We start from the raw sequence: 57671 nt of genomic DNA on the forward strand, positions 1-57671 counted from the left end.
TGGCAAGGAGCAGTTCGGGAAAGGCCAGCAGCAGGTCGATGACGCGCGAAATGACTCTGTCGATCACGCCGCCGAAATACCCCGCCAGGACCCCCAACGTGGTGCCGACGATCGCCGCGCAAAATGGCGAAATCAATCCAAAGAGCAGCGAGTTACGCGATCCATAGATGATGCGCGAGAGCACGTCGCGGCCGAACTGGTCGGTTCCGAGCCAGTTTTCGGAACTTGGAAGCCTGTTGATCTTGATCATCGACTGCGCGAGCGGATCGTAGGGCGCAAGCACAGGGGCGAGGATCGCGACCAAAACGAAGATGACAATAACGAGAACGGCAAAGATCGTTCCGGGCTTGCCTAAGAGCGTTTCGCGAACGACATCGAGAGTGGTGGGCTGGGGAGGCAATACCGGCCTCGCTTCGCTGAGAAGGCTCATTATTTCCCCCGTATCCGTGGGTCGACGATGATGTAGACGAGATCCATCAGCAGGTTGATGACCACCACGAACATGGCGAAGACCACCACGCCGCCTTGGATCACAGCGTAGTCCCGCTCGGAAATCGCATTGACGAGCAGTTTGCCGACGCCGGGTCGATTGAAGACCATCTCGATGGCCACGGACCCCGACAGCGTTGCCAGCAGGCTCAACCCAAGACCTGTCGTGATCGGCAGGAGAGCGTTGCGCAGGCCATGGCGATAGATGACCCGGCTTTCCTTGGCGCCTTTGGCGCGCGCGGTGCGCACGAAATCCTTCCCCAGAACCTCAAGGAGCGAGGTGCGGGTCAGCCGACCGATGAAGGCTGCCTTGACAAAGGCAAGCGTGAGAGCGGGCAGAAACACATGGTACATGCGGTCGGCAAAACCGTCGCCGCCGCCATTGATGGGAAACCAGCCCAGATTGAGGGCGAAGGTAATGAGCAGTAGCGCCCCAAGATAGAAATCAGGAATGGCATAACCGATCAGCGAGAAGACCCGCACTCCACTGTCCGGAAGCTTGTTCCGATTGGTGGCTGCCATGACCCCGAGCGGCACGCCGGCCAGAATGCCCATGAGCATGGCGACGAGTGTCAGTTCGATCGTGTAGGGCAGGTTGTAGGCAATAAGCTGGATGACCTGCCGACCATTGGATGTCGAGGTCCCAAAATCGAGCAGAAACACGCCGCGGATGAAGTTAAAGAACTGCAGCCACAGTGGGTCATTGAGCCCCATCTGTTCGCGCAGGATCGCCAGCTGCTCGGCGGTCGCCATGTCCCCCAGCGCTGCCAGCGCCGGGTCGCCCGGCAGGATGCGCATGGCGAAGAATACCAGTGCGAGCACCAGGAAAACGGTCGGGATTGCATCGAGCAATCGCATGATAAGAGTACGTCCCACGGCCGCCTCTCCGGTTCAGAGACCTGCAGATAGGGGTGGCGACGGGCGCCACCCCCGATTGATCAGGCCGCGCGGCGCGCGCGCCACAGTGCCCAGGCAGCGCCACCCGACACGACTTCGTATCCGAGGTCGACACGCGGATTACGGGCCACCACATAGCCGAGCGTGATGATGCCGAGACATGGAAGGTCGGTCAGGATCTTCTTCTCGATCTCCTTGAAGATCGCGACCCGCGCCTCAAAGCTGGGTTCGTCCTGAACCTTGGCCAACAGATCGTCGATGCCGGGGATCACTTCGCCATAGTGGCTATAATTGCCACCGCCGGTGCCGTCGGCTTTGACGGTGGCCGGGCCCGAAACCTGCTGGGTGAAGATATTGACCGGCAGGGGCGGATAGCTCGTCGAATTGAGCGGCATGGCGTTCTTGTCGTTGCGGTTATCCGCATGGAACGTGTTGTGCTCGATGACCGGCATGTCGAGATTGATGCCGACCGCACGCAGTTGCTCCTGCACGATCAGCATGATCGTCTGGTAGTCCTCGCGCTGGCTGACATAGCAGGGAATGGTGACGCCACCCCCAAGACCGGCTTCTGCCAGCAAGGCCTTCGCCTTTTCCGGGTCGTAATTGTACTTGAGCTCCTCGGGCAGCTCGTCCTTGGTGACCGAGCCTTCGAACTGGCTGGCGATGAGGCCGACCATGGGCTTGGCCACCGCACCATAGGCCTGCGCGATCTGTTCGTTGTCGATCGCATAGCGAATGGCCTGACGAACGCGAATGTCGTCAAGCGGCTTGCGCGTCAGATTGAGGTGCAGGAAGTTGAAGCTGCCTGGCGAGGTCACGTCGAAAACGGTGTCCGCCGAGCGCTGCTGCATGGATTCGATCCAGCCGGGCGAACGGACGCCGTCGATCATGTCGGCCTGGCCGGAAGCGAAGGCGAGCGTGCGGGCAGTCGTGTCGGCGATGAAGGTAAACAGCAGGCGCTCGGTAGCGGCTTTTTCACCCCAGAATTCGGGGAAGGCCGTCAGCAGGGCACCCTGCGCATCATCATAGCTTTCGAGCTGGAACGGGCCCGTTCCGATGGGATCGAAATTGTAGCTCTCGCCCTTCTCCTCGAAGGCCTTCTTGCTCAGGATCGCGGCCGACAGGGTCGAAACCACCGTGCCGTTGAACATCGGATCGGGGCGCTTGAGAGTAATGACGATCGTGTAGTCGTCCGGCGCCTCGATGGAGGCGATATTGCCGAAATAGAGCTTGTTGACCGTCACGGTGTCGGGATCGAGTTGGCGGTTGTAGGTGAACAGCACGTCCTCGGCGGTCATCTCGCCGTAGCCCTTGTGGAATTGCACGCCCTTGCGCAGGCGATAGGTCCAGGTCAGGGCGTCCTCGGTGTTCTCCCAGCTTTCGGCCAGGGCCGGCTCGAAGTCCTCGGGCCGGTTCGCATAGGTACCGTCCGGCACCTTCACGAGGCCGTTGTACATCTGGAACATCACCCAGTTGTCGGCGCCGACGGTACCGGTCTGCTGCGGGCTGAGCGCATTGAGCCCACGCACGGCCAGAGCCATGGTGATGGTGCCCGCCTCCTGCGCCTGCGCCGCGAGATTGAGGCCTAGCCCCATGGCGACACCGGCAGCACCGGCCGCGCCAAGAAATGTCCTACGAGATAGTGTCATGTCCCCTCCTCTGGGATCGATGCCCTTTGCCCTGCGCCTAGACCCGGCGCCTGGCGATTTCCTCTTCATTGACGTCGAGCCCCAGCCCAGATCGCTCGCTGAGTTTGAACCGGCCGTTCTCCGGACCGATCGGATGGGTAAAGGCGATGTCCGTCCGCCCCGACGCGTCAGCGTATTCAGCCGGCTTGGTCATGTGCATGACCGTCGAAAGCACGTGCAGATTGGCCATGTGGCCGATGCCCGGCTGAGTCTGGTGGGGCACGAACTCCACCCCATGGGCGAAGCAGATGGCCGCGCACTGCATGAGGCCGGTAATGCCGCCCATCTTGATGATGTCGGGCTGGACCATGCGCACGCCCGAGCGAATGAGGTCGACCAGGGCCTGGGTCGTATAGCTCTGCTCGCCAGCCGAGACGGTGATGCTCAGTCTCTGGGCCACCTCGCCCATGGCATGGACGTGATAGTGCTGCACCGGCTCCTCGAACCAGGCATAGCCAAGGTCTTCGAGCACCCGGCCGACCTGCATGGCGCCGCTGATCGAATACTGGTTGTTGGCGTCGAACGCCAAGGGCATATCATTGCCAACCAGGGCGCGAACGGCACGGATCTTGGCGATATCGCCGGGAATGTCGCTATCCTGTCGCGTCCGGTCGCCATCGAGCCGGAACTTGATCGCCGAGGGCTGCTCCTTGCGCCAGCGGCGTTCGACACGGGCGACCGTCTCCTCGACCGTCGTATCCTGGTTGCCCCCGACGGACGAGTAGAACGGCAGTTCGGTGCGCCAGGCGCCACCAAGCAGCTTATAAATCGGCTGGTCGAGCAGCTTGCCCTTGAGATCCCACAGGGCAATATCCACCCCGGCCAGCGCGCCAGTCACCGCGCCTTCCGGCCCCAGCTTGACCAGCTTGTGCAACGCCTTGTCGTAGAGCACGGCATGATCGAGCGGATCTGCACCAACGACCATGGGAGCGACATAGCGATTGATGATGTCGATCGAGTGCTCGCCACCCATCATCGGCGAAACTTCACCGTAGCCGACCACGCCCGCCTCGGTGGCGATGCGGACCCAGCCGCTATTGGTCAGCCGTGAATTGCCCGGGATCCATTCCAGCTGGAATGCTTCGACGGATTTGATTGTATCGCGCATGGACGCCCTCCTCTTCCAGAAGCGCTAAACGAGACGGCCCGACACATCTCCTCGCTTGGCAAGGATTTTCACGATGCGGAACGCCATTGCGAAATTCAGGCCGCAAACAGCGGCCTCTACTTTACTGCCGGGACTGGTCCAGCCGTGCGCCAGAGCGGTCGAACAGGTGCACCGCGTCCACCATCGGCCTGATGCGGATCGTGTCTCCGGGCCTTTGCTGCAGGCGATCGCGCACGAGACCCGTGACCGATTGGCCGCCGAGCCTTGCCACGAACTGGGTTTCGGCACCGGTGGGTTCGATCACAACCAATTCGGCAGCAATACCGTCGCCCTCGATCAGCTCGATATGCTCGGGACGAACGCCATAAGTGATAGCCCCGGATGCCGCACCGGCGGGTACCGGCAACACGATGCCCTCCTCGGTCCGGAAGCCGTCGGGCGTCATTGTTCCCGACAGAAAATTCATGGAGGGCGACCCAATGAAGCCGGCGACGAACACATTGGCGGGCCGGTCGTAGAGATCGAGGGGGGAGCCGATCTGTTCGACCATGCCGTCGCGCATGACCACGATCTTGTCGGCCATGGTCATGGCCTCGATCTGGTCATGGGTGACGTAAACAGTCGTGGTGCGCAGACGTTGATGCAATTCCTTGATTTCGGTGCGCATCTGCACCCGCAGCTTGGCATCGAGATTGGACAGCGGCTCGTCGAAGAGAAAAACCTGCGGGTTGCGCACGATGGCGCGGCCCATAGCCACACGCTGGCGCTGGCCGCCCGAGAGCTGGCGCGGTTGCCGGTCGAGCAGCGTACCAAGCCCGAGGATCGCAGCCGCATTCTCGACCTTGCTCTTGATCTCGTCTTTCGGAACGCCCTGAAGCTTGAGCGAGAACCCCATGTTCTGGGCAACGGTCATGTGCGGATAGAGAGCGTAGTTCTGAAAGACCATGGCGATGTCGCGGTCTTTCGGCGCGAGATCGTTGACCACCGTGTCCCCGATCAGGATATCGCCGTCCGATATGGTCTCGAGGCCCGCTATCATGCGCAGCAGGGTCGACTTGCCGCATCCCGAGGGACCCACGAGTACGACGAACTGGCCATCCTCGATGTCGATGTCGATGCCCTTGAGGGCCTCGACCATCCCGTAGAACTTTCTGGCCTGGTTTATGGCAACATTGGCCATGTGATCCTCCCAATATGAATGATGACAGCCTGTCAGACGGCAGAGGCGCCGAGGGCCAGAGAAAGACGTTGCGCCATGCGGTCGGCAAAACCCTCCGGCAGCACGCGGTCACTTTGACGCTGCGACGCGAGCCAGACCGGATCAGGAAAGGTCGGGTCGTCCCGGAACCGCGGCACGACATGGAAGTGCAGATGCGGCGCGCCAGTGCCGAGGGCAGCGATGTTGATCTTCCATGGCTGAAGCTCGGCCCGTAGCGCCTCCTCAAGCGCAATCACCGCAGAGATCACCGCCTGCCGGTCTTCGCCCGATAGATCTGTCAACTCGCTGACATGGTCGTTCCAGATGACACGGCACCAACCCTCAAAGCCGGTGTCATGCACGAGGACGATGCGCTGCCGCTCACCCTCCCACAGCCTGTGCTCGTTCAATCCCGCACAATGGGCGCAATTTTGGCTCGTCATGACAGCTCCTCCGTTGCGCAAAACATCATACGTTTATTTTTTGCTGTCAAACATATTATGTTATTGACAGAAACGTCTGATGGGTCTTTTCTCCGACCAGCGCACAGCCGGGCCGCCCAGACCAATCCGTGAGAACGGTCCGATGCGCTGAGGAGGAAAGATGATTTCAAGATTTGGGTTGATGGCGGCCGCTAGCGTGCTGGCCATCGCATCGTCGCCGGCCGTGGCCGTTGAACTCAATATCCTGGTGACGTCGGGCTATAGCCCCGCTGCAGGCTTCGTGCCGGCCGCCGAAATCCACCAGCGCCTTTACGAGGAATTCCAGCAGGAAAACCCCGATATCACGCTCAAATACGAGCTGCTCGATCCAGGCCCGACCGGGCTGCAGAAGCTGCTGACCCTGGCATCATCGAACAATCTGCCCGATGCCGTGATCGTCGATGGCCAGTGGATCGCGCGCCTCGTTCAGTCCGACGTCCTGCAGTCCCTCGACACCTATTGGCCGGCGGAAGACCGCGCCGATTTCCACCCTGCCGTGATCGATGCCGAAACGATCGACGGCAAGCCCTATGCGGTGATGTTCCAAACCGGCATGCGCGGGCTGCTTTATCGTCCGAGCACCCTGCAGGCGATCGGCCTCGACGAGTTTCCCAAAACCGTCGACGAGATGATGGCTGCGGCCGAACAGCTCAAGGCGCAGGGCATGAGCGCCGAAATGGTCCCGGCCAAGGCGACGGACGAACCTTCCACCATGCATATGCTGGCCATCTATTGGGGCCTCGGCGGTGAATTGGTCGATGCGGAAGGCGCCCCGATTTTCTTCGAGGGCGAGAATGCCGCCCATCTGGCCCAAGTCTATCAGATGTATCACGACCTGGTCGCCTCCGGCGCCATGCTCGCCGATGTCACCACCATGGACGAGGGCGCCCTGCGGCCATATTTCTACGGCGGCGAAGTGCTGGCCATCGGTGGCAGTTCTTCGGGCGTCAAGCAGATGTGGAGCGAACTTCCCGATCTCGAAAACGACATGTCGGTAGCCCCCTACCCCATGCCGGTGGCAGGAACCGAGCCGGTGACGATCCTCGGTGGCTTCGCTTATGGCCTGACGGTCAAGGATCCGGAGCGGGCGGAAGCTGCCTGGAAATTCATCGAGTTCATGACCGAGTCCGAAAACCTCGGTGAGGTGTGCGAGGCCCTTGGCATCCTGCCGGTGCGCAGCTCGATCTGGGAAAACAACACCTTCTTCTCCACCACGCCGATCATGCAGAGCTACCGCAAGCTCTATGATGGCAACATGAAGACGCGTCCGGCTGTTCCGATTTATACGGCAATTTCCTCGGCAATTTCCTCTCAACTTGCCGGGGTCATCAGCGGGGCGATCTCTCCCGAGGATGCCGTCCTTGCGGCGCGCGATGCGGTAATGCCCGAATACGAGCGCCAGACGACCCGCTGATCCGGTCGTCCGTAAACCCGGCATTGGCCGGCGAAGCGCCTCCACGCTTCGCCGGCAGGAGATATCCCATGACAACCGACATCCACGCGACAGGCGCCGCCCCTGCCCGGCGCGTCAGCGCCAGGCGCCCGAAATTCAGGCTCAACGGCTATTTCTTCTTCCTGTTTCCGGGGGTTGCCATCGTCCTGTCGATGACGCTTTTTCCCGCGCTCTACGGCATCTACATGAGCCTGACGAACATCAATCTGGGCTATGTCGGCTCGTCCTTCGTTGGCCTCGACAACTATGTTCGCTTCTTCACCTCACCCGACCTTGGCCTGATCGCGCGCAATACCGCGCTGTTCGTCGCCTGCTGCGTGGTCCTGCAAGCCTGCATTGGCCTTGCCGTCGCTATTCTTCTCAACCAGCGGCTGCCCGGGCACCAGATCATGCGGTCAATGACCATCCTGCCCTGGGTTTTGCCTTCGGTCGTTGTCGGTCTCGTCTTCCTCCAGATTTTCGGGGGCAGCCGCCTCGGCTTTGGCAATTACGTGCTCTCGCTCTTTGGCATCGGACAGCAATCCTGGTTCTCCGACCCCGTGCTGGCCATGACTATCCTGATCGCGGTGTGCACCTGGCGCGGCATCCCCTTCTCCGTGATCATGTTTCTAGGCGGCCTGCAGACCCTGCCACGCGACGCGTTTGAAGCCGCGACCATCGACGGCGCCTCGCGCTGGCAGCGCTTCCGCTACATCACCCTGCCAATGCTGCGCCCAATCATGCTGATCAGCGTCATCATGAGCACCGGCGGCGCGCTCAACAGCCTCGACATTCCGCTGGCACTGACCGGCGGCGGACCGGGCAATGCGACCGAACTGATTGCCATCTCGCTCTACAAGCAATCGTTCTTTCATCTCGACATCGGCTACGGCGCCACCATCGGCACCATCATGCTGATCGCCAATCTCGTCCTCATCATCCTCTATCTGGCGGTGCTGCAACCGCGGCGGGAGAATTGACATGACCATCGCGCAGCAGGGCGCCCCGAGGCGCCGCCCCGGCCGCGGTCCGCTCGATCCCAATCCGGTAGCCTATATCTTCTATCCGCTGCTCATTCTCGCCGTGCTTGGCCCATTGAGCTGGGCCCTGTTCGGCGGCTTCAAGAATGCCAACGAACTTTTCACCTATCCCCCGACCATCTGGCCGCGCTCGCCTACCCTGCAAAATTTCTTCGACCTCTTCCAGCGGCTCGGCTTCGGCAATTACATCTGGAACACGGTCATCGTGTCGTTCTTCACGGTGCTGTTCACGCTGTTCTTCGGTGGGCTTGCCGCCTATGCGCTGTCCCGCTGGGATTTTCGCTACAAGAACGTGCTGCTTGTCGCCCTGCTCGGCCTGCAGCTCATTCCGAGCACGGTGAACATCGTTCCATACTACATGATCATGAACCAGTTGGGCCTGCTCAACACCCACGCGGCCCTCGTGATCATCTACACGGCCACGCACATTCCGATCACGGTCTGGGTGCTCAAGGGCTTTTTCGACACCGTGCCGCGCTCGCTCGACGAGGCGGCGGCCATCGATGGCTGTTCGAAATGGCGCACCTATTGGAGCATCATCATGCCGCTCAGCCTGCCGGGGCTGTCGGTCGCCGGCTTCCTCATCTTCGTCTCTGCCTGGTCGGAATTCCTCGTGCCGCTGGTCATCGCCAGCAACAAGGATGTGGCCGTGGCCAGCGTCGGTCTCTTCACCTTCTTCGGTCCGGATTCCTCGATGTCTTATCCGGCCCTGCTCGCGGCCACCCTGGTGACCGTCATCCCCGTCGTGATCGGCTATTTCTTCGCGCAACGCTACATCGTCTCGGGCCTCACGGCCTTTGCCGAGAAGTGACTGCGCTCCCATTCAAGGCGTCCGCGACGCCCTCATGGAGTATTTGACTTGATTGACCTTAAAGGAGCGACTGCCCTGGTGACGGGCGGCACGTCGGGCATCGGCCTCGCCACGACCAGGGCCCTGCTGGCCCGCGGTGTGAACGTGGTGGTGAATGCCCGTCGGCCCAAGGAGCCGGTTTTGGCTGAATTGGCCGACGCAGGGACCGCCGGGGCACGCTGCGTGTTCTTGGCAGGCGACGCCAGCCAGCCTGAGACGGCGCCACTTCTGGTCGAAAAGGCGAAGGCCGAGTTCGATCGCCTGGACATCGTGGTCCATGCCGCCGGCGGTCCCGCCCCCGGAACTGCGCTCAATATTTCACCCGAAGACTGGATGGCGGCCTTCGCCGTCCATGTGCACTCGACCTTCCATCTGTTCCGCGCCGCCCACCCGCTGCTCGCGCTGCGCGGCGGGTCGATGACGCTGCTGTCGTCGGCCGCCGCTTTGCGTGGATGTCCGGGCACGGTTGCCTACCAGGTGGTCAAGGCATCGCTGATCCAGATGGCGCGGGCCTTGGCTCGGGATCATGCGGCCGAGAACATCCGTGTGAACTGCGTCGCCCCCGGCATCATCCGCACGCCCTTCCAGGCTGCCATGACCGAAGAAGCACGTCGCAATAACCTCGCCAACCGAATTCCCCTCGGCCGCGAGGGCCAACCCGAGGACGTGGCTTCGCTTATCATCCAACTGAGCGAGAACGATTTCATCACCGGCGAGACCTTCGCCATCGATGGCGGCATGTCCATGCGCATGGTCTGATCGACCGCACCACGCGACATCCCCAACCCCATTCCTGGCGGCACGCCCGCCAAATTATTGACCGGAGAATAGAGTGTCAGACATCAAGCTGGCTGTTTTCACAAAGCCCTGGAACGATGCGATCGAGGCCGTCGCTGATCGCATGGCGGCCCTCGGGGTCGAGGGCATCGAACTTCCTATCCGCCCGGGCTACCAGGTGGCACCCGACAATGTCGCCGAAACCCTGCCACGCGCCGTAAAAGTGCTGGCGGAGCGCGGTCTGTCGATCGCCAGCGTTGCTGCGCCGCTCGACGATGCCATTATCAGGGCATGCGGCGACAATGGCATCTCGATTGTGCGCACCATGGTGGGGATTGACCTGAGCAAGGCGCGATATGCCGACACCATCGCGCAACACCGCGCCCGTTATGACGAACTGCTGCCCTTGCTCGACGAGACCGGCGTGCGGATTGGTGTGCAGAACCACTCCGGCAACTGCATCGGCAGCGCTATCGGCCTCTTTCACCTGATGGAAAAATACGATCCGCGACACGTCTGTGCCATCCTGGACATGGCCCATTGCGGCATTGCCGGTGAGCCGATCGAATTGTCCGTCGATCTGCTGTGGGACCGCATTCCGGGCCTCATCAACTTCAAGAACGCCTTCCGCAAACGCGTGAACGGCCCGGAAGAGGCCGAGGCCGTGTTCGAGACCCATTGGACCACAGGCCCCAACGGTGCCTACTCCTGGTCTCAACTGGTGGCTGAATTGCGCCGTCGCAATTTCAGCGGCTGGTTCGTGCTGCCGGGCGAATATTCCGATCCCGCAGGACAGCCCCAACGTATGGGCGACGACGTCTTGCCCTATCTCGCATCCGATGTGGCCTACTTGCGCCGGCTCACCGACGCCGCCTGGCAGAACTGAAATCTGGGACAAAAATGATCACTGACCGCAAAGTCCGCATCTGCATCATCGGCGCCGGCAATATGGCGAACAATGTGCATTATCCTTCGCTCGCCTGCTTCGACGACGTCGAGATCGTAGGCGTGCTCGAGACGCGCGCCGAACGCCTCAACGCCACCTGCGACAAGTTCGGCATCCCCGAAACTGCCCGCTTCCTGCTCGGTCTCGACACCGACTATCAAACGGTCCTGACCGACCTGAAGCCCGATGGGGTCTATGTCATCGGCCAGCCCGAGATCATGTACCCCATCTGGCACTGGTGCCTCACCAACGGCTTCAACCTCTACATCGAAAAACCGATGGGCCTGACCACGCACCAGGCAGAGGCGCTGGCCTATCTCGCCGAAAGCAGGGGGCTGATCACCCAGGTCAGCCACCAGCGGCGCACCGCGCCGGTCCTGATTCAGGTTCGTGACCGTCTGCTCGAAAAGGGGCCGGTCGTGCACGGGGTCGTCGAGTTCTTCAAATGCGATCCGACGCCCATGCTGATCGCCAGGGATCGCATGATGGACGATGGCACCCATGCCATTGATACCGCCCGCTGGATCTGCGGCGGCGAAGTGGTCAAGGTTGAGAGCGAATGCCGCCGGATCGGCGTTCCAGACATCAACTGGTTTTCAGCCACCCTGCATTTCGACAATGGCTCTTCGTGCCAGGTTGTGTGCAACTGGGCGTCGGGCCGGCGGGTATTCCGTGCCCAAATTCACGTCCCTGGCGGTTATGCCGATGTGGAAGTCGAGTCAGAAGCGCATATCTATCTCGACAACGACTACAAGGGTGAAACATTGACAACCCAGGACGCAGCCGGAAGCGATCAGAACTTCGTCTTCGGCGGTTTCGCTGCTAAGAACCGGGAATTCATCGACTCCCTCAAATCGGGGACGGACTTGTGTTCTTCTCCATTCCGCGACACGGTCAAGACGATGCGGGTTTGCCAGACGATCCTGGCACAGGCCCAGGCCGCTGGCGTCTAGGCACCACTGAGGCAAAGCGAGCAACGCTACATGGAAAATACCGCGCCCACCGCCAAGGTGAGAGAACTCAGATCAAACCTGCACCTGACGGTGGCAAGCGAACTGGGCATGGATATTGTGTCCGACCGCATGCCGGTAGGCGAGCTCGTCCCGTCTGAGCCGGAACTTTGCGCGCGGTTCGGGGTCAGCCGGACCGTCGTTCGCGAGGCGGTAAAACTCTTGGCTTCCAAGGGACTGCTCAAGACCGGCTCCGGCATCGGCACCTGGGTCCTGCCTACCAATGAGTGGAATTTTCTCGACCCCATGGTGTTTTCATGGGTGCAGCAAAGCGGGGACGCGGCGAGCAAGCTGCAGCACCTCTTTGCCTTCCGTTCGGCGATCGAACCGGCAGCCGCCGCCGAGGCGGCCAAGAAGGCGACGCTCGAACAGCTCTATGCCCTGGAATCGGCGCTCGAAGTCATGTCCAACGCCAAGACCGACTTCGACAAGTGGGTGGAAGGCGATATCGCCTTTCACACCGCGCTTTACACCGCGTCCAACAACGTCTTCATGGCCCCTCTGGCCAATCTCTTCCGCCAGTATTTCCAGATGAGCTTCCGTGTTTCGAGCTCGAATTTTCACCACCAGCATTGCTTGCAGGAGCACCGCGATGTTTTTGAAGCCATACGCGCTCGGGACTCGCGAGGTGCGTATGTGGCGGTCAGAACCTTGCTTGAGCATGCCGACGAAGATGTCCGCACTGTCCTGGCCGGAACATCCGATAAAGGCAAAGTCTAGCTGCTGACAGGTTAATCTGACTGCGGTTCTAACACGCCAACGGCATCATCCTGGCGACCATATTGGCTGGGTGGTATGCCGGTGAATTTGGAAAATGCCACGCTGAAGGCACTGGCGGACCCGTACCCCACACGTTTGGCGATTTCCTTGATGCCCCCATCGCGGCGCCGCAGCATGTTCTTGGCGAGAGCCATGCGCCAGGACAGCAGATATTCCATCGGAGCCATGCCCGTCTGCTTCTGAAACCGATCGAAGAATACGGAGCGCGACATGGTCGCGGCACTCGCCAATTCGTCCACAGTCCATGTCCTTGAAGGCGCCTCATGCAAAAGACGGATGATGGGGCCAAGGTGCTTGTCCGCCAAGCCACGAAGCAGCCCAGGCGTTTCCAGGCCCGCCGCATCCGAACGAAGAGCCTCTATCAAAAGCAATTGCAGCAGACGCTCGAGCACAATGCTCTTGGCGGCTCGCTCTGCTTTCGCCTCCTCGCGGATCATCCGTACAAGGTCGGTGAGGCGGGCCTGACCGCGGATAAGCAGCAGACAAGGCAGCAAGGCAAAGACAAGAGTCGTGTCGGGCGTTCCGAACGCGAGCCGCCCGATCAGGACACGCATATTGGGTAATCCTGAAGGATCGCCGTGACGCGTTTCATCGCCGATCTTGGTGACCCGCAACGGATCTTCGCCATCGTCCGGCTCGTCATCGCTGACCATGGTGAACCTATAGGCCGCTGGGATGAGGACAAAGTCATCCGCTTCCAGGCGGATATCGGGCTGACTGTTGATCGACAGTTTTGTCGACCCTTCGAGAATGACCGCGAAGAAGGGACTGCCATCTCCGGCGCCGTCCACGCGCCAGTGACCAGACCCGCTCGCCGTCTTGGAGAACGGCAAGCTGGGCTGCAGCATTGTCACGATTTCGGCTAGCGGGTCGATCATTCGGACGATCTCTAACGTAATCCGGATGATGCATTATAGTAGGTCCGAGACTGATGGTCCACATGAGCGGGGTATTCACCCAAAGGACATTCGTATGAAAACCGTACTCATCACCGGCTGCTCTTCCGGCTTCGGTCTGGACATTGCCAAGCACTTCCTCGAACAAGGCTGGAAGGTCGTGGCGACGATGCGGTCTCCAAGGCCCGAACTTCTGCCGGCATCCGACAACCTGGTCGTGCTACCGCTGGACGTCACCGATGAGGCAAGCGTTCACAATGCGGTCGAGGCCGCCGGTCCGATCGACGTGCTGGTCAACAATGCCGGCATCGGCTGGCTCAATGCGCTCGAGGGAACGCCGATCCACGTTGCCCAGTCGATCTTCGAGACCAATACCATCGGAACCATGCGCATGGTACGCGCCGTCCTTCCTCAATTCCGCGCGCGTGGGACCGGGCTCATCATCAACGTGACATCGAGCGTCACCATGAAGCCGCTGCCCTTGCTTTCCGTCTATACGGCCAGCAAGGCCGCAGTGAACGCTTTCACCGAATCCCTGGCGCTCGAACTCGCTCCCTTCGGGATCGCGGTCAAAATCGTTCTGCCCGGCGCCGCACCCGACACCAGTTTCGGCAGCAACGCGATGGCGCTCCTGACGGCCAATGGGGGGTTCCCGCAAGCCTATTCGGATTTCGCCAATGACGTCATCTCCGCCATGCGCACCCCCGGCGCGCCCAAGACCCTGTCCTCGGATGTCGTCGAGGCTGTGTGGCGCGCTGCTATTGATCCGTCTGCACCCATGCGCATCCCCGCTGGCACCGACGCCGTCGCCTTGGACCACTAGCACATTTGTCCCTGGCGCAGGTTATGGCGTCTGCGTCAGGGGCACGAACTGTTCAAGAAGCGGCAATGGGCTGCCGCTGCTTTAATCCTTGCTGCTCTCCAACCGGAACATGTCACCGCCTTCGCCAATCGAGATCAGGCCGGTCTTCGAATAGAGGTCCAGCTTTGCCCGTGTGTCCGCGATGTCGAGATTGCGCATGGTGAGCTGACCGATACGATCGGCGGGAGAGAATGGGGCGTCCTCGACCTTTTCCATGCTCAGCCGTTCAGGGGCATAGGTGAGGTTCGGGCTTTCGGTGTTGAGGATGGAATAGTCGTTGCCGCGACGCAGCTCGAGGGTCACATCGCCGGTGATGGCATTCGCCACCCAGCGCTGGGCCGTCTCGCGCAGCATCAGGGCCTGGGAGTCGAACCACCGGCCCTGGTAGAGCAGGCGCCCGAGACGCAGGCCGTTGATACGGTACTGCTCGATGGTGTCCTCGTTGTGGATGCCGGTCACGAGCCGCTCGTAGGCGATGTGCAGCAGCGCCATGCCCGGCGCCTCGTAAATGCCGCGGCTCTTGGCCTCGATGATGCGGTTCTCGATCTGGTCGCTCATGCCCAGGCCATGGCGGCCACCAATGGCATTGGCTTCGAGCAGCAATGCCACGGGGTCGGCATAGGTCTGGCCATTGAGCGCCACCGGCTGGCCCTCGACAAAGCGGATCACAACCTTCTCAGCCTTCACCTCGCAATCGTCGCGCCAGAACGGCACGCCCATGATCGGGCTGACGATCTTGATGCCGCTGTCGAGGCTCTCGAGGTCCTTCGCTTCGTGCGTCGCCCCGAGGATGTTGCTGTCGGTGGAATAGGCCTTTTCAGCGCTCATCTTGTAGGCGAAGCCGTTCGCCGTCAGGAAGGCCGACATTTCCGACCGACCGCCCAGTTCGTCGATGAATTCCTGGTCGAGCCAAGGCTTGTAGATGCGCAGGTTGGGGTTGGTCAGGAGGCCATAGCGGTAGAAGCGCTCGATGTCGTTGCCCTTGAAGGTCGAACCGTCACCCCAGATATTGACCCCGTCCTCTTTCATCGCCGACACCAGCATCGTGCCCGTGACAGCGCGACCGAGCGGCGTCGTATTGAAATAGGTCAACCCGCCGGTCGAGACATGGAAAGCGCCCGACTGGATGGCTGCGATACCCTCATGCACCAACTGGGTGCGGCAATCGACGAGGCGCGCATTTTCGGCACCGAAATCCATGGCCTTGCGCGGGATCTCGTCATAGTCCGCCTCGTCGGGCTGGCCGAGATTGGCGGTGTAGGCATAAACCTTCGCGCCCTTCAGCTTCATCCAGAGCAGAGCTGCACTCGTGTCGAGGCCGCCCGAGAAGGCGATGCCGACCTTGTCGCCCTTGGGCAGGCTCTTCAGAATTGTGCTCATATATCTTCTCCGGTGGGATCTAAGTGGCGGCGCAGCGCTTTGATAAAGGCGCGAGTAGCAAATTTCCTGAGGTGCGCCTAGCGTCCGATCGGCACTCTGCGGTGTCTGGCGTGCACCAATCTCATATCAGGTTTCGACACCAAGCCACGAGACCGTCTCCAGCTCACCTCACGTGTTTCATCGGAAAACGATCATGCTTCAGCTCTTTCGAACCACCTTGGTTTGTTTTATCGCCACGTCCGGGTTTTGCTGCAATGCGGTTCACAGCCAGGAAGCATCCAATGTAGCAGCTTTGGGTGACACCGGAATTCCGGGAGCGGACCCGAGCGTTATTCACACACGGGACGGATATGTCGCAATTGAGTCACGCCGCGGCCATGCGCTCCTTGTTCGGGTAGCATCCAGCCTTGAGGACCTGGCGGAGGCTCGCGCTGTCCGCATCTGGTTCGATCGGGATCGCTTGGGCGAAATCTGGGCGCCCGAAATCGTGTTCAGGAACGGACGCTACAGCGTCTATTTCGCCGCTGGCGTGGGCAGCGATCATCGTATGTACGAAATCTCGTCGGCTAAGCCCGATGCTGGCTACGGAGATGCTTCCGAGGTCCTCCTCCCTGAGGACAAATGGGCCATCGACGGCCTGCCCTTCATTTTCGATGGGGTCGACTACTTCGTATGGTCAGGCTGGCAAGGGGACACCGACGTTCGACAGGATATTTTCATCGTTCGCCTGAATGGAGATGGCAGGCCCGAGGGCTCGCGCAGCCTGATTGCATCTCCCGACCAGCCCTGGGAAAATGTCGCCGGAGAGACGCCATCTATCAATGAAGGTCCTCAGCCAATTATCGACCCCGCCGGCCAGCTCCATATCGTTTATTCGGCGAATGGCTCGTGGGGGCCTAACTACTGCCTTGCGGACCTGCGCCTCGCACCCGGCGGCGATCCAATGGACGCAAGTGCCTGGGCCAAGTCGCAGGGATGCCAGTTCGGTGCCAACCCAAAGACATTAGCCGAGGGGGCAACACTGGCGACGCGCGCAAAGGGCGTCGGCCACCACAGCTTCGTTCTCAGCGACGGAAATCCCGAAAACAGCGAAGAGGCCAGCGCACCCATGCCGTTTCTATATCATGGCGTTCCAGCCGATATGGAGCCATCGAACTTCTGGGCAGCGCGAATGTGGTTCATTGGAACCTACCAATGGGTCCCGGACGTCACGTACATTCGGGGCGAAAAACCAGATGGTGGATGGGGTCTCAAGTTCACTGAATGATCCAGCTGAAAATTCCCAGCGGTCATCCGGGTCCATCTCTTCACCCCCCGAACATTAGTCTTAAACAATTCTTAACCAAGAAAATGCACGCTCAAACAAATGATATAGTTAGTATTTCTTGGATCTTTCTTCCTCTATCAAATCGCCATCCCGGCAGACCAACCCATAGATAAACTGGCTGATCGGCAATACCGGACGGCACAAAGGTATTTAACCTCATACCCGACGATTTTGAGTGCGGCCGAAGATGAAAAAGTGCGAAACGGCCAATCCATCCAACCGTCATCGTATCTTGGAAGCCGCGCCGACTTCCGTTCTGCCCGCCATGCGCGCGGCATTGCTCGGCTGCGTAGTGTGCAGCACTGCGGCCCCGGCTCTCGCCCAAACCTATGTTTGGACAGGCGGCGGGGTGACGGATGACTGGTTCGATCTGGCCAACTGGGATTCGGGCCTGATACCGGACGCCACCACCGCAGTCGGCCTCGGGACGGGCAGCGTTGTGGTCATCTCCGGTGGCAACGCCGAAGGCGATTTGGTCGACCTCCAGCCCGGCGCCACGGCCACGGTGACCGGCACGGGCACATCTTTGACGACGACGGAAACACGTCTTACCGGCGGAAGCTTCAACATCGAAGATGGCGGCCTCGTCACCAATAGTAGCGGCATTGTCGATGGCCTGGTTATCGTCACCGGCACCGATGCGGGCGGCAATGCGTCGACCTGGATCAACAACGACTATTTTGTCATCGGCGAACAAGACGCCGGCACGCTGCAAATTCTTGCCGGTGGCCAGGTCATCGTCAATACCGATGCCAATCTTGGTTACAATTTCCACGGCGAAGCCTTGGTCTCGGGGGGCGGCTCCTCCTGGGAAAACACGGGAAGGCTGACAATTGACAACGGCCGCCTGCGCATCGAAGATGCGGGGAGCGTTTCGAACACCGTGGGCGTGATCGGCAATTCCAACCTCGGCGAGGTGATCGTGTCGGGGCCGGGCTCACAATGGACCAGCTCCGATCAATTGGTTGTCGGTAATTACGCCACCGGCACAATGCGCGTTGAAAACGGCGCCACAGTCCTCAGCTATCAAGGCTATGTCGGCGCTGCCAATGGCGTCAGCGGCACCGCTGTCGTCACGGGAAACGGTTCGAGCTGGCAGGTTACTGATTCCTCCCTCACCCTGGGCAATTATGGCCAGGGCTCCCTTACCATCGAAGATGGGGGAGTGGTTTACGCCAATCAAGGCGTCCTGCTTGGCATGTCTGACGCCAATGCCCTCGGAACCTTGCTCGTCACTGGCACGCCCGGCCATGTCGGCATTCTGGAAACGAGCGAGATCAGAGGCGGCCAAGGACTGGCCGACGTCACCATCGATGGCGGCATTGTGCGCGCGCTGGGGGACGACGCCTTCTTCTTCTACAACTTCGGCAACCAGCAGGTAACACTGGGGCCCGCCGGCGGCACTGTCGACACCAATGGCCATAACATTGGCATCTCTCCCGTGCTGGCCGGGTCAGGCAGCCTGGTAAAGGCCGGCGCCGGCACGCTGACCTTGACCGGAGAGAACACTTATCTTGGCGGCACGACGATCACGGCCGGCACCTTGCGGCTTGGCAATGGTGGCACATCGGGACGCATTCTGGGTGATGTGAGCAATGACGGCGTTCTGGCCTTCAACCGCTCGGATGCAGTGACCTTTGCCGGGGCGATTACTGGAACCGGTGGCGTCAGCCAGATCGGCACCGGAACAACGACTTTGACCAGCGACAGCTCCGGCCTCTCGGGCGGTTCACGGGTGCAGAACGGCATCTTGTCGGTCAATGGCATTCTGGGCGGCACGCTGGAGGTTCATGGCGGCAGACTGCAAGGCATCGGCAGGGTTGGCACCACCACCAATCTTGCCGGTGGCACCATCGCGCCGGGAAATTCGATCGGAACGCTGACCATCGCCGGCAATTACCTGGGCAGTGGCGGCACGCTCGAAATCGAAACTGTTCTCGGCGATGACAGTTCGACAACGGACCGCCTGGTGGTAACCGGCGATACATCGGGCAGCACCAATGTGCGGGTAATCAATCTCGGCGGCGCCGGCGCGCAAACTGTCGAAGGTATCAAGATCGTGGATATCGGCGGGATTTCGGCCGGTAGTTTCAGGCTTGTTGGCAGTTACACATTCGAGGGAGATCCGGCCGTCGTCGGAGGAGCCTATGCCTACCGCCTCTACCGAGGCGGTGTGACGACCCCGGCCGACGGAGACTGGTACTTGCGCTCCTCCTTGATCGATGCCGGCACGCCGCTCTATCAGGCAGGCGCGCCTATCTACGAGGCCTATGCGACGGTCCTGCAAAGCTTCAACACGCTCGAAACCCTGCAGCAACGCGTCGGCAATCGAAGCTGGACGGCTGGTATGGTGGATATCGGCGCCGTTCCAGAAGCGGCCCAGGCCAATAGCGGCATCTGGGGCCGGGTCGTCGCCGGCCACGGCCGGACCATTCCCAAATCCAGCACGACCGGCGCCAGCGTTGACAGCACCGTCTGGCAATTACAGGCCGGCACCGATGGCGATTTGCTTGTGGACGAGAACGGCAGGCTGACCGGCGGTCTTTCCCTGCGCTACGGCACCGTTTCCGCGGACATATCCTCGGCCTTCGGCCAGGGCACGATCGGCAGCACCGGCTATGGCTTCGGTGGATCGCTGACCTGGTATGGTCAGTCAGGCTTTTATCTCGACGCCCAGGCCAATCTCACCTGGTACGACAGTGGACTTTCCTCGACCACTGCCAACAGGAGCCTGGTCTCCGGCAATAAAAGTTTTGGTTATGCGATGGGGCTCGAACTGGGCCAGCAGATCGCACTCCGCCCCAACTGGTCGGTAACCCCGCAGGCACAACTGATCTATTCGGCCCTCGATTACGACGATTTCACCGATGTCTTCGGCGCTGCCGTGGCCCTGACGAACAGGACAGACCTCAAGGCGCGCCTTGGTCTTTCGGCCGACTACCAGACCGCCTGGACCGATGAGGCCGGCCAAACGAGCCGCCTCCATACCTACGGCATTGCCAATCTTTATTATGACATCTTGCCCGAAACGGCGACCAACCTCGCCGGCGCCAGGCTTGTCCGCGAAGAGGAGGCTCTCTGGGGCGGCCTGGGCCTCGGCGGCACCTATAGCTGGGCCGATGACAAATTGGCCCTGCACGGCGAAGCCATTGTCGATACCAGCCTCGCCGGTTTCGGCAACAGCTACCACGTCTCCGGAACGCTAGGACTAAACATTAGGTTCTAGGGCATTTGCCGCAGAACAAGGTTGCAAAAAGCGTTTCCAAAACACGGCACGTCATGCCTGCGGAAGCGGGAATCTCTTTGCATGGACGCAGAGGTCCCCGCTCTGGCGGGCGTGACATCGTGCGAAGGGGCGGCCCGTCCTACCCCTTCACGCCAGCCGAGAGCATGATCGCCTGCGTCACCCGGCGCTGGAAAATCAGATAGACCACCGCCACCGGCAGGCCCGCCACCACGGCCGAGGCCATCAGCTTGCCATAGACGATGCCATAGGCGTCCTTGACCTGGGTAATGCCCACCGGCACGGTCATCGTCGCCTCGCCCGTCGCGGCAAGGAAGGGCCAGAGGAAGCTATTCCACGCCCCGATAAAGGTGATGATACCAAGCGAAGCGGTGACACCCCAGTTCATCGGCAGATAGATGCGGAACAGGATCTTCAAATGCCCCGCAGAATCCATCTGCGCCGCCTCGCGAAACTCCTTGGGCACCGAGTCAAAGAACTGCTTGTAGACGATGATCACCACTGGAACGATCAGCTGCGGCAGGATGATACCGGCCCAGGTATTGAGCAGCTTGAACTGCGCCATGAGCACAAAGTGGTTCACGATCAGCGCCTGCATCGGCACCATGAAACAAGCGAGAATAAGCATATAGATCACACGCCGCCCGGGGAAATCGAGCTGGCTCAGCGCATAGGCGCAGCCGGCCGAGGAGACGATCACCAGCGCGGTGATAACAAGCGAGGTCACCATCGAGTTGATGTACCAGATGCCGATATTGGTGTTGTTCCAGATGTGGATATAGCTGTCGAAGACGACACGATTAGGGATCAGCGAATTGCTCCCCGAAATCACCTCGCCATCCGGCTTTATGGACGTAATGACGGCCCAATAAATCGGAAAGAACGAGCCGAGCGCCACGAGGATGGTGATGACGGTGAGCACCAGCCCGATCATGTCGATGGGGCCATCGCCCCGGCTGCGCGCTGCCGAAACGGCCTCGCGGTTGGGAAGGGCTTCGGCGCTCATTTCTCACCTCGTGCACGCAGGAGCTGGTATTGCAGCACCGACAGGATGATGATCATCAGGAAGAGCAGCATGGCGGCCGTCGCGGCCTCGCCGCCCTTGTTCTGCTGGAAGGCCAGCTTGTAGACATATTGAACCAGCGTGATCGTCGCATCCTGCCGCCCGCCGATCGAGAACAGGTAGACCTGGTCGAAAATCTTGAGCTGCGCGATGAGCTGGATCGTCAGCACCAGCGCCGTCACCGGCCAGATCAGCGGCCAGGTAATCTTTTGGAACTGCCGCCACCGCCCGGCACTATCGAGCGATGCCGCCTCGTAAATCTCCGGCGAGATGTTCCGGAGCCCAGCTATGAACAGCAGAATATTGAACCCCATGGTCCACCAAATGGTGACGAAAGCGACCGTAGGCATGAAGAGCGGAATGGTGCGCGTCAGCGAGATCGGCTTGCCGCCATTGAACAGCGCCACAAAACCCTGCACGAGCCCATATTGCACGTCGATGATCCAGTTCCAGGTGAGGAACACCACCGAAACCGGCAGGATATAGGGCAGGAAGAAGCAGGCGAGCACAAAGCCCTGCACCGGCCCCTTCAACCGGTTCACTGCGAGGGCAATGACCAGCGAAATCAGCGTATTGGGAATAACCGTCAGCAGCACGAAATAGGCGGTGTTCCAAAAGGCCTGGTGAAACAGCTTGTGGCTGAGGATTTTCACGTAATTGTCCCAGCCGACCCAGTCGCCCGTCCCGATCAACGGCGCCTCGGTGAAGCTGAGCATGGCCATTTGGATCGTCGGCCAGACAAAGAGCGCGCCATAGATGAGCACGAACGGGCCCACCAGCAGCAGCGCAACCAGATATTCCTGCCTTTTGTCCCTGAGCATCTTTGGCCTCCCATCCAAACACAATAACCAGACCAGCACCTCCCCCTTGATGGGGGGAGGATGGGAGGGGGTGACCGAAGCCACCCCCATGCTCAATCAGAGCTGACCGTTGAGATCATCCCGCATCTGCACGGCGGCATCAGCAGGCTCGATTTCGCCAGTCGTGGCTGGATTAATGAAGTTGCTCCATGCGTCGCCCAGCGGGGCAGCGGGACCAGCCAGGATCGTGCGCGGATCGAACACGGCTGTGTCAGCGAACCCTGCATAATCCGACTGCGGCTTCAGCGCCTTGAATTCAGCGCTTTCACGCACGGCGTTGAAGGCCGGGATATGGCCCGCGCCAGCCCAATCGAGCGAGTGCTGGTCCATCCAGGCGATGACCTTCATGACCGCAGCGCGCTTGTCGGCATCGGCTTCCTTGCCCGAATTTGCCGGAACGACGAATGCATGCGAGTCAGACCATGCGGCCTTGTTTTCGAACAGCGTCGGCAGTTCCACCGCACCCCATTCGAACAGTTCACCCTTGGCATGGAGGTCGACCATGGTCGGCACTTCCCAATTGCCCATGATGAAGAACGGCGACTGGCCTGAGGTAAAGAGCGCCAGCGCAGCCGGGCTTTCAACCTGAACCGGCGTATAGCCGCTATCAACCCAGCCCTTCACCACATCAATGGCATTGGTCAGCTTGGTGAGATCTTCGTCAGTCGGGAAGAATCCACCGGCATCGGCATCAAACATGGTGCCGCCCTGCTGGCCGAAGAGCGAATAGATGGTGCGGTAGCGATCGCCCGTCGGGGTCGAAATGCCGTACTTCCCATCCTTGGTGAAGTCAGCCAGGATCTTGTTGAAATTCTCGAGTCCATCGAGCCCGGCCGGCAACCCATCGTCGCCGATCAGGCCGGCTTCGGCGAGCATATCCTTGTTGTAGTAGAGAATGAGGCCATGCTGGTCGAACGGCACGGCATAGCGTGTGCCATCGACCTTGCCGGCGTCGGACGCAGCCTGGGTGAAATCGGCATCGGAAATACCGGCCCCGGACATGTCCTCGTCGGTGATTTCGGAGAGCGTGCCGCTATCGACAGCCAGCGGAATGCGGCTCAGGTGATAGGTGGCGATATCGGGACCTTCGCCAATGGCCGAGGAGGTCTGCAGCTTGGTGTAGAACGGCGTACCCCATTCCAGCGTCGTGCCCTGGATCTGGATTTCGCCTTCGTGCTCCTTGTTAAAGCCGTCGATCAGCGCCTTCATGCGCACGCCGTCGCCGCCTGCCAGAAAATCCCACCAGACCACGGTCTGCTGCGCCGCAGCGGCATGCGTCAGCGCCATCAGCGCCGTCGACACCAGAGCCAATCGCTTCAAAGACAGTCTCATAACATCTTCCTCCCAAAACATGCCCAATGCATGTGTTCATCCGGCTGGAGCGGCGCTTTGCTTGTTTTCCGTCCAGCAGAAATTCTACTCAATCGGCGTGGTAGGCCTTCCCTTCGGCATCGAAGAGATGCACCGCCGAGCCATCGATCTTGAGCCGTACGGGCGCACCGGCTTCCAGCGTCGACTTGCCGATATCGTCGCCAACAATGACGGTGCCGTCTTCAAGTCGCGTATGGATCAGCGTCCGATCCCCCAGCCGCTCGACGAGCGCAATGGTCCCGGCAATCTCGCCATCTACTGCCACGCGCAGCGATTCCGGCCGCACCCCAAAAGTCAGCCCCTGCCCCAAAGTCGGGGCCACCGAAGTCGCAATCGTCGTCGGAATGGTCGAACCGCCCGCCGTCACCACGACCCGCCCTCCAACATCGGCCAGCGCCGTCACCGGCAAAAAGTTCATCGAGGGCGAACCGACAAAGGCCGCCACGAACCGGCTCGCCGGCTTGGAATAGACCTCCATGGGCGTACCGATCTGCTCGACCTTGCGGTTGTTCATGACGACAATCCGGCTCGCCAGCGTCATGGCCTCGGTCTGGTCATGCGTCACGAAAATCATGGTCGTGCCGATGCGCTGGTGCAGCTGCGCCAGTTCCACGCGGGTACGGACACGCAGCCCCGCATCGAGATTGGATAGCGGCTCATCGAGCAAAAACGCATCGGGCTCCCGCACAATGGCGCGGCCGATGGCAACACGCTGCCGCTGCCCGCCCGAAAGCTGCGCCGGCCGCCGATCAAGCAATTGCCCGATTTCGAGCACCCGCGCCGCTTCATCAACGCGCCGGTTGATCTCCGCCTTGTCGGTGCCGACATTTTCGAGCCCAAAACTCATGTTCTGGCGCACCGTCATATGCGGATAGAGCGCATAGTTCTGGAACACCATGGCGACGCCACGCTGATTGGGCGGCAACTGGTCCACCCGGCGCTCGCCAATATGGATCTCGCCCGCATTGACCGCCTCGAGCCCGGCAATCATCCGCAGCAGCGTCGACTTTCCGCAGCCCGAAGGCCCGAGGAAGACGATGAACTCGCCCGAGCGGATATGCATGCTGACGCTGTCCAGCACCTGCACGGCGCCATAAGACTTGCTGACATCCCGAAGGACAATATCGGCCATCTCTTTCCTCCTCTTCGTTCCAGCGCAGCTTTGCTGTCTTCCGGTCACGCGCCACTCACTCAGCGGCCTGCATCCTCGCCCCACCCACGGAGCCCCCCCTCGCCCCTTGCGGGAGAGGGACCGGAATTTCTTCGTTCAGAAGAAATTCCAGGGTGAGGGGTCTGCGATCTCTCCTCCGGATGAGGAGTCTTCGACGAGATCGCCTACCCCTCATCCGCCCACGGGCACCTCAGGTCACATCGTGCCCTTATCCACCGGCAACTCCGCCGCCGTCGTCACGAGCCCATCGAACAGCGCCGCCGCCACCGGATCGGCCCCGGCCTTCTCCCGCAGCAGCCGGAACGTCGTCGCGACAACCCCGCCACGGCCAACCCGCTTCTCGCCAATGATCGCCGCCGGCTTGTGCACCCAACCGCAAACCATCCCCGAGATGACATTGTTGCCAAACTCCCAGGGCCTGAACCCGGTAAGAAGGTGATGCGGCACGACATCGGAGAACGAGAGATCAAAGATCGGCCCGCCCGGAATGTCCGCAAATGCCCCCTCGCGGCGCACCCACGAGAACCCGGCAATCCAGTCACCACGCCAGATCGTGCCATCGCGTTCAACGAGGCTGATCCCCGGCAGATGCTGATCCAAACTCGGCCGGAACTTCTTGCCATCAGCCACAATCGAGCGATGCGGCAATTCCCCAAGCGGCATGTCGGTGCGGAGGTTCTTGTTCGTCTCCACCGTTCCATCGGCCAGAATGAGATACCGCGCGCCCGCCTTGATGGCTTCGACATCGTCGCCATCGACAGCATGCACCAGCACCACATCGGCCTCGGCAGCCGGTACCACACGGTAGCCGAGGCCGCTGGCATAGCTTGCGAGGGAGGAATCGGCGGCAGCGATGGAGGGTCGCCCGGCCGTATCGCGCTTGGCATAAAGCGCGATCTCGCAAGTGTTGCGCGAGAGGACCGATCCATTGGCCTCCAGCACAAATTCTATGGACAGCACCCGATTGCCGCCGCCCGCAGGCAGGGCAAAACCAATCTTGCCGAGATCAGCCGTCGATACCTTGCCCGTTGCCGGCACATCGACCGAACCCGAAACCTCGCCGCTCCAGCGCAGCACCGCGCCGGCCGGAATGGAGAGACCACCGGTCCCGATTTTCAGCTCGATATCAAGCGTTTCACCCAGATAAGCCGAGTAACGCGCCGGACGCGGCACGATCACCACGTCGGTATTGATCGTCCCGAATACATCGTGGAACACGCGCGGATTACGCTCGATATCAAGAAGGCCATTGGCCTCCCAATGCACGTCCGTCAGCTCGGTGATCACATATCCCATGATCGAGGAGTAGCGGCGCATCTCCTCGATCTCGTAGCGCAGGTTCATGAACTGATACCACTGCACGTTCTCGATGAAGGCATCGAACGAGCCGAAGGTTTTCGCCAGATCGAGCGCACCAAAACGGTCCTCGATGCCATGCGGAAGCGCCACGCCATCACCCCAAAGCGAGCCGGTTTCGAACCAATCCGGCTCCGATCCATCGTCGCGACGCAGCTTTTTGGGATCGGGCAGACCCCAGACGCCGAATTCGGAAACGATCAGCGGCTCATCGCCCTTGCGCTCCGCATCGCCGAGGCTCGAGAACGTCCAATCAGCACCTGCAGCAAACTGCGCGGTGATGTCGTCCCACTCCTGCCGACGTTCCGGCACCGAACGATAATAGTGGTAGTCGTTGAGGTCGGTCTTGACGTGGAAGTTCGGGAAGCAGGCTGAATTGTCGACCACGAGGCGCGTGGCGTCCTCAGCCTTCAGCCAGTCATAAGTATCCTTCACCCACTGCCGATGCTCGGCATTTTCGAGCATGCGGGTGCCCCAGTCCTCATTGATGATCGTCCAGCAGATGATCGAGGGATGGTTGCGGTCGCGCTTAAGAATACCCGTCATCGTGTCGCGCATGCGCTGCGCCGATTTCGAGGTAAAATTCGCGACGTTCGGAATTTCGGTCCAGACGAGCAGACCAAAACGGTCGGCCACGTCATAATAGCGCGGGTCCGGCACCTTGATGTGGCAGCGCAGCGTGTTGAGGCCGAGCTCCTTGGCCTTCTTGGCCTGGTCTTCGAGAAATTCAAGCGAGGGCGGCGTATAGATGCCGTCGGGATAATAGTCCTGATCCAGCGCACCGCGCATGAAGATCGGCTCGCCATTGAGCAGGATCTTGCCGTCGCGCGTTTCGACCGAACGGAAACCAAAGCGCTCTTCGACGACATCGACATCGTCGCCCAGCGACACGGTCAGCGTATAAAGATTGGGCTGATCGATGCCCCAGAGTTTTGGTGCCGTAACCGCCAGCTCAACCGCAACCGACGCCACCGCAGTCACTCGGCTTTCCGCCACCACATTGCCGCCAGCATCGCGCACGGCCAGCGCCACCGGCAGGCCTGCGGCCGCAGCCGAGAAATCCAGCTCAGCCTTCACAATGCCATCGGTACCGGCGGTAATGACAACCGCCTCAAGCCGGCGCGCATCGCGCGCCTGCAGCGAAACCGACTGCCAGAGGCCGCCAATCCGGCCATACCAGGAAATCTTGCCATGCGGCACTTCGCCAAACGGGAAGTCCGGAAAGGCGCGATGATCGGCCGACGGCATGGTCACGCGCACTTCGACCTCGTTGGTCGGGCGTAGCAGCTTGCTATCGAGCACGAATTCAAACGGCAGGAAGGCGCCTTCGTGGCTGCCGAGCTTCTGGCCGTTGAGGAAGACTTCGCAATAGTAGCTCACCGCACCAAAGTGCAACACCAGCTCCTGCCGATCCCAGCCGGCCGGCACGCTAAAACTGCGCTTGTAGACGGCATGGCCAAAGGTATCGACGAGGTCGGAGAATTCGGCCTGCCAGGGCTGGGGCACATGCGCCTCGCGCCACGCACCATCCTCGTGCTTGAACTGCCAGACACCATCCAGCGACAAGCTCTTGCGCGGCGCATCGATGGCCTCCGAGGCGACTGCACGACCAAGATTCATAATCTCCACCCTTAAGCGTATTAGTTATATTATTATCACCATATGGTCGAAACGACCCGCTTGGCAAGAGGGTGAAAATGGCAGCATCACTGATGTAAAAGCAGGGTCGCGCAGGCTGTAGCCAATTCGCCGAAACGCTGCCCTCGGTGCTAACAGTCTGCTAGCAATTGCCTTACAGAGAGGGGAATCTATCCCCGCACCTTGGGAGTTCAGGTGGAAAAGCGCGCGACCATGCACGAAGTGGCAGAACTGGCAGGGGTATCCCAGGCCACGGTCTCGCTGGTGCTCAATGGCGTCCCCAATGCCCGCGTCTCAAAAGCCACCCGCCGCCGCGTGCAGGAAGCGGCAGAGCAACTGGGCTATCGCCGCGGCAAGGCCCACCCCGTCCCGGCCGATCGCCAGCGCGTCATCGGCCTTTTCATCGACGAAGTCTCCACCACGCCCTTCGCCGCCCAATTCCTAGAAGGCGCCCGCGACGAGGCCGCCTTGCAGGACGTAACCGTCGCCACGTTCTGCACCGGCAATAGCCCTGCCCTCGAAAAAGCCGGGCTCGACATGCTGGTCGCCCAAAAGGCCATCGGCGCGATCTACACGACACTGATGACCCGCGAAGTCATTGTCCCTACATCCTTTTCGGCACTGCCGCTGGTGCTGCTCAACTGCTACGAAAAGCGCCTGCACCACCCCTCGGCAGTCCCCGGCGACATCGTCGGTGGCTATGCCGCGACCGAGGCGCTGATCAAGGCCGGGCACACCCGCATCGCCCACCTCGCCGGCGAACACCACACTGCCGAAGCCGCCGTCGACCGCGAAAAAGGCTTTCGGCAAGCTATGGCCAAGGCCGGCATTGCCGTCGACGAAAGCCTCGTCACCCTCGGCGGCTATTCCATCCGCGCCGGCCGCGAACGCGCCCTCGCCTTGCTCTCCCGCCCCGATCGCCCTACCGCGATCTTCTGCTTCAACGACCGCATGGCCATCGGCTGCTACGAAGCCGCCCGCATCCTCGGCCTCAGCATCCCAAATGACCTCTCCATCGTCGGCTTCGACAACGAAGACATTTCTGCCAGCATGGACCCACCCCTTTCGACCATGGTCCTCCCCCACGACGAAATGGCCCGCTGGGCCGTCGGCCAACTGCTTGATGGTTTCGACGACCTAGACGCCGACGAACGCATGCAAAAACTCAAGATCGAGTGCGAGTTCGTGGAAAGAAATTCGATAGCACCGCCAATGGTCTAGTCGCGCGGCTTGTCCACCGAAGCCCGCTCCACCAGCGGACATTCGAGCTTGGTCAGCGGATACCTACTATCTACTTCCCCGTCGGCCAATTGCTCGGCAATCCACTGCCCCATGGCCCGATGCGGCAGCACCGACGTCGTCAATTGCGGATGCAAATGCCGCGCAATTTCTTCGTCGTCATAACCCACGACCGACATATCCCGCGGGATTTCATACCCCGCCTCTTTCAGCGCCTCATAGCAGCCGATCGCCATGCGATCATTCTGGCAAAAGATCGCCGTCGGCACCTCCGGCAGGTCGAGGATTTTCCGCGTCGCCTCGTAACCTGCGCTCGCCGACCAGTCGCCGTTGAACACCAGGTCCGCATCGAAGGGAATATCCGCCGTCGCCAGCGCCCGCCGATACCCCTTCAGCCGATCCTGCGCCGCCTCCATCCAGATTTCGCCCGTAATGGTCGCAATCCGCCTATGTCCACGCGTGATCAGATGATGCGTCGCCCGCTGCCCGCCGGCAATTTCGCTCGGCACCACAGCGGGATAGGACTGCCCAGTCGTATAGCAATTGAGCAAAAGCACCGGCACATCGAGGTTCCGCAGCGCCAGCGGCAGCTCCACCTCACGGGTAAAAATGGTCATATAGACCAGCGCCGAAACACCCTGCTCGACAAAGGTTTCGATCAGCTCGGCCTCGATCTCGGGATCATTCCGGCTCTGCGACACAAAGACAAGATCCCCCACCCCCTGCGCCGCCTGGCTCAACCCTTCGATGGCCTGCACCGCCTCCGGGCTCGTCGCCAACTGATCGACAATAAACCCAATCTTTCCAGCGCGCCGAACTCGCTTGGCCTCCACCGCAACCTTCGCCTGTGGCAGCCCGTAACCCAGCCGCCGCGCCGTCTCGAGCACCCGCTGCCGCGTTTCCTGCGACAATCTTATCCCCGGGGCATCATTTATGACGAATGATACAGTCGCCTGGGAGCAGCCGGCCTCCCGCGCGATATCGGTCATCGTAACCCGGCGCGAATTCGACCCGTTCTCTTTTCCGGAACGGGCAGACTTCGCCAATGTGCGGGTTGAAGGAGGCATGACACTCGGAGGATGGATGCCAAGAAAGCTAATACACAATCAGCTAATATTAGCAAGCCACCGAATGCCAAGGTTTATTAGCGGAAGTGCCGCCCGACTTCGGCAAAAAGCTTGAGGTCTTCCATGGAATCTTCAAGATTGGTCTTTGCCGGTACGCCATTGGCAATACTATCGAAAAACGCACCAAGCTCGATGCGGAACGGGTCCTCATAGATCGGCCCGATCACCTCCGTCCCGGTTTCCGTATCAGTCGAACTGGTGATCTCCAACCGCGTCGGCAGATTGCGGATATAGGGCGTGTCGTAGTTCATCTTGAAATGCTGAGTCTGGGTCAGCACCTCGATACCCGCATCGAACCGGGAGACATCATCGATCACCGCCTCGTAAAGCGCGGTGAAATGCCCATAGTCAAAGAGCGCAATGACCGTTTCGCCATTGTGCTGGGTCGCATAACGCACCCCTTTTGGCGCGCCGAGCAGATCGCGCATTGCCGAAAAGCTGTGCGAACTCAAGCCCGTAAGCACCTGATAGGCCCGCAGCGCATCAGGCGGGCAATCCTCGCCCATCACCGAACGCAACATGCCCAGCGTCCGCGCCCGACCTTCGGCGATCAGTTCGGCCGGCACATCCTTGGGCTTGAACACGTTTCGCGTCTGCGCCACGAAAAACGGCGCCTCGCGAATAATGTCACGCACCCGCACGTGGCGGACTTTTTCTAATGGCGGCAGGCGTTTCTTGAGTTCAGTAAAGGCGCGGGAGAACCGCCGCATATAGCCAACAAACACCACCTGTCCTGGTCGTTTCGGCAGCGACAGCAGCGGCTCAAGTTGCGCCGCGGTCAGGCAGGCCGGCTTCTCGATGAAGACATGCTTCCCCGAACGGATCGCCTTCTCCAACAATTCCGCATGGAGGTGATCGGGCGTCATGATGAACACTACATCCAGCGCCGGATCGGCTATCAGCGCCTCGGCGCTGCCGTGCAGTGTCGGCACGCCATAGCGCGTCGCCACATAGTCGACGAGGCTGGGTGACACATCGGTTATCGCATTGATCTTAAAGCGATTGTCGTCTGCCAGAAGCGGCAAATGCATGAGCTGCGCGACTTCCCCAAGACCAATTAGGCCAACCTTCAGAACCGCGCTCATTCTGCGATCCCTTCCATATAGACCAGGTTCCGCGCCGCCAGTTGTAGTGGCGTTTCCTTGGCATTCTCGGCAACATCCTGCTCGACCACGATTGGGCCATCAAAGCCCCGCTCGGCCAGGAGTCGCATCACCGCCTGAATATCCACCGCCCCGTCGGGCAGCGGACACATCACCCCCGCACCATAGGATTTTGCGATAGACAGCTCCCCCGCCAAAACCCGCGCGCGGACATTCGGATCGACATTCTTGAGGTGCATGTAGGCGATGCGGGGAAAGACCTTTTCCATATAGGAAACAGGATCTTGGTCCCAAAAGGCATGATGCCCTGTATCAAAGCAAAGGTCGATTTCCGTGTCGGCCAGCAGCCGGTCGATCTGTGCTTCCTTCTCCACAGCGGTGCCGATATGCGGATGAAAGCTGAGTTTTAGGCCATACTCGCCTTCGACCAGCTTCTGCGCTTCACGCACCATCCCGACGAGCCCCTGCCAACCAGCCTCATCAAGCACGCCTTCTTTGCCGGCCGGATACCAATTGCTCTCGTCCATGATGACGAGATGCCTGGCCCCCAGCGTCTTCAGCAGCGTCGAAAGCTCGCGCAAGGTCGCCATGAGCACCGGCGCGGAAGCCACATCGCCAAAAGTGTGGACATGCGTCGCGCCAATCAGCGTCAGGCCACGCACGGCCAATTCTTCCCCCAGCAATTCAGCGTCTTTTGGCAGAAAACCGAGCGGCCCCAGTTCAGTGCCGCGATAGCCGGCTTCGGCCACCTCATCTAGATATTGCGACCAGGAATAGGTATTGCCGGTGGGATAGACGATGCCCCAGGAACAGGGCGCGTTGCCGATGAGCATTGGATCAGGAACCGATATAGATGGGATTACTGAGCGCACGACGGATAGGCTGGCCAGCAACGTCGACATTCCTAAGCTGCCAGGGCAATTCGCGCCCTTCCAGCAGGCTCGCATATTCGGCCAATAGGCATTCGCGGCTGGCCGCCGCAACGATTTCCGCCCGTACAAATTTTTGCGCATTCTCGATGACGACGGTGGTCGAAAATTCGTCGCCGACAATATCCACCACGGCGATTTCGCCTGTGGCATCAATGAGTACGACGCGATCGCCCGCCGCCCCGCGTACCACGACATCGAGCGATACCAAACTCGCCACGCTACCGCCCATGACGGTGTCGCCGACGCGAATTTCCAGATGCGGCCCATCCGGGCTCTCGGTCACGTAACCAAAGCCCGACTTCATCGCTGCTAGAACGGCATCTTCGCTGAGTTCGGGCAGCCAGAATACCGTCGTTGGCCGCGCCAGAACCAGCGGCCCCTCTGGCATGAGCCGGTCGGGCTGGTGGAAATCCGAACCGCCAATAGCAGAGAGCTTCATGCCCGAAGCCAGACGTTGCTGATAGCGCTCAAGCGCAATCCAGTTCCAGGCAAGCCAAGTCGACTGCCAGACTTCCTGGCAGTCCGCCTTGGGCATTTCATATTCCCAAGCGATGGGCGGCTTGTCGTGATTGATCGAGAGTAGTCCGCCCTTCTCATGCACCAGCTTTTCCAGCACATGCGCGTCAGACGGCCTGGTCATGCGGAAGTCGATCCAATCGTCGACCCCGTAGACATTGGCGTGGCCTTCGGCGGTCGTAACCTCCATGCCGCGCACGAACACCAGATCGGGCGACGAGTTCGGATGGAAATAGCGCCGCTGGGTGATGGTGTTGTGGTCGGCAATGGCGAGCAAATCGAGTCCGGCTTGCCTCGCGGCCGCATGCAGCAATTCCGGCGCGCCGCGCGCATCGGAATGAAAGGTGTGACAGTGCAGGTCACCCTTGTACCAGCCAGCCCCCTTACGCACCGGAAAGGTTCGGGCAGGCTGCGGCTCCAGCTTTCGCGGTGACGCGTCGAGGCCAATGGTCACTCTGATATCGGCGCCCACCTCGGGAACCTTATAGAGTCCGAGAATGACGTTCCACGTTCCTGGCTGAATTTCGCCATGGACATAGCCTGGCGTCGCATCGTCGGTGGCGAGAAAAAAGTGATCGCGCGCGCCACCGCTCCAGCCACGAAAGCCTTCCTTGGTCGGATAGCCAGTATCGCGCGGATCAAAGGCACCGAGGTCGATAATGCAATCCTCGGCTTTGGCATAGGCCAGCGCCACATCGATCCGCGTCGTGCCGGATGGAACCTCGAAGGGAATGTAAAAGTATGGATTCCGCGCCTGATCGGCGCGGGTCACATGGGCGGTGATAGTCTTGGACAAGGCCTATTCTCCCAAGGCCGGAATGCGCTTGCCGGCGCTATCAAAGAGATGGACGTGCTCAGCGGAGAAGCCGAGTGTCACCACGTTCGAGAGATCAAGATGATCGTCGGTAAAGATGCGCGCCGTAACGCGGGCGCTGTCGCCACGGTCCACGGTGACGAGGCTTTCCGGCCCCATGTTTTCATTGGCAAAGAGCGGTGCCGTGATGGTGTTTACGGCGCCCGCCGCGGCAATCCCCAGATGCTCCGGCCGTAAGCCCAGCGTCAGCTTGCCGCTCGCCGTCAGTGCCTTGCCAATGGCATCGGTCATGGCAAGGCCGGCAATGGTCAGCCCCTCGGCCTTCAATGCCAGTTTGCCATCGACCTGCGCGCCCTCCACCTCGACAAGGTTCATCGGCGGGTTGCCGACAAAGTTCGCAACGAAGGTCGTGGCGGGGCGGCGATAGATCTCGATGGGCGAGGCGAACTGCACGATATGCCCCTGATCCATGACGGCGATACGCGTCGCCAGCGCCATGGCCTCGGCCTGGTCATGCGTCACATAGACGGCCGTCATGCCCATGTCGCGTTGCAGGTGATTGAGAAAACCACGAGCCTCCAAACGTAGCTTGGCGTCGAGATTGGAAAGCGGCTCGTCGAAAAGATAAACCTTTGCCGGATAGACCAGCGCGCGAGCGAGCGACGTACGCTGCTGTTGGCCGCCGGAAATCTGGCTCGGCAAGCGATCCATCAGGTGCCCGATCTTGAGGACATCAGCGACCTCTTTGGCCCGGGCATGGCGCTGCGCCACCGGCTCGCCGCGCACCTTGAGCGGATAGGCGATGTTGTCGGCTAGGTTCATGTGCGGATAGAGCGCATAGTCCTGAAACACCATGGCGATGTTGCGGTCCTTCGGGTGGAGATGTGTCACCTCCTCCCCGCCGATCAGGATTTTTCCCGAACTCGGCGTTTCGAGCCCCGCCATCATGCGCAGCGAAGTGGTCTTGCCGCAGCCCGAGGGACCAAGCAGACAGACGAATTCCCCATCGGCGATATCGAAGCTGACGTCTGCGACGGCCTTGAACTCGCCAAAGCTCTTGGTGACGTTTTTGAATTCAACAGATGCCATGGATGATTAAGCCTTGATGCCGCCGAAGAACCGGAAACCGAACTTCCAGCTGACGAAGAGATAGAGAGCGATGACCGGCAGCGAATAGATCAGCGAATAGGCTGCCAGGAGCGTGACAATGGGCGTGCCCGCTTCCGAATAGAACGAGTAGATCGCGACCGAGGCCGGCATATTGCTATCGCTGCGGAGGAGAATGAAGGGGATCAGGAACGAGCCCCAGATGTTCACAAAACCCCAGACGACCACGACCACGATGCCAGGCCGGATGACCGGCAGCGCCACATCGAAAAAGGCCTGCACCGGCGAGGCTCCGGCCACCATGGCGCTTTCCTCGTAGGATTTTGGGATCGAGTCGATGAAATCGCGCAGGATGAACATGGCCGTCGGCAGGAGCCCACCGGCGAAAGTCAGGATCACCGCCAGATGCGTGTCCATGAGGCCCGCGGCCGAGACTATAAGAAAGATCGGCACCATGGCGGCCGAGCCCGACACGACCGAGGAGAACAGCAACAGGATGTAGGTGACAGCGCCCTTGCCGGGGATGGACGAGCGGCTGAGCGCGTAGGCGGCCAATGTCGCCGCTGCCCCCACCAGAATGACGCCACCCACCGCCTGGATAAAACTGTTCCAAAGCGCCTGCACGGCATAGGAATTGCCAAAGACCGTCACGAAATTATTGAGCGTCCATGGGTCCGGCAGAGCCAACCCCAGTTCCGCCCGGGCGTTGAACGGCGCGAAGAGGAACCACAGCAGCGGCAGCGCGAATATAGCGCCGATCAGCGCCGCAAGCGCTGAGAAGGCGATGCGACCGACAAAGGCAGGAATGGTCAGCTTCATGTCTCAGCGCACCTTCTTCTTGCGGCCTATGCTGAGATAGACCAGCGCGAAAGCGAGGTTGATCAGCATCATGATCACGCCCACCGCCGCGCCCTTGCCGAACTGGAAGTCCTGGAAGGCGACGCGATAGTTGTAGATCGAGACCAGTTCCGTCCGGTAGCTCGGCCCGCCATTGGTGAGGAGGAACGGCGTAAAAGTGTTGAACGTCCACATGGTGATGAGGATGAGGTCGGTGACGATATGTCCGCGAATGAGCGGCAGGCCGATGTCGCGAAACTTCTGCCACGACGAGGCACCGGCAACGTCGGCGGCCTGGAAATAGCTCGGTGGAATCGACGAAAAAGCCGAGTTGAACAGCATCATCGAGAAGGCCGCGCCGCGCCAGGTGTTGAACACCACGATAACCCAGAAGGGCTGCTGCAGCAGGAAGTCCCCCTTGGGCAGCCCAAAACCTTCGAGCAGCATATTGAGCGTGCCTTGGTCGCGATCGAGGAAGGCGAACCAGGCAAAGCCGATAACGACTTCCGGCAGGATCCATGCGGCAATGACGAAGGTCTCGGTGATGCGCTTCACCCAGGGCGGCACGGTCTGGATCAGCCAGGCCAGCAGCAGGCCCAGCAACGCCTGCCCCAGCAGCGCCGACGCCAGAACGAATTGCGTCGTCAGGATCAGCGAGAAGCCGAACTGCCCGCGTTGGAAGAAGGTGGCCGGATCAAAGAGCGACAGATAATTGGCAAGGCCAACGAATTCAGGATTGAGCGCCGTCCGCCCAAGCAGCGTCCGGTTGGTGAAGGAAACAAAGATCACCCAGAAGAAGGGCACGATGACGAAGACCGAGACCAGGAGGCCAGCGGGCGTCAGGAAAGCGGCACCGGCGCGATTGGAGAGCAGCGCAAAATTGCGCACCTTCTTCGGCTTGGCCTCGATGGGTTCGGTGGTCATGGATGGCCCCATAGGTCTGGGTCAGTCGTGAGCACATGCGAACATGTCGACATGTGACCGGTCGCGCCGCCGCAATAGTGCGGCGACGGCTGGAAACTCCCGCAAACCCGGCACCCCGAAGGGCACCGGCTCGACGGGGAGGACTAGAGCAGGCTGACGGTATTGTCTTCGCCGACAATGGCGATAACCGCGGCCTTGTACTGGGCCATGGCGTCTTCCGGGGAGAGTTCGCCCGACACCACGGCTTCGGTCATGCGCTGGATTTCCGAGGAAACCGCATTGTAGTTCGGGTCGTTCGGACGGGCTGTGGTCAGCGGAAGCAGCGTCTGGCTGGCTGCCGTCAGGAACGGGCTGTTCGGGATTTCGATATCGGTACGCGCGGTGATACGCGGCTGGATCGCCTGGAAGGCGTTCTGCATGTCCGGCTCGTTCATGAACGAGAGGAAAGCCCAGGCTTCCTTGGGCGCGTCCGTCGCCGGATTGATCACAAAACCCGTGCCGCCTGAAATGGTCACAAAATCCTGGCCACGAATACCGGCACCGGGCTCCTTGGCCGGAACCTTGACCCAGCCCATGACTTCGTCGCGGTTCGGCACGGCAAATTCCGAACCCTCCGGGGTGACGGAACGGTAGAAATAGTCGCCTTCGAACAGCAGTGCCGTCACACCATCGCGGAAATTGGCGAAGGAGCGATTGCGGCCATCGGCCAGAAGCTGGGCGCGCTGGTCGCCGAGCTGCTCATCGACATAAATGGTCCTGTAGAGGTTGAGCGTGTCCAAAATACCCTGGCTCGAAACGATGAACTTGCCGTTCTCGTCGGTCACCCCTTCACCCGTGCCGAGCAGCGCCAGCCAATAGCCTTGCATGGTCGTGGCTTCGCCCATGGCGACGCCGGCATTGAGCTGGATGGGGAAACTGTCGGGCTTGATCTTCTTGATGGCGCGGGCGGCGTCGAGCACCTCTTCCCACGAGGTCGGCTGCCAGTTGTCGGCGTCGATGCCGGCTTCGGTCAGGATGTCCTTGCGCGTATGGATCATGCGCACGTCGGTGCCGAGCGGAATGCCGTAGAACTTGCCCTGATATTCCATCAGCGCACGCGAACCGTCCGAAAGCGCAGCCCAACCCGACCAGTCATTGACTTCCGGGCCAGCGACTTCATCGAGCGATTTCAGAAGACCACCCTCAACGAACGAGGGAATGAGGAAGCCGTCAAAAGCGGAAACATCGGGACCGGCACCGGTCGAGAAATCGAGGGCGAGCTGCTGGGTGAGCTGCGCGTCTTCGCCGCCGAACTGGTTGAGCGTCACGTTGACGTCGGGATGGGCCGCCTCGAAAGCCGGAATGACGCTTTCTTCGATCCACTGGGCGGTGCCGCTATTGACGCCACCGATGACGCAGCGGCAGGTAACATTAAGATCCACGGCAAAGGCAGGAATGGCGACCGAAGTGGCGCCGATAAGGCCGAGCGCAAGCGCGCGCATACGATTATTCATCGTAGAAAATCCTCCCGAAATGGTGGCTCCGAATTCTCCGGTAGCCAATCTTGGCCAGGGCGCTCCTCGCATCCGGCCCTCACAGAATGAACACGTTTTCATTTCTCGTCAATGCGGAGAATTCGCGGACGGGAAAACGGGCGCAGTAAGCACATCTGCTGCATCGCAGGTTTCCAAGACATTGCAGTGACAATGCCGGCCGTGATTGCGAGTCAGGTGCTTCACGGCTAGCTTGACTCCCGGCTCCCTTACAGCCATTGAATTGAACACGTTTTCACTCCCAGCGAGTGAATGGGAGGATTATCGTGACCGACACCGAGCAGGCTCCGCGGGGGCGGGCGACTGCCGAAATGGTTGCCGCGCGGGCTCAGGTTTCGCGCGTCGCCGTGTCTCGCGCCTTCAATCCGCACACCTCGCTCAAGCCAGAAAAGCGCGAGCTGATCCTGAAGATCGCTCAGGAACTGAACTACACCCCGGACCGGGCCGCCCGAGCCCTGGTGAGCGGCCGCTCTCACCTTGTCGGCGTCATCGTGCCCGATGTGTGCAGCCACTGGGAAAGTCAGGAAATCGATGCGCTGACTACAGCCTTGCAGGCCGAAGGCTTTGCCACGCTGTTATTCAAGACGCGCACCGACTATTCCATGGACGAGCAACTGCTCGCCTATATGCGCGGCTTCAATCCGGACTCCGTCATCGCCTTCGTCGAAAACGTCAAGCCCCACACCCTTGCGCGCTTTCTCGACCGTGCGGTGCCCATCTATATTCACTACCCGCAGGCAGAGCTTGCCGACGATGCCGGCGACGAACCGCTGCATGACCGCCTCAACGTTCTGCAGCGCGATGGCGTCGAGCAGGCCGTCGCCCTGCTGCAGGGTTTTGGGGCCAAGCGTATCGCCTATCTCTCGGGCGCGGAAAAATCGCGCGCCAATGGCGCCCGCGAACGCATGCTGCGCCAGGTCATGGCCGAGCGCGGTCTTGCCCCGCCGGTCGTCGCGCGCGGCGATTTCAGCTATGACGCGGCCTATCAGGCAACCATTGATCTCTTCCGCGTCGGTGAAGGCGCCGATGCCATTTTCGCCGCCAATGACGTCGGCGCCTTCGGCGTCATCGATGCCCTGCGCCACGAATTGAAGCTGCGCGTACCCGAAGACGTAAAGGTCATCGGTTTTGACGACATCGCCCAGTCCCACTGGAAAAGCTACAATCTCACCACGGTGAAATTCGATCTCGACGAGCGCGTACGCGCCCTCGTCCGCCTGATCCTCCGCCGCCTCAATAATCCCGACGCTCCGGGCTTCCAGGAAACCCTCAACACCAGGCTCGTCGTGCGCGGCACGGTCGGCTGAAAACTTTTGCCATGACCAGACAGATACATCTCGTTTTCAAGACTCATCTCGATATCGGCTTCACCGATCACGCTGCCCGCGTGCGTGCGCAGTACCACAATCAGTTCATCCCCCAGGCCATCGCCACCGGCGAGCATTTTTACGCCGAGAACCCGGATCAGCCTGAATTCATCTGGACCACGGGAGCCTGGCTCATTTGGGATCACCTGCATTCGCAGGACGCCGAACGGGTCAAAAAGCTCGAACGCGCCATCGAGCGGGGCCTGATCACCTGGCACGCCCTGCCCTTCACCACCCACACCGAGCTAATGTCATCAGCCCTGTTCCGGGCCGGACTTTCCTTCTCGCAGGAGCTCGACCAGCGTTTTGGACGCCACACCACGGCGGCCAAGATGACTGACGTGCCGGGCCATACGCTGGGCATGGTGCCGCTGCTCGCCGAGGCTGGGGTCAATTTCCTCCATCTGGGCGTCAACACGGCGAGCCCCGTCCCCGACGTGCCGCCGATCTTCCGCTGGCACGCGCCAGGTGGCGAGGAGATCGTAGTGATGTACCAGGCCTCCTATGGTGCAACGGACTTTCCCGCCGGCCCGGAAGTCGGCCTCAGCTTCGCGCATACCAATGACAATATCGGCCCGCAAAGCGTCGGCCAGACGGTGGAAGCCCTGCGCCATATCCGCCACGAAAATCCCGATGCCATTGTCACGGCCTCGACGCTCGATGCTTTCGGCGCAGAGATGTGGAAACGCCGCGAGGAGTTTCCAATCGTCACTGAGGAAATCGGCGATAGCTGGATCCACGGCACCGCCACCGACCCGCAAAAACTCGCCCGCTTTCGCGCCTTGCAGCGTCTTTACGACGGCTGGGAGCCAACCGAAGCCCGCCGCGCCTTCGGCCGCGGCCTGACCCAGGTTGCCGAGCACACCTGGGGCGTCGACATCAAGACCTATCTCCGCGACGACATGGCCTGGGACCGCGCCGATTTCGACGCCGTTCGCAAAAGCGACTATCGCTTCGCCTATTCCGAGCAATCCTGGGCCGAGCAGCGCGCCTATATCGACACTGCACTCGCCGAACTTGACACCACCGACCGACAGGCCGCAGATCGCGTGCTCAGCGAGACAACGATTACCCCGAGCGCGGAGCCCGCAGGCAGCGCAAGCAGCCTGAGCCATGGTGGCTGGACCGCCGAGCTCGATCCGACCACCGGAAGCGTTGCGGCACTAATCGCGCCCGGTGGCACACGTATCGCCGGCAGCAACGGTGTGCTCTTCGGCTACACCCACGAAAGCTACGACTGGATCGAGCTGCAAAAGCACCTCGATTCCTATCTCCAGCATCGTCTCGAATGGGCCATTCTCGACCACGACAAGCCCGGCCTCGACAAGGCGAAGACGGCACGAACAGAAACCGTATCTCCCGCCTTGGTTGGCATCAATGGTGCAACTGCCATCGCCACTCTCCCCGCCGCCGCCCATGCCGAAATCGGCGCCCCGGCCCACTGCGACATCACGCTGCGCGGCCTTGGCGATCGTCAGGTGGAAATCACCCTGACCCTGCGCGACAAACCGGCCAACCGCATGCCCGAAGCCGGTTTCTTCCGCTTCACTCCGCAAGGCAGCGAAACCTGGCGTCTCAAGAAGCTCGGCCTCTGGCACGAGAGCTCGGCCATAGCCCGCAAAGGCGGCGGCCAGTTACAGGCAGTCGAGGCCGTCGAGACCGACGCTGCCGGGCAGATACTGAACCTGACCCTCCTCGATGCGGCCCTCGTCGCCCCCGCCACCGCGCCTTTCATCCCCTTTCAGCCCGAACGCCCGGATTTCTCGGGCGGCCTGCGCGTCAATCTCTACAACAACAAATGGGGCACCAATTTCCCCATGTGGTGGGAAGGCGCCGCAAAATTCCGCTTCGTGCTGACGCTAGGCTAGCCCCCAAGGGCCGTCATTGCCGGGCTTGTCCCGGCAATCCATTTTGGGGAGCCATGGACCGCCCGGACGAGCCGGGCGGTGGCGACGAAACGAGGGGGAGGAGGTTACTTGCCCTGCACCGCCACACCATCCTCTATCGGGATCAGATCAGCCAGCCCGCGATCTTCCAGCAGCCCCTTCACATCGGGATCGCGTCCGCGGAAAAGACGATAGGCCTCCGCATAGTCGCGCGAGCCGCCGGCCGAATAGACATATTTGTAGAGCCGATCCGCCGTCTCCTTGTCGAAGGGATCACCTGCTTCCTCAAACGCGCCATAGCCATCGGCATCGAGCACCTCCGACCACAGATAGCTATAGTAGCCGGCCGCATAGCCATCGCCCGAAAAGAGATGCAGAAAATGCGTGCTGGCATGGCGCAGCGCGATTTCCTCGGGCATGCCGATATCGTCAAGCGTCTTACGCTCCAGCGCCGAAATGTCGGCATCAGTGCCGATCTCAGCCGAGTGATAGTCCATGTCGAGGATGGCCGAAGACACGAATTCGACCGTCTCGAAGCCTTTGTTGGCTTTGCCAGCCGCCCTCATCCTGTCGAGCAGCGCCTGCGGAATGGGCTCGCCTGTGCGATAGTGCACGAGTTGCGCCAGCACCGGCTTTGACTCCAGCCAGTGCTCGTAAAGCTGCGAGGGTAATTCGACAAAATCCCGCACCACACTGGTGCCGGCGATCCGCGGATAGGTCACGTTCGAGAGCAGCCCATGCAACCCGTGGCCGAATTCATGGAATACCGTCCGCGCCTCGTCGAGCGACAACAAAGCCGGCTGCCCCTCGGGCGGTTTCAAATAGTTGCAGGTATTGACGACGAGCGGAATGACAGCGCCATCAAGCTTGGCCTGCTTGCGGAACGAGGTCATCCAGGCGCCGCTGCGTTTGCCGGCGCGCGCAAAATAATCGCCATAGAAAATGCCGATCGTCCGCCCTTCGCGCTGCACTTCCCAGACGCGCACGTCGGGATGATATCCCTCGATATCCCCCCGCGCGACAAAGCTCACGCCGAACAGTTTTTCCGCCACATAGAAAGCGGCTTCCACCACCTTCCAGAGTTCAAGGTATGGCTTGATCTCGTTCTCATCGAAATCATACCGCGCCAGCCGCAGCTTCTCGGCATAGTAGCGCCAGTCCCAGGCGGCGAGCCTGAACGTGCCACCCTCTTCGTCGATCAGTCCCTGCAGCGCCGCCCGATCATCAAGCGCCCGCTGCCGCCCCGGCTTCCAAACTTGCTCCAGCAGACCACGCGCCGCCTTGGGCGTTCCAGCCATGCTGTCCGCAAGCTTGTACTGCGCATAGCTCTCATAGCCGAGCAGCTTTGCCTGTTCGCCCCGCAACCGCAGGACTTCGGCGATGATGGCGTGATTGTCGCTCGCATTGCCATTGGCGCCGCGCTTCACAAACCCACGCCACACCTTTTCGCGCACCGCACGGTCAGTCGCAAAGTGCAGCACCGGCTCCACGCTGGATCGAGACGCAGCAACTGCATAAGGTGCATTGAGCTTGCGATCCCGCGCCATCTCGGCGGCCGCCGCCCGCGCAAAATCGGGCAGCCCATCGACCTCGGCTTCGTTCAGAGCAAAGACCGTGTTCTGCTCATCGGCCAAGACATTCTGACCGAACTCGGTGCCGAGCACGGCAAGTCGCTCGACGATCCCGGCAAAGCGCTCGCGATCAGCCAGCGATAGGCGCGCGCCAGAGCGCACGAAGTCGAGATGGTAGCGCTCCAGCACCCGCAGGGCCTCGGCATCAAGCCCGAGTTCCGCACGGTTCTCATAAAGCGCATCGATCCGCACAAAGAGCGCCGGATTAAGGAAAATCGCGTTCCAGTGCCGGGCCACAACCGGCGCAAGATCGCGCTCGATGCCCTGCAAGGTATCATTGGTATTGGCTGAGGCCAGCTGCGAGAAAACGAGATCAACCCGGTCAAGCTGCGCCCCGCTGCGTTCCAGCGCAACAATTGTGTTCTCAAAACTCGGCTCGTTTTTGTCGCTGGCAATAGCAGCAATCTCGGCCTCATGCGCCTTCAGCGCCGCTTCATAGGCCGGCTTGAAATGCTCGGTCTTGATCTCGGCAAAAGGCGGCACGCCAAAGGGCGTCGCCCACTCTTCGAAAAATGGATTGGTCATACCAAAGACTCTCCTTTGGAGGAGAGAATGGGATCGCGGCCCAAAAGGGACAAGTGCACTTGTCCCTTTTGCCGCAAATACTTCGCTCTAGAATTTGAGCATGATCTCTTCGGAAAACCGACACCCACTTTTCCGGATCATGCTTATTCCACCGTCACCGACTTGGCGAGATTGCGCGGCTGATCCACATCGGCACCCAGATGCGCCGCCGTGTGATAGGCCAGCAATTGCACGGCAATGGCCGCAACTATAGGCGCCACGAACGGATGCACCTCCGGCAAGACAATGCACTGTTGCGCCATGCCGCCATGCGTTTCCGCGCCCTTGAGATCGGTCACCAGCACGATGCGCCCGCCCCGCGCAGCCACTTCCTGCATGTTGGAAACGGTTTTTTCCGAAAGCTCGTCAGATGGCGCGATGACGATAACCGGAATGGTTTCGTCAACAAGCGCAATGGGGCCATGCTTGAGTTCCCCCGCCGCATAGCCTTCCGCATGGATATAGGAGATTTCCTTGAGCTTGAGCGCCCCTTCCAAGGCAATCGGATAGAGCGGCCCTCGCCCCAGGAACAGCGCATCGCTGGCTTTGCTGATCCCGCGCGCAATCTCGGCAATCTGGTCTTCCACCAGCAGCGCACTGGCAATGGCGCCCGGCAGCGTCTCAAGCGCAGTCACCAGTTCTTCCACCTTGTCGCTAGCAAGCACGCCGCGGGCCTGCCCCGCAACCACCGAGAGACAGGCCAGCGTCGCCAATTGCGTCGTGAACGCCTTGGTGGAGGCCACCCCGATCTCCGGCCCGCAGCGCAGCGGGAATACCGACTTGGATTCGCGGGCAATCGTCGACTCTTCAACATTGACCACGCTGGCTATGTGCTGGCCATTGGCCGCGCAATAGCGCAGGGCCGCCAGCGTATCGGCTGTCTCGCCCGATTGCGATATGAACAGCGCCAGGCCCTCTGGTGCCAGCGGCGGCTGCCGATAGCGGAATTCCGAGCCGACATCGATATCGACCGGCAGGCGCGCGTAGCGCTCGAACCAGTACTTGCCGACGACGCCGGCGAGATAGGCCGTGCCACAGGCCGAAACCGTCATCCGCGAGAGATCGGCGAAATCGAAGGACAGCGGATCCTGCACCGCCAGCGCCCGCTCGCCGCGATCGACGAACCGGCCGACCACGCGCGACACCGCGTCCGGCTGCTCGTGAATCTCCTTGAGCATAAAATGGCGATAGGGCCCCTTCTCGACGATATTGGACGAGGCATTGGTCTGGTGCACCACGCGGTTGACACTCGACCCTTCGCGGCTGCGGATCGCCGCCTTGCCCGGCGTCACCACCGCCCAGTCGCCCTCCTCAAGATAGGTCACCCTGTCGGTGAAAAGCGATAGCGCCAAGGCGTCGGACCCCAGGAACATCTCGTCCGCACCATAGCCCACCGCCAGGGGCGAGCCCTGGCGCGCCGCCACCAGCATCTGCTCTTCGCCATGGAAGAGGAAAACCAGCGCAAAAGCGCCTTGGAGCTTTGAAACGGTAGCCTGCACGGCGGCCACTGGCGACAGCCCCAGATCCATCCAGCGGGTTGCCATCATGGCAACGACTTCGCTGTCGGTCTGCGTCAGGGGCAGATAGCCATCAGCTGCCAACTCCACCAGCAGCGAGCGATAATTCTCGATGATCCCGTTATGCACGACGGCGACGCACGGCGTCGCATGCGGATGGGCGTTGAGTTCCGTCGGCGCCCCATGCGTCGCCCAGCGCGTATGGCCGATGCCGATCGTGCCGGCCAGGGGATCGAGGCTCAGCTTGTTGGCAAGATTGACGAGCTTTCCGGGCGCGCGTCGTCGCTGGATTTCCCCATGGTCGAGGGTCGCGATCCCGGCGCTGTCATAGCCCCGATATTCAAGCTGCGCCAAGGCGCTGACCAGGCGATCCGCTACCGGCTCATGGCCGACAATTCCAACGATTCCGCACATTTTCTGCTCCCGAACATGAGGCCGCTATGACAACGCTAGGCGGGGCAAACTCCCTCGGCATTGATGGCAGTCAACGCCACAAACACAAATGCCCGGCGTGGGGGCTGCCGGGCATCTGCGCGACGACGTGGAGGCGTCATCGAAAGGGGGTCACAGGATAAAGTCACCGACCCCCAATTGGATAAGGCCGGTCAGTTCAACATGGAAATCGGCGACACGGTCGCCATTGATGTCGCCCATCACGATGGTCTTGTCGTTCGCCGTACCGGCCGCATCCTGCAGGCTCCAGTTCAATTGGCCGCGAACGCCCGTGAACGCGGCGCCGGCCGTCGCGAGGAACGTGAAGGCCTGATTGCCGGAGAGCATTGTATTGGCGTCGATGGCCGAGAAATCGAACTTGTCCTGGCCAGGCGTGAAGTCCGTAATGACATCGCGGGTTGAGGCCGTCGTGCCCATTTCCGAGCTGGCGGTGAAGATGAAGATGTCATTGTCGGCACCTCCGGTCATTACATCGCGCCCGGCGCCGCCGGTGAGCCGATCCGCTCCCGCTCCGCCGATCAGGGTATCGGCGCCGCCCATGCCAAGCAGGATATCGTTGCCAGCCCCGCCATCGAGCACATTGGCGGCAGAAGAGCCGGTAATGGTGTCGTTGCCCGAGCCGCCCGTGACGTTTTCGATAGTGGCGAGCGTATCGCTCCCCGTCTGGCTGCTCGACGCCGTGCCATTGGTCAGGTTGACCGTGGCTGCTGCGCTGGTCGCAGAAAGATCATACCGATCCGTGCCACCATTGCCGGTATAGCGGTCGCTGCCATCGTTGAGTGTTGCGAAGAAAACATCGTTCCCATCGCCGCCATTGGCGGTGTCGTTGCCTTCATCGCCATAGATGAGATCGTCGCCCGCACCGGCCGATATCGTGTCATTGCCGGCAAGGCCGTGATAGATATCGGAGGTAGCCCTGGCCGCAAGATTGTCCGCACCGGCCGTGCCATTGATCGCATTGGAGGGCAGCAGATCCATGGCCGCGGTGCCTTGCGCCAGCTTGGTGCCATTGGTGGCCGTATAGCTGAAGGTCACCCCGGTATCGTTATTGGCCGGCGGCGTATAGGTCCATTGCCCGCCGCCAAGCGCGACAAGCGTGCCGATGGATGCGGTGAGCGAATTGATGGTCACCGTGCCGGTGATCCCACCGCCGACAAGTTCGGCAGTAGTGATCGTGCGCGCCGTATTCGCCATCAGCGGCGTGAGCGTCGTATTGGCCAGCACGTCGACCACCTGGGTCGTGGGCGCCGAGAAGATCGTCTCGGTTGTGGCGCTGCCGTCCCGATAGGAAACGGCGACCCGCACCAGTTGGTCCGCATCTGCCTGCACCAGGCGATAAGTCGCCGCCGTCGCGCCGGCAATATTGGTGAACACCGTGCCATTGCCGCGCTGCCATTGATAAGTGAACGCGCCCAGTCCATCGGGATCAGCGATCAGTGCCGTACCTGCGCTGAGGAGCACGTTTTCGACAGCCGTTCCGGCAATGGTCGGCGCCCCGGTCGGCGCTTCATTGACGTTGACCACCGTGAGCACGAGCGCCTTGGAGAAACTCAGCGCCCCGTCGGTTGCCGTTAAGGTCATGGCGATGGTCGCGCCCGCCTCGAAGTTCACCACCTGCCCCGCCTTGAGATAGAGCGCCCCGGTCGAGCTATCCACTTCGAAACGGGCATCCGACACGGTCACCACATTCATGCGCAGCAATGGGTCGGTATCGGGATCGATCACCGCGAGATCGGCGATCTTGGTCCGCACCGCCGTATTCTCCGGCAGCGCCGCCTGGTTGGAGACGACGATGTCGGTGGCAGCCCGGTTGGTCTGGATCTGCCGCACCGAAACGGTATGGCTGCCGATGGCACCGAGGTCGAGGGTCAAAATGCCATTGGCCTGACTGACGATCGAAGCGCCGGTTGCCTGATAGGTAAAGCCGGCGGTTTCCTTGAGGTCGATGACAACCTTGCCTTCGCCCGCAATAGTGAAGTCCAGATTGGTCCCGTCGCCGGTGAGGCTCACGAGCTGCGCCCGCGAACCGATCGAAGTGATATGGGTCACATCGTCCGCACTGGTGCCAAGTTGTACCGTGAATGTGCCGCCATCGGCATCGAGGAAGACGCTATCGGCATCATAGGCGTACCAGTTGGCAACAGACTTGATCGTCTTGCCGGCAAGGTCATCGAGATTGAGCGCGAACGTGCCCAATTGGCCCTGCTGCGGGGTCGCATGCATGGTGATCACATCACCGGCGACGCTGAAACCGAAATCGGCGCGCTCGAACGCTTTGATACGTGCCGCGAGGTCCGCCAGCGTCACGAATTCAGTGCCGGAGGTATAGGCGGCGGCAATGAAATTGGTGAACATCGCAGCCGTGTAAGGGGAGGGCTGGCCCGCATCAAGCGACCAAGTGGTGACGCCGTAGTCGTGCCAAGGCCAGACAACGATTGGCATGTCGGAATTGGCCGTGAGTTGGGCCCATTCGGCCGCCCATTTGGCCTCGGCTTGTTCCACCGTCAGTCCCAGCCAACCCATGAGGGTGAAGTCGAAGGACATGTTGGGGGCAATGTAGACTTGCCCATCCGCGCCCGGCGTCAGATAGCCGATGGCGCCGGGATAGCCCGCGCCGAGCATGGATGCCCCGCCGGAGAGATAGTCGTAGTACTGAATGATCTGCTGGGCCGGCAGCATCTGCTCGGGCATGCCCGGCACTGCCGCGCCACCGACGGAATAGCCAAGATTGGCCTCCAGCACCGCTCGGGCCGTAGCGAACTGGAACGTATAGGTCGCCTGGAGGAAGGCTTTCGAGGTCGCATCAAGCGCGCTGGGATTGGGCGCCGTGAGCACCTGCGCAAGTTTGGCATTGATCTGTTCGAGCGTCATCGACGCCAGCGCCTGACCCACGACACCCGGCCCGCCGGCCAGCGCCGCATATTGGGTAATGCGCTGATTAAGCAATTCCTGCGTCAGCACATTGGGCAGAAGCAGATTGGTATCTTCGGGATGCGTATAGGAATGGGATCCGATCTCGTTCCCCATGGCGCGCATGGCGTCATAGTACTGGCCCGAAATCAGCCAGTTGGTTTCCTGGTCCGGCGGATTGAAGCCCACATTGACATAGTAGGAGCCGACAAAATTGTAGTCGGTCTTCCACTGGTGTAGGAAAGGCAACATGGCATCATAGATGCCGCCATCGACATCGTATGTTTCCTGGCTCTGGTCCATGTCGTTGCGCGAGGCAAAGAGCGAGCTGTTGCGCGTCATGTTGAGCGAGACCGTCGGCCCGCTCGTCTCTTCATTGACCCAGTCGATGGCCTGGCCGAGGAGGTTGAGATCGCCCAGAAGTGCGTCGGTCGAAAAATGCACATTGCGACCGCCGGTGACTGAGCCGAGCACGGCTGCATGGGTCGTGCCGTTGACAACCTGCTCGGCAATCACGGTGACCGAACCAGCATTGGGATTTGCGGCTTCAAAATACGAGGTGGTGGCGCCGGTATAGGTGTGAATGGCGCCGTTCGGCCCATAGCCTTCGGTTATGGCATGACCCGTTGGGGTCGCCTCGACATTGACCGTTACGCCGCTTTCACCGCCGACACGATTGACCCCAAACAGGGTCTGCATGCGTTCATAGGCGTTGTTCGGCAAGCTTGCGTTGGACGCGTCATTGGTCATGAAGTCACCGGCCGCAATCAGCGAGACGTCGTACTGATAGACGAGCTTGCTCAGCACATCGTAGATGGCCTCATAATTGGCCGGCACATTGCGGAACGAGGGAAACACGATCGCGTCGTAATTGACCATCTTGGAGAGATCGGCCAGGTCCGCTTCCGACACGAGGTCGAACGGAATGCCGGCTGCCATGGCCTGGCTCTGGGCGGCCATGACCAGTTGGGAATAGGCCATCTGACTGAAGTAATTGTTGGCCGTGGTCTGGGAAAAGACGATGGCGATCTTGTTGCCCGTGTCGGTCACCGGCGGCAACGAAGCCGGGTCATAGACCGTATAGGCCGGCGAGAGATAATTGGCCGGCAGATAGACACTGTCATTGACGTCGGCGAGAATGCTGACCGAGGTGACTGCAGCGCCGAGCATGGCCTTGGGCACGGCAAATTCGATGGTCTTCCCATCCGGCCCGAGCTTGTAGTCGATGGTTCCGACGAGAGTCTGCCCGGCATTGCCCGAATAAAGCCGCGCGACCCCGTCCGAGCCGATATTGACGTTGAACTCGGCACCCCCGGCATAGCCGAAGACCTGCGTCCCGGTCGCTGTATTGCCGTCGGTGTTGAGCCAGAACGTCGTATTCGGCCCGATGGTCACTGCGCTCTTGAAGCCGAAGGTGAACTGGCCATCGCTAAATTGGCCGTAAAACTCATATCCGTCGACCGTGGTCATCGGCGTCTCAAGCCGCTGACTGGCCGTCCACTCCGTGAGCACGCCGTCAAATTGGCTGCCGGGGATCGAGGCCGGATCGACCAGCGTATAGCCCCCATTGGCATAAGTGGTGGGCAGGAAAACCGAATTATTGACGTCGGCCAGAAGTGTGATTGCCGTGACGGAAGCGCCGATCAGGCTGCGAGGGACGGCAAATTCCATGCTCATACCATCCGGCGCAATCTTGTAGTCGATCTCGCCGACAAGCGTCTGCCCATCGGCGCCGCTATAGAGCCGTGCGACACCATCGGCGCCGATGTTGACGTTGAATTCGGCCCCGCCGGCAAAGCCCCAGATCTGGTGGCCGGTCGCGACATTGGCATCGGTATTGAGCCAGAAGGTCGTATCCTGCCCGATGGCGACCGCGCTCTTGAGCGCAAAGACGAACTTGTCCTCGCTGACCGTGCCATAGAGCTCGTAGCCGGCAACGACGCCGGCCCCGCTATCGAGCCGCTGCGCGGCCGTCCATTCCGTCAGCAGCCCGTCATAGGGTCCGGGCGGCACCACGACCGGTGTCGTCAGCACATAGCCACCGCTCGAATAGCTGGGCGGCAGGAAGACGGAATTGTTGATATCGGCCAAGACCACGACGCTGTTGACTGAGGGGCCGAGCAGCGTCTTGGGCACGGAGAACTCCATGCTGAGTCCGCCCGGCGCTATTTTGTATTCAAGTGTAGCAACCAGCGTCTGCCCATCGGCCCCGGTATAGAGCCGGGCAACGCCGTCTGCCCCGATATTGACGTTAAACTCCGCGCCGCCGGCAAAGCCCCAGATCTGGTAGCCCGTCGCCGTATTGTTGTCGGTATCGAGCCAGAAGGTGGTGTTCGGCCCGATCGGCACCGCGCTCTTGAGCCCGAAGACGAAGCTGTCATCGGCCACCTTGCCATAGAGTTCATAGCCTGCGACGGTTTTTCCTGGGACATTGTCGAGCCGCTGATCGGCCGTCCATTCGGTAAGGAGGCCATCGAAGACGTTCGGCACAGGCGTCGTGATCGTATAGGCCGACTGCGTATAGTCGGCCGGCAGAAAGATCGAATTGTTGATATCGGCCATGATGCCGACACTCGACACACTGGCGCCCAAGAGGCTCTTGGGCAGCGCGATTTCCAGCACCTTGCGATCGGCACTCATCGAATAGGAGAGATCGCCAACCAGTGTCTGCCCGTCCGCCCCGGTATAGAGCCGCGGCACCCCATTGGCGCCGAAATTGACGTTGAATTCCGCACCCGCCGCAAAGCCCCAGACCTTGTAGCCGGTATTGATATTGGCATCTGTATTGAGCCACAGCGTCGAGGTCGCATTAATCGCCTGCGCCGAACTGAGGGCGAAATAGAAAACGTCCCCTTCCAACCGGCCATAAAGGGCATATCCGGCAATTGTGGTGGCGGGGGTTTCCAGCCGATCGTCGGCCGTCCAGTCAAGAAGTGCTCCGTCGAGAACAATGGTCATGATGGCTCCTACTCGATAGACGCTGCTATGGGGGTTGCGTGGAAAAGATCTGTTTGGGCGAAAATCTGTGAGGGTGGCGGCATTTCAAACCGCCAGAAATTGCCTGTCGGGGCGACCCAGAGGGCCGCGCGGACGTTGGTGGGGGAAAGGTCCTGCAGATAGGCCAGCCGGCTGAGCAAGGCCTCGTCCGACCGACCGGCAGCAATGGCCTTGGTCAGGAGGGATGCTTCGCCCGCAGCATCGCCCGAAAGACGGTAGAGCACGCGCAAGCGCGCGAAATCGGCGTCGCTGGGACTGGCATCATAGATCTGGCGCAGGGTCGTCGCCTCGCCGCGCATGTCGCCAAGTTGCCGGTAAAGATCAGCGAGCTGGCGCAGCGCTTCGGTATTGTCGACCTGCAATGCCGGCTGCTGCGCGATCAACATGGCCGCATTGTCGGGCTCGCGGGCCAGCATATAGAGCTTGAAGAGCATATAGCCCTCATAGCCATTGAGGGGCCGCTCATCTTCGACCGCAACAAGGGTATTGATCGCGTCGGCATACCGGCCTTCTGCCAAGAGGCCCTCGGCCTTTTCTTCGGTTCCAGGCAGCAGGGCCAGCGTACCGGCAAGGCTTACGACGGCGAGAAGCATGATCGCCAGCAAGGTTCTGTCCGGCCGTGTCGGCGTCGCCGGCGCGCCACGATAAAGCTGCTTGGGATCCTGAAATTTAGCGGGACCGGACATCGTCGAGCTCCCTCGTACCTATGAAGAGCGGAACGCCCAGCGCATGGGCATTCTTGTGCGCCAAGGCCATGGATTCGGCTGTGTCGAGATATTCGATGAGAAAGACAGGTTTGCCCGAGGCGAGGAACCGCTGCAGCGGCGTCAGACTGGCGCGCAACTCGCCTTTGGAATTGAGCGTGCCATCACCATCGAGGCCGAAGAACAGATCTTCCTTGCCCACCCCATCGATGACCGCTGCATATTCGGGATAGTTCAGCAATTCCTCGGCATTCTGGCCGACAATGATGAAACCCGGCTCCGCGCTTCGCGCATAGGCGGCAATGTCGGAGACGAACTCGACCATCAACTGCATGCGGCTGGCGCGCGACACCGCCGGATCGGAAACATCGAAGGCGTCGATGCGATCGAGATAGACCCCATCGAAACCGGCAGCGATAATGCTATCGAGATAGGCCTGCTGCCCGCCAAAGATGACGCTCTGCCAGGCCGGGTCCCAATACCGCACGGCATAATTTCCCGGCCAGTCCGGGTTCTCCTTGCCGAGCCAGCCAGGCGGCGAAGCCTGCCAGCTCCGGTTCCAATAGAAGCGATAGTCTTCCGCCTCCCCGATGCTGAGATAGGCCAGCACGATGCGCGAACCGCCATCGGGCTTGCGCTTCATGCTCATCACGTCAGATCTGCTGAAGGCCCGCTCCGCCGACCCATCGCGCGCATAGTCAATGACCATGAGATCATAGGGCGAATCCGCGACGAGATCGGGATCCACCATCTGCAACTGATATCCCCAGCTGCGGGCCTCGGCGAGGTTGGGGCGCGCCGGCGTGCCCAGGGTCGGGCTCGCCGCCACGGCCAGCGCCAGATGCATCATAACCGATGCGCCAAGCACCGGCACTGAATGCAGTCTTCCCGATCTGGAACTGAGAATTTCGCTGATACCCATCTTGTCCGCCGAACCCTGCGCAAGTCACTCCTGCGCCGGTCCCACAGATAGGACAGGGCCTCCAATGCGGCATTGACGGTCATCAATGCGGCCCGTCCCGCCCCCTCATAGCCTCACCTCAAACGACCTGCCGTATCAGGGCCGTCATTTTGGGAGTGCTGTCATGAACGAGCATATCAGTGCAAAGACCTTGGTCCCCGATCCCGCCGTTCATGGCACCGGCAGCACCGTCGCCATCAGAACCCTGCAGATCGCTGCGATCATCGGCGAAATCCTCCTGAGCGCCTACGCCCTCGGCGGCAATGGCTGGGGCACGGTGGCCCTTGGACATCTGGGCATCGTCGCTGCCCTCGTCTTCGTGATCATCGGCCTTGAACGTGCCAGGATCGACACCGGCTCGCTCCAGACCTTCACTCTCCTCACCTTTGCCGGCGGCCCCATAGGCGCCGCAGCGGCCCTGCTTGGCGACCAGCACTTCTGGAGCCCCAAGGCCGATGCGCTGGACAAGTGGTACAACACCATCGCCCCCATCGAAGAGCCTGCCGTCACCCTCGTCGACATGATTATCGACGGACGTCTCGTCAGTCCCCAGACCCGCCTGCCACGCCCATATGATGCGCTTCTGAGCACGGGGACCATGCAGGAAAAGCAAGGACTCCTGGCCTATCTCGCCATCGAAGACGACGAAAAATTCGTCGAGGTTGCGCTGGCCCTGGCCCTGCGCAGCACCGATCAGCGCGTCCGCGTCCAGGCCGCCGCCGTCGCCGCCCATACCCGCGGCCGCAGCCGGCGCCGTCAATTATCGAACATGAGTCAAAACGTCATCAAGTCAGCCCTCGGTCGCCCCGCGGCGATCTGAATACGGCGGCGCACACCGTCCTGCGAAATTTTGGGGAGTTTCAATTATGTGGCGTGACGTGAACATGATGCCGGCCAATGCGCCGGAGCGCATCGCCGATGTCTGCCTGATTGCCGAGGGTTGCTACCCCTATGTCGCCGGTGGCGTCTCCACCTGGATCGACTGGCTGATCCGCTCGCATCCCGAACTGACCTTCTCAGTGCTGGCGATCCTGCCGAGCGCCCCGACCAGCGAACCGCGTTACGCCAGGCCGGAAAATCTGCTTTCGATCGACCATGTCCGGCTCGATGACAACAATATGGGCACGACCCATGACTGGCCTGCCGCGACCCCCGAATATGCCGGCGAGCTCATCGGCCACCTCCTTACCGATGGGGACACGCGCCAGCTTAGCGAATTGATGAAACTCCTCGGCCCGCCGGGCAAACGCGTCTCGCTCGATACCCTGCTCAACTCCCCCGAGGCCTGGCAGACCATGTGCTACCACTATGGCTCCATGGCCCATGCATCGTTCCTGGGCTATTTCTGGGCCTGGCGCACGCTGGTCGGCGGCCTCTTCCGGGTATTGACATGCCCCCTGCCCCAGGCCCGCATCTATCATGCCGTCTCTACCGGCTATGCCGGCCTCATCGGCGCCCGCGCCGCCATCGAAACCGGCCGCAAAACGCTCATCACCGAACACGGCATCTATTCCAACGAACGCCGGATCGAAATCCTGATGGCGGACTGGATTTCCAACAGTATTGACAATGGCCTCGACCTTTCCGATGACCGCAAGGATATTCGCGAACTCTGGGCCCGCAGTTTCGAGAGCTTTGCCCGCGTCGCTTACAATTCGGCCACTGAGATCGTGGCGCTTTACGAGGCCAACCAGACCTTCCAGCTGGCGCTCGGCGCCGGCCCCGAAAAGCTCAGCGTCATCCCCAACGGCGTCGATTCCGAACGCTTCGGCAAGATCAAGCCGGTCTCGCATGATCGTCCCACCATCGCCTTTATCGGCCGGGTGACGCCCATCAAGGACGTCCAGACCTTCATCGATGTCGCCGAACGGTTGCGCCGCGGCTTCCCCGACATTCAGGCCCTCATCATCGGCCCCATGGATGAAGATCCCGAATATGCCCAGAGCTGCATCAGCGAGGTCAATCGGCGGCAATTGGCGGACACGGTGTCCTTCACCGGTCCGGTGAACGTGGTCGACTATCTCGGCCGCATCGACGTTCTGGTTCTCACCAGCATCAGCGAGGCCCTGCCCCTCGTCATCCTCGAAGCCGGAGCGGCGGGCGTTCCCTGCATCGCGACCGATGTCGGAGCGTGCCGCGAAATCCTCGAAGGCAGGGCCCATGATGACGAGCCCATTGGCCCCGGCGGCATGGTGGCTCCGGTTGGCGCCAATGACGAAATCGCCACGGCCATTGGCCTCCTGCTGGCCGACCGCCAGCGCCTCCGCATCTATGGCGACAATCTACAACGCCGCGTGCGCAAACACTATCGCGCCGAGGCCGTCGCCGAGGCCTATGGCGCACTCTATGGGCGCAATTTCGCGCCTCAACCCCAAATGGTGTCATGATGGCCGGGATCGGGTTTGCACTGAAAAAGCTGAGCAGCCAGGACAACCTGGCCTCGCGTTCCCTGGCCGGCGGCCATGCGATCATGATCGCTTCGGGTCCCTGGATCGTCATCATGGTCGGCTTGGCCATGCTCCACATTCTCGGACGGCCTTTGCTCGATCCCATGGACCTCAAGGTATTCAGCATCCTGGTGATCTACAGCTTCGCCCTGTCCCTGGTGATCACCTCGCCCATCTCGCTCGATGCGACGTTGCGCGTCTCGCGCATTCTGTTCCAGCGCCGCTTCGAGGAGGTGCACGGCATCTATCTTGCCGCCGTCTTTATCACGACATTGCTCTCCCTGATCGGCGGCACGGTTGTCTTTTTCCTGCTCATCGGCCTGCCGCTCGGCCTGGGCCTGGCAGCGATCATCTGCGTGGTTCAGGTGTCCCATCTCTGGCTCGCCATGTCCTTCGTCGCCGCCATCAAGCAATATGGAACAGTCACCTCGGCCTTTGCGCTTGGCCTCAGCTGCTCCATCATCTTCGGCACATCGGCGGCCGCACTGGGCAACGGCCCCGGCGGCATGCTCATTGGCTTCAGCATCGGGCTCTGCATTTCCTTCTGCATCCTCAATTTCCTCATTCTCAAGACCTTTCCCGGTCCCCTGACTGCCCTGCGCGACCTGCCCGCAAAGCTGCGCGAAATGCGTCCCGTATCGGCAACATTCATTGCGGCTGGCGTATGCAGTGCCCTCGCCGTTTGGATCGACAAGATCATCGTCTGGCAATCGAATGAGGGAACCGCCGTTGCCGATGGTCTCATCTATTCGGCCCGCTACGACAGCCCCATGTTCATGGCCTATCTCTCCATCGTGCCGGTGATGTCGATCCTGGTGGTCTGGCTCGAAACGACCTTCTTCAACAATTACCGCCACTATCGCGACATCGTGCATTCGGGCGGAACCCTGCGTCAGATCGACGAACAGCGCGCGAGCCTGGCGCAGAACGCCGTTGACACGGTCTTCTCCGCCTTCCTCATCCAACTCACGATCAGCGTTTCCCTGGCGGTGATGGCGCCGCTCCTCGCCGATCTCCTCGGCCTGCCCTATGATGCCATTTCCGTCCTGCGTCTGGCGCTTGTAGGGGCCGCCTTCCACTTCCTGTTCCAGGCAAGCTGCGGGGTGATCCTCTTCGTCCAATACGGCAAGGCCTATCTCTGGCTGCAGGTCCTGTTCCTGGTCCTGAACGCAGCCGGCACGGCGATCATGCTGAGCAATCCGGACTATCTCGGGCTCGGCTATGTGCTGGCCTCGATTGCAAGCGGAACCCTGGCCTATGCCGCCATGCGCCAGGCCTTGGGTACGCTCAATCGCCTGACCTTCGTCGTCAACAATCCAGCCATCTCCGGCTGACCCCGGCACAATCAGATTTCACGAGGATTCCATGAGCAGCGAAAATCCGGTTGTTTCCGGCAATTTCAGAGAGCCCGCGGTAACAGCGTTTTCGTCGTCTCGATCAAATGTGCTTGCCTTTGCCGAAGGTGTTCTGCTCCTCGGTGGCGTAGCCCTCATCCAGCATTCGGGGTTGATGTCCTTTGCCTCTTGGCCGGTGCATCCATACCTCTTCATCGCCGTTCTGCTCAGCGCGCAATATGGTGTCCTTGGCGGCGTCCTCGCCGCCATGGGCGCAACGGCAATCTCCTATTTCAACGGCCTGCCGGCGCGCCCCTTCGACATGTCCCATGCGGAATATTTTCGCCTGACCTGGGCTGATCCGCTTTCCTGGGTTATCGCCGCGCTCATGGTGGGTATCGTGACCTCCCATCGCAGCAGAATGCTAGAGGAACAGGGCGAGCAATTGCGCAAGGCACTGATGGCCGAGCGTCTGATCGCGGCCCAATATCAGGTGCTGGCCCAACGCACCCACAAGCTGGAGCGTAGTCTGGCCGGTCGTGCCGACTTGTCGGCCCCGGATAGCCCACTCCCCTTGGCTGACGCCGGCAAAGGTCGGAGCCGGACTTCACCGAGAACGAAGCACAAGTCAGTTCCCTCGGTCGGCAGCTAGGGCATAGGCTATCCCGCAGGCCGTCCCGGCAGCTATGCCCTAAACAACGGAAAGCCGTGGTCTAGCCTTCGAGCTCGGGCCACATCCGGCGGGCCGTGATACTGGCTTCCACCCTGTTGCGCACATGCAGCTTCGAAAACGTGTTGGAGAGGTGAAACTTCACCGTCCGCTCGGTAATATCGAGGCGGGCGCCGATCTCGCGATTGCTGAGACCTCGCGCCAGATATTGCAGCACCTGCGTTTCCTGCTTTG

General features: G+C 60.9%; 44 protein-coding genes (2 of these 44 only partly in view). 17 read left to right on the forward strand and 27 right to left on the reverse strand.

Annotation, left to right across the window (positions count from 1 at the left end; translation table 11 throughout):
• From J7557_RS21200 to J7557_RS21225, 6 genes are all read right to left on the reverse strand, one after another.
• Positions 1 to 430 carry the 5' end (the start) of an ABC transporter permease gene (locus tag J7557_RS21200; RefSeq protein ID WP_291422401.1) on the reverse strand. 458 nt of this gene lie to the left of the window's left edge, so the window shows 430 of its 888 coding nt (coding positions 1-430); the start codon lies at positions 428 to 430; its stop codon lies beyond the left edge, outside the window.
• Positions 430 to 1365: an ABC transporter permease gene (locus J7557_RS21205; protein ID WP_291422403.1), complete on the reverse strand. Its 936-nt coding sequence runs from the start codon at positions 1363 to 1365 to the stop codon at positions 430 to 432. Before J7557_RS21205 ends, J7557_RS21200 begins: the two co-directional genes overlap by 1 nt.
• Positions 1366 to 1427: 62 nt before the next feature.
• A complete protein-coding gene (locus J7557_RS21210; protein WP_291422405.1) occupies positions 1428 to 3035 on the reverse strand; it encodes an ABC transporter substrate-binding protein in 1608 nt (535 codons plus the stop codon).
• Between the two features lie 37 nt (positions 3036 to 3072).
• Positions 3073 to 4182 carry a mandelate racemase/muconate lactonizing enzyme family protein gene (locus J7557_RS21215; protein WP_291422407.1) on the reverse strand — a complete coding sequence of 370 codons (1110 nt, stop codon included), beginning with the start codon at positions 4180 to 4182 and terminating at the stop codon, positions 3073 to 3075.
• A 121-nt stretch (positions 4183 to 4303) separates the two neighbouring features.
• A complete protein-coding gene (locus J7557_RS21220) occupies positions 4304 to 5362 on the reverse strand; it encodes an ABC transporter ATP-binding protein (protein WP_291422409.1) in 1059 nt (352 codons plus the stop codon).
• Between the two features lie 32 nt (positions 5363 to 5394).
• Positions 5395 to 5823: an HIT family protein gene (locus tag J7557_RS21225; protein WP_291422411.1), complete on the reverse strand. Its 429-nt coding sequence runs from the start codon at positions 5821 to 5823 to the stop codon at positions 5395 to 5397.
• A 160-nt stretch (positions 5824 to 5983) separates the two neighbouring features.
• Here J7557_RS21225 and J7557_RS21230 point away from each other — a divergent pair, with 160 nt between their 5' ends.
• The 7 genes from J7557_RS21230 (at position 5984) to J7557_RS21260 (ending at position 12637) form a co-directional block, all read left to right on the forward strand.
• Positions 5984 to 7276 carry an extracellular solute-binding protein gene (locus J7557_RS21230; protein ID WP_291422412.1) on the forward strand — a complete coding sequence of 431 codons (1293 nt, stop codon included), beginning with the start codon at positions 5984 to 5986 and terminating at the stop codon, positions 7274 to 7276.
• Positions 7277 to 7344: 68 nt separating this feature from the next.
• Positions 7345 to 8274 (forward strand): carbohydrate ABC transporter permease, encoded by a 930-nt coding sequence (locus tag J7557_RS21235; protein WP_291422414.1) that lies wholly within the window; start codon positions 7345 to 7347, stop codon positions 8272 to 8274.
• A 1-nt stretch (position 8275) separates the two neighbouring features.
• A complete protein-coding gene (locus J7557_RS21240; protein ID WP_291422416.1) occupies positions 8276 to 9145 on the forward strand; it encodes a carbohydrate ABC transporter permease in 870 nt (289 codons plus the stop codon).
• A gap of 48 nt (positions 9146 to 9193) precedes the next feature.
• On the forward strand, positions 9194 to 9943 hold the full coding sequence (locus J7557_RS21245; RefSeq protein ID WP_291422418.1) for an SDR family NAD(P)-dependent oxidoreductase: 750 nt from the start codon (positions 9194 to 9196) through the stop codon (positions 9941 to 9943).
• A gap of 73 nt (positions 9944 to 10016) precedes the next feature.
• Positions 10017 to 10847, forward strand: coding sequence for a TIM barrel protein (locus tag J7557_RS21250; RefSeq protein ID WP_291422421.1), 831 nt, complete (start codon positions 10017 to 10019; stop codon positions 10845 to 10847).
• Positions 10848 to 10861: 14 nt separating this feature from the next.
• A complete protein-coding gene (locus J7557_RS21255) occupies positions 10862 to 11860 on the forward strand; it encodes a Gfo/Idh/MocA family oxidoreductase (protein ID WP_291422423.1) in 999 nt (332 codons plus the stop codon).
• A gap of 30 nt (positions 11861 to 11890) precedes the next feature.
• Positions 11891 to 12637, forward strand: coding sequence for a FadR/GntR family transcriptional regulator (locus tag J7557_RS21260; RefSeq protein ID WP_291422425.1), 747 nt, complete (start codon positions 11891 to 11893; stop codon positions 12635 to 12637).
• A gap of 11 nt (positions 12638 to 12648) precedes the next feature.
• On the opposite strand, the gene J7557_RS21265 is transcribed toward J7557_RS21260, so the two are convergent.
• On the reverse strand, positions 12649 to 13575 hold the full coding sequence (locus tag J7557_RS21265) for an AraC family transcriptional regulator (RefSeq protein WP_291422427.1): 927 nt from the start codon (positions 13573 to 13575) through the stop codon (positions 12649 to 12651).
• A gap of 94 nt (positions 13576 to 13669) precedes the next feature.
• Here J7557_RS21265 and J7557_RS21270 point away from each other — a divergent pair, with 94 nt between their 5' ends.
• Positions 13670 to 14416 carry an SDR family oxidoreductase gene (locus J7557_RS21270; RefSeq protein WP_291422429.1) on the forward strand — a complete coding sequence of 249 codons (747 nt, stop codon included), beginning with the start codon at positions 13670 to 13672 and terminating at the stop codon, positions 14414 to 14416.
• 81 nt (positions 14417 to 14497) lie between these two features.
• Here the strand turns inward: J7557_RS21270 and argG are convergent, their stop codons facing one another.
• Positions 14498 to 15835, reverse strand: coding sequence for an argininosuccinate synthase (gene argG / locus J7557_RS21275; protein ID WP_291422431.1), 1338 nt, complete (start codon positions 15833 to 15835; stop codon positions 14498 to 14500).
• A gap of 193 nt (positions 15836 to 16028) precedes the next feature.
• Here argG and J7557_RS21280 point away from each other — a divergent pair, with 193 nt between their 5' ends.
• Both J7557_RS21280 and J7557_RS21285 read left to right on the forward strand, forming a co-directional pair.
• Positions 16029 to 17102, forward strand: a complete 1074-nt coding sequence (locus J7557_RS21280) for a glycoside hydrolase family 43 protein (protein WP_291422433.1) — start codon at positions 16029 to 16031, stop codon at positions 17100 to 17102.
• A 247-nt stretch (positions 17103 to 17349) separates the two neighbouring features.
• Entirely contained in the window at positions 17350 to 20388 is a 3039-nt protein-coding gene (locus J7557_RS21285) for an autotransporter outer membrane beta-barrel domain-containing protein (protein ID WP_291422435.1), read from the forward strand.
• A 139-nt stretch (positions 20389 to 20527) separates the two neighbouring features.
• Here the strand turns inward: J7557_RS21285 and J7557_RS21290 are convergent, their stop codons facing one another.
• The 5 genes from J7557_RS21290 to J7557_RS21310 all read right to left on the reverse strand — a co-directional run bounded on the left by J7557_RS21290 (position 20528) and on the right by J7557_RS21310 (position 27847).
• Complete coding sequence (locus J7557_RS21290) at positions 20528 to 21340, reverse strand: carbohydrate ABC transporter permease (RefSeq protein ID WP_291422513.1); 813 nt, start codon at positions 21338 to 21340, stop codon at positions 20528 to 20530.
• 68 nt (positions 21341 to 21408) lie between these two features.
• On the reverse strand, positions 21409 to 22290 hold the full coding sequence (locus J7557_RS21295; protein WP_291422437.1) for a carbohydrate ABC transporter permease: 882 nt from the start codon (positions 22288 to 22290) through the stop codon (positions 21409 to 21411).
• 96 nt (positions 22291 to 22386) lie between these two features.
• Positions 22387 to 23661 carry an extracellular solute-binding protein gene (locus J7557_RS21300; protein ID WP_367272923.1) on the reverse strand — a complete coding sequence of 425 codons (1275 nt, stop codon included), beginning with the start codon at positions 23659 to 23661 and terminating at the stop codon, positions 22387 to 22389.
• An 88-nt stretch (positions 23662 to 23749) separates the two neighbouring features.
• The gene (locus J7557_RS21305; protein ID WP_291422439.1) at positions 23750 to 24832 is read right to left on the reverse strand and encodes an ABC transporter ATP-binding protein; all 1083 of its coding nucleotides are present in this window, start codon (positions 24830 to 24832) and stop codon (positions 23750 to 23752) included.
• A 234-nt stretch (positions 24833 to 25066) separates the two neighbouring features.
• Positions 25067 to 27847 carry a glycoside hydrolase family 2 protein gene (locus tag J7557_RS21310; RefSeq protein WP_291422440.1) on the reverse strand — a complete coding sequence of 927 codons (2781 nt, stop codon included), beginning with the start codon at positions 27845 to 27847 and terminating at the stop codon, positions 25067 to 25069.
• A 213-nt stretch (positions 27848 to 28060) separates the two neighbouring features.
• On the opposite strand from J7557_RS21310, the gene J7557_RS21315 reads away from it, so the two are divergent.
• On the forward strand, positions 28061 to 29086 hold the full coding sequence (locus tag J7557_RS21315; RefSeq protein WP_291422442.1) for a LacI family DNA-binding transcriptional regulator: 1026 nt from the start codon (positions 28061 to 28063) through the stop codon (positions 29084 to 29086).
• On the opposite strand, the gene J7557_RS21320 is transcribed toward J7557_RS21315, so the two are convergent.
• The 8 genes from J7557_RS21320 to J7557_RS21355 all read right to left on the reverse strand — a co-directional run bounded on the left by J7557_RS21320 (position 29083) and on the right by J7557_RS21355 (position 37957).
• Complete coding sequence (locus tag J7557_RS21320) at positions 29083 to 30093, reverse strand: LacI family DNA-binding transcriptional regulator (protein ID WP_291422444.1); 1011 nt, start codon at positions 30091 to 30093, stop codon at positions 29083 to 29085. The genes J7557_RS21315 and J7557_RS21320 overlap by 4 nt on opposite strands.
• Positions 30094 to 30248: 155 nt before the next feature.
• On the reverse strand, positions 30249 to 31316 hold the full coding sequence (locus J7557_RS21325; RefSeq protein WP_291422446.1) for a Gfo/Idh/MocA family oxidoreductase: 1068 nt from the start codon (positions 31314 to 31316) through the stop codon (positions 30249 to 30251).
• The gene (locus tag J7557_RS21330) at positions 31313 to 32167 is read right to left on the reverse strand and encodes a sugar phosphate isomerase/epimerase (protein ID WP_291422448.1); all 855 of its coding nucleotides are present in this window, start codon (positions 32165 to 32167) and stop codon (positions 31313 to 31315) included. Before J7557_RS21330 ends, J7557_RS21325 begins: the two co-directional genes overlap by 4 nt.
• Positions 32168 to 32171: 4 nt before the next feature.
• On the reverse strand, positions 32172 to 33578 hold the full coding sequence (locus tag J7557_RS21335; protein WP_291422449.1) for a CehA/McbA family metallohydrolase: 1407 nt from the start codon (positions 33576 to 33578) through the stop codon (positions 32172 to 32174).
• 3 nt (positions 33579 to 33581) lie between these two features.
• Positions 33582 to 34685 (reverse strand): ABC transporter ATP-binding protein, encoded by a 1104-nt coding sequence (locus tag J7557_RS21340; protein ID WP_291422450.1) that lies wholly within the window; start codon positions 34683 to 34685, stop codon positions 33582 to 33584.
• Positions 34686 to 34691: 6 nt separating this feature from the next.
• The gene (locus tag J7557_RS21345) at positions 34692 to 35522 is read right to left on the reverse strand and encodes a carbohydrate ABC transporter permease (protein ID WP_291422451.1); all 831 of its coding nucleotides are present in this window, start codon (positions 35520 to 35522) and stop codon (positions 34692 to 34694) included.
• A 3-nt stretch (positions 35523 to 35525) separates the two neighbouring features.
• The gene (locus tag J7557_RS21350) at positions 35526 to 36428 is read right to left on the reverse strand and encodes a carbohydrate ABC transporter permease (RefSeq protein ID WP_035078402.1); all 903 of its coding nucleotides are present in this window, start codon (positions 36426 to 36428) and stop codon (positions 35526 to 35528) included.
• A gap of 179 nt (positions 36429 to 36607) precedes the next feature.
• Positions 36608 to 37957: an extracellular solute-binding protein gene (locus tag J7557_RS21355; RefSeq protein ID WP_291422453.1), complete on the reverse strand. Its 1350-nt coding sequence runs from the start codon at positions 37955 to 37957 to the stop codon at positions 36608 to 36610.
• Positions 37958 to 38262: 305 nt separating this feature from the next.
• Between J7557_RS21355 and J7557_RS21360 the strand changes: the two genes are divergently transcribed.
• A complete protein-coding gene (locus tag J7557_RS21360; RefSeq protein WP_291422455.1) occupies positions 38263 to 39303 on the forward strand; it encodes a LacI family DNA-binding transcriptional regulator in 1041 nt (346 codons plus the stop codon).
• 11 nt (positions 39304 to 39314) lie between these two features.
• Complete coding sequence (locus J7557_RS21365) at positions 39315 to 41231, forward strand: DUF5054 domain-containing protein (protein ID WP_291422457.1); 1917 nt, start codon at positions 39315 to 39317, stop codon at positions 41229 to 41231.
• 104 nt (positions 41232 to 41335) lie between these two features.
• Here J7557_RS21365 and J7557_RS21370 read toward each other — a convergent pair whose 3' ends face one another.
• From J7557_RS21370 to J7557_RS21390, 5 genes are all read right to left on the reverse strand, one after another.
• Complete coding sequence (locus J7557_RS21370) at positions 41336 to 43405, reverse strand: M3 family metallopeptidase (protein ID WP_291422459.1); 2070 nt, start codon at positions 43403 to 43405, stop codon at positions 41336 to 41338.
• Between the two features lie 143 nt (positions 43406 to 43548).
• Positions 43549 to 45375 (reverse strand): glutamine--fructose-6-phosphate transaminase (isomerizing), encoded by a 1827-nt coding sequence (gene glmS / locus J7557_RS21375; protein WP_291422461.1) that lies wholly within the window; start codon positions 45373 to 45375, stop codon positions 43549 to 43551.
• 150 nt (positions 45376 to 45525) lie between these two features.
• The gene (locus J7557_RS21380) at positions 45526 to 51282 is read right to left on the reverse strand and encodes a M10 family metallopeptidase C-terminal domain-containing protein (RefSeq protein ID WP_291422463.1); all 5757 of its coding nucleotides are present in this window, start codon (positions 51280 to 51282) and stop codon (positions 45526 to 45528) included.
• An 8-nt stretch (positions 51283 to 51290) separates the two neighbouring features.
• Positions 51291 to 52007, reverse strand: coding sequence for a hypothetical protein (locus J7557_RS21385; RefSeq protein WP_291422465.1), 717 nt, complete (start codon positions 52005 to 52007; stop codon positions 51291 to 51293).
• Positions 51991 to 52947, reverse strand: a complete 957-nt coding sequence (locus J7557_RS21390) for an MJ1477/TM1410 family putative glycoside hydrolase (RefSeq protein WP_291422468.1) — start codon at positions 52945 to 52947, stop codon at positions 51991 to 51993. Before J7557_RS21390 ends, J7557_RS21385 begins: the two co-directional genes overlap by 17 nt.
• Before the next feature lie 163 nt (positions 52948 to 53110).
• Between J7557_RS21390 and J7557_RS21395 the strand changes: the two genes are divergently transcribed.
• The 4 genes from J7557_RS21395 to J7557_RS21410 are packed head-to-tail and all read left to right on the forward strand — an operon-like array spanning position 53111 to position 57419.
• A complete protein-coding gene (locus J7557_RS21395; RefSeq protein WP_291422470.1) occupies positions 53111 to 53806 on the forward strand; it encodes a hypothetical protein in 696 nt (231 codons plus the stop codon).
• 46 nt (positions 53807 to 53852) lie between these two features.
• Entirely contained in the window at positions 53853 to 55373 is a 1521-nt protein-coding gene (gene pelF / locus J7557_RS21400) for a GT4 family glycosyltransferase PelF (RefSeq protein ID WP_291422471.1), read from the forward strand.
• Complete coding sequence (gene pelG, locus J7557_RS21405; protein ID WP_291422473.1) at positions 55370 to 56767, forward strand: exopolysaccharide Pel transporter PelG; 1398 nt, start codon at positions 55370 to 55372, stop codon at positions 56765 to 56767. Before pelF ends, pelG begins: the two co-directional genes overlap by 4 nt.
• A 31-nt stretch (positions 56768 to 56798) precedes the next feature.
• Complete coding sequence (locus J7557_RS21410; RefSeq protein ID WP_291422475.1) at positions 56799 to 57419, forward strand: hypothetical protein; 621 nt, start codon at positions 56799 to 56801, stop codon at positions 57417 to 57419.
• A gap of 61 nt (positions 57420 to 57480) precedes the next feature.
• Here the strand turns inward: J7557_RS21410 and J7557_RS21415 are convergent, their stop codons facing one another.
• A protein-coding gene (locus J7557_RS21415; protein ID WP_291422477.1) for a response regulator transcription factor crosses the window boundary here: on the reverse strand, positions 57481 to 57671 show its final stretch. The gene runs 454 nt beyond the window's last position; only the last 191 of its 645 coding nucleotides appear in the window; the start codon falls outside the window, past its right edge; its stop codon occupies positions 57481 to 57483.

Source organism: Devosia sp., from assembly GCF_017744655.1.
Taxonomy (GTDB): Bacteria; Pseudomonadota; Alphaproteobacteria; order Rhizobiales; family Devosiaceae; genus Devosia.

What these genes read in the sequence shown, in the direction of transcription:
- J7557_RS21210 (WP_291422405.1), bottom strand. Translation starts at nt 3,035, where the DNA reads ATGACACTATCTCGTAGGACATTTCTTGGCGCGGCCGGTGCTGCCGGT.
- J7557_RS21215 (WP_291422407.1), bottom strand. Translation starts at nt 4,182, where the DNA reads ATGCGCGATACAATCAAATCCGTCGAAGCATTCCAGCTGGAATGGATC.
- J7557_RS21220 (WP_291422409.1), bottom strand. Translation starts at nt 5,362, where the DNA reads ATGGCCAATGTTGCCATAAACCAGGCCAGAAAGTTCTACGGGATGGTC.
- J7557_RS21225 (WP_291422411.1), bottom strand. Translation starts at nt 5,823, where the DNA reads ATGACGAGCCAAAATTGCGCCCATTGTGCGGGATTGAACGAGCACAGG.
- J7557_RS21230 (WP_291422412.1), top strand. Translation starts at nt 5,984, where the DNA reads ATGATTTCAAGATTTGGGTTGATGGCGGCCGCTAGCGTGCTGGCCATC.
- J7557_RS21235 (WP_291422414.1), top strand. Translation starts at nt 7,345, where the DNA reads ATGACAACCGACATCCACGCGACAGGCGCCGCCCCTGCCCGGCGCGTC.
- J7557_RS21240 (WP_291422416.1), top strand. Translation starts at nt 8,276, where the DNA reads ATGACCATCGCGCAGCAGGGCGCCCCGAGGCGCCGCCCCGGCCGCGGT.
- J7557_RS21255 (WP_291422423.1), top strand. Translation starts at nt 10,862, where the DNA reads ATGATCACTGACCGCAAAGTCCGCATCTGCATCATCGGCGCCGGCAAT.
- J7557_RS21260 (WP_291422425.1), top strand. Translation starts at nt 11,891, where the DNA reads ATGGAAAATACCGCGCCCACCGCCAAGGTGAGAGAACTCAGATCAAAC.
- J7557_RS21265 (WP_291422427.1), bottom strand. Translation starts at nt 13,575, where the DNA reads ATGATCGACCCGCTAGCCGAAATCGTGACAATGCTGCAGCCCAGCTTG.
- J7557_RS21270 (WP_291422429.1), top strand. Translation starts at nt 13,670, where the DNA reads ATGAAAACCGTACTCATCACCGGCTGCTCTTCCGGCTTCGGTCTGGAC.
- argG (WP_291422431.1), bottom strand. Translation starts at nt 15,835, where the DNA reads ATGAGCACAATTCTGAAGAGCCTGCCCAAGGGCGACAAGGTCGGCATC.
- J7557_RS21280 (WP_291422433.1), top strand. Translation starts at nt 16,029, where the DNA reads ATGCTTCAGCTCTTTCGAACCACCTTGGTTTGTTTTATCGCCACGTCC.
- J7557_RS21285 (WP_291422435.1), top strand. Translation starts at nt 17,350, where the DNA reads ATGAAAAAGTGCGAAACGGCCAATCCATCCAACCGTCATCGTATCTTG.
- J7557_RS21290 (WP_291422513.1), bottom strand. Translation starts at nt 21,340, where the DNA reads ATGATCGGGCTGGTGCTCACCGTCATCACCATCCTCGTGGCGCTCGGC.
- J7557_RS21295 (WP_291422437.1), bottom strand. Translation starts at nt 22,290, where the DNA reads ATGCTCAGGGACAAAAGGCAGGAATATCTGGTTGCGCTGCTGCTGGTG.
- J7557_RS21300 (WP_367272923.1), bottom strand. Translation starts at nt 23,661, where the DNA reads ATGAGACTGTCTTTGAAGCGATTGGCTCTGGTGTCGACGGCGCTGATG.
- J7557_RS21305 (WP_291422439.1), bottom strand. Translation starts at nt 24,832, where the DNA reads ATGGCCGATATTGTCCTTCGGGATGTCAGCAAGTCTTATGGCGCCGTG.
- J7557_RS21310 (WP_291422440.1), bottom strand. Translation starts at nt 27,847, where the DNA reads ATGAATCTTGGTCGTGCAGTCGCCTCGGAGGCCATCGATGCGCCGCGC.
- J7557_RS21320 (WP_291422444.1), bottom strand. Translation starts at nt 30,093, where the DNA reads ATGACCGATATCGCGCGGGAGGCCGGCTGCTCCCAGGCGACTGTATCA.
- J7557_RS21325 (WP_291422446.1), bottom strand. Translation starts at nt 31,316, where the DNA reads ATGAGCGCGGTTCTGAAGGTTGGCCTAATTGGTCTTGGGGAAGTCGCG.
- J7557_RS21330 (WP_291422448.1), bottom strand. Translation starts at nt 32,167, where the DNA reads ATGCTCATCGGCAACGCGCCCTGTTCCTGGGGCATCGTCTATCCCACC.
- J7557_RS21340 (WP_291422450.1), bottom strand. Translation starts at nt 34,685, where the DNA reads ATGGCATCTGTTGAATTCAAAAACGTCACCAAGAGCTTTGGCGAGTTC.
- J7557_RS21345 (WP_291422451.1), bottom strand. Translation starts at nt 35,522, where the DNA reads ATGAAGCTGACCATTCCTGCCTTTGTCGGTCGCATCGCCTTCTCAGCG.
- J7557_RS21355 (WP_291422453.1), bottom strand. Translation starts at nt 37,957, where the DNA reads ATGAATAATCGTATGCGCGCGCTTGCGCTCGGCCTTATCGGCGCCACT.
- J7557_RS21365 (WP_291422457.1), top strand. Translation starts at nt 39,315, where the DNA reads ATGACCAGACAGATACATCTCGTTTTCAAGACTCATCTCGATATCGGC.
- J7557_RS21370 (WP_291422459.1), bottom strand. Translation starts at nt 43,405, where the DNA reads ATGACCAATCCATTTTTCGAAGAGTGGGCGACGCCCTTTGGCGTGCCG.
- glmS (WP_291422461.1), bottom strand. Translation starts at nt 45,375, where the DNA reads ATGTGCGGAATCGTTGGAATTGTCGGCCATGAGCCGGTAGCGGATCGC.
- J7557_RS21380 (WP_291422463.1), bottom strand. Translation starts at nt 51,282, where the DNA reads ATGACCATTGTTCTCGACGGAGCACTTCTTGACTGGACGGCCGACGAT.
- J7557_RS21385 (WP_291422465.1), bottom strand. Translation starts at nt 52,007, where the DNA reads ATGTCCGGTCCCGCTAAATTTCAGGATCCCAAGCAGCTTTATCGTGGC.
- J7557_RS21390 (WP_291422468.1), bottom strand. Translation starts at nt 52,947, where the DNA reads ATGGGTATCAGCGAAATTCTCAGTTCCAGATCGGGAAGACTGCATTCA.
- J7557_RS21395 (WP_291422470.1), top strand. Translation starts at nt 53,111, where the DNA reads ATGAACGAGCATATCAGTGCAAAGACCTTGGTCCCCGATCCCGCCGTT.
- pelF (WP_291422471.1), top strand. Translation starts at nt 53,853, where the DNA reads ATGTGGCGTGACGTGAACATGATGCCGGCCAATGCGCCGGAGCGCATC.
- pelG (WP_291422473.1), top strand. Translation starts at nt 55,370, where the DNA reads ATGATGGCCGGGATCGGGTTTGCACTGAAAAAGCTGAGCAGCCAGGAC.
- J7557_RS21410 (WP_291422475.1), top strand. Translation starts at nt 56,799, where the DNA reads ATGAGCAGCGAAAATCCGGTTGTTTCCGGCAATTTCAGAGAGCCCGCG.